Below are 57,671 nucleotides of genomic sequence, written 5' to 3' on the forward strand. Positions count from 1 at the left end.
CAACGCTTCATGGGCGGCAGGTCTCCACCCTTGGCATCATAGCCCGGAAAGCAAAGCCCCATTGGCAGGATCGCGATCCGGCTGGCGTCGTAGAATTCCTCCCGTGACAGGCCCATCCAGTCTCTCAGACGGTCACCAGACGGATCGTTGAACGGTGTGCCGGTCGTGTCTGCCAGATTGCCGGGAGCCTGACCTGCGACCAGAACGCGGGCGTCAGCTGACAGCTGGAAAATGGGGTTCGGCGCGCGTTCCATTTCCGCCTCACATAGGCGGCACCGGCGTATCTCATTAATCAGGGACTGGAGATCATCGCTCATGCGTCCATATTTGAGGGGGAATGTGGCCGCGAAAAGGAGTCCTGAGCATGAGCGAACCAATCTCGCGAAGAATTGAACCGAGAGCACGCGATCTGGGCGGTGGCTTCCGTGTTCGCCGGGTGCTGCCTTTCCATGCGCAACGCATGGTCGGTCCATTCGTCTTCTTCGATCATTTCGGACCCGTGGAATACGCGCCCGGTGAAGGCTTCGATGTGCGCCCGCATCCGCATATCGGTCTGTCTACCGTCACCTACCTGTTCGAAGGCGCGATAGAACATCGGGACTCCCTCGGAACAGATCTTGTCATTCGCCCAGGCGCAGTGAACTGGATGACCGCCGGACACGGCATTGTCCACTCGGAACGAACCCCAGCCCCGGAACGGGAGGCAGGTCAGAGCATGCACGGCCTTCAGACCTGGCTCGCGCTGCCGAAGACCCATGAGGATATTCCACCAGCTTTCGACCATCATCCGGCCGATGCGCTACCGGAATTCAATCACCGAGGCGCGCGCATGCGTGTGCTCGCTGGTGAGGCATTCGGAAAAGTCTCACCCGTGCAGTTCCCATGGCCAATCCTGTACGTGGCTTTCGAGGCGGATGAAGGCGCCAACCTGATCCTTCCACACACACTCGCCGAAGAGCGGGCAGTCTATCTCGTCAGCGGCAGTGCTGTGATTGGCGGTGAGACGTTCGGCGAAGGACAGATGCTCGTACTGGCCAGGGGCATCGATGTCGCCATTCGGCTGGAGCCTGGTACGAAAGGTGTGATCTGCGGCGGCGCGGCCATGGATGGGCCACGCAAAATCGAATGGAATTTCGTCGCCAGCGATCAGACGCTTATCGATCAGGCGAAACAGGATTGGCAACATTCGGTCAGCTCGGGTGGATCTGACCGCTTTCCAACGGTTCCCGGCGACGAAGAGGAATGGATCCCGCTCCCATGAGGCACAAGCTTGCCCCTCGCCCGGGCACGTGCAAAACCCCTCCTAACAGGATTGTTACGGAGAATCTCATGAAGAAGCTGTTCCTGGCAGCGTCCCTGCTGGCGTTGACCGCCTGTGGAGAACAAGCCGCCAAGGTCGACACCACCCCCGAAGCAGAAACCAATGCAGCTGCAGCGACACCGGACCTGCTGATGCCGCTTCCGGAAGGTACGGTCGCAGACATTTCGGCCGACGATCTGGCGGTCCGTATCAAAACTCTCGCAGACGATACGTTTGAAGGCCGGGGTCCCGGTACGCCGACAGGCGAAGCTGCAGCTGACTGGATTGCCGCCGAGATGAACCGGATTGGGCTAAAGCCTGGCGCAGCCAATGGCAGCTATCTTCAGGAAGTGCAGATGGTGAACCAGACCATCGACCCATCTGAATCCTATCTGTCGTTCTCGTCAGAAGACGGCACGGAGATCCCGACCACACTGAAAGACGATGCGGTAATCTGGACCAAGCGCCAGAATGCGACCGAGCTTTCCTTCGACCCGAGCGATGTTGTTTTTGTCGGTTATGGCGCGGTCGCTCCGGAATATGAGTGGAACGATTACGACGATCAGGATTTCACCGGCAAGACGGTCATCATCCTGGTCAATGATCCGGGCTTTGCAACACAGGACCCAGACCTCTTCAAAGGCAAGGCCATGACCTATTATGGCCGCTGGACCTACAAGTATGAAGAAGCGGCCCGCCAGAACGCTGCTGCTGCGATCGTCGTCCACGAAACAGCGCCTGCTGCTTATGGCTGGGACGTGGTCGCGAACTCCTGGTCAGGCGCTCAATCGGATCTCGTGCGCGCAAATGGTGGTGAGGACCGCACCACGATGGAAGCGTGGATCACCCGCGATAAAGCCGAAGAACTCTTCAAGGCTGCCGGGCTCGACTACGAGACGCTGAAGGATGCCGCCAAGGAACGCGGCTTCAAACCGGTGCCGCTCACCGGACTGAAGGCTCAGGGTGCGATCACCCAGAAGATTGAACCCCTGACCAGCCACAATGTCATCGGTGTACTCCCAGGCCAGACCACACCGGACGAGTATGTTCTGTACACGGCTCACTGGGATCACCTCGGCAAGAAGTCCGGCGAAAAGACCGGAGCTCCTGGCGAGGACTTCTACCAGGACCAGATCTTCAACGGTGCCGTAGACAACGCAACCGGCGCTGCCGCCTTGCTGGAAATTGCTGAAGCTATGGCGGCGCAATCGGTCGACCGCTCTGTCATGTTCCTGTCTGTCACACTGGAAGAGTCCGGACTGCTCGGTTCCGAGTATTTCGCGCAACATCCGACTGTGCCGCTGAACAAGATTGTTGCCGGCATCAACATGGACGGCTCCCTGCCGGTTGGGCGCACACATGACATGGTGGTGGTCGGTTATGGCGCTTCGGAACTGGAAGACATGCTGACAGAATACCTCGCCAAGCAAGACCGGGTCGTGAAGCCGGATCCCAAACCGGAAGCCGGATCGTTCTATCGCTCGGACCATATCTCGCTCGCCAAGCGCGGCGTACCGATGCTGTATGCCGATGGCGGTGAGGACAAGGTGGATGGCGGCATCGCTGCAGGCAAGGCAATCGCTCAGGCCTACAATGAGCAGCGCTACCACAAGCCCATGGACGAATACACTGACGATTGGGACCTTTCCGGCAATGTGGAAGACGTCACCGCGCTCTTCGAAGTCGGCAAGTCCATCGCCCAATCCGATGCCTGGCCGACTTGGTATCCTGGCAACGAGTTTGAAGCAGCCCGCAAGGCCAGCCTCGGCGAAAACTGATCGATCGCCCTCCGCCGGATCATACCGGCGGAGGGCAATTTACTTTGGAACCATTCAAGCATGCTTTCGTACCAGCACGGCTTTCACGCAGGCAATCGCGCGGACGTGCTGAAACATGCCGTACTTCATGCAATATTGAGCGCTACCGCCAAGCAATCGACCAACATCCTTTATGTTGAAACGCATTCCGGACGCGGACGGTATGATTTAAATAGCGCACAATCGACAAAAGGCGGAGAAGCACTCGACGGCATCCTGTCGCTCCTCGACGAAGGCTCACCCAAACCTGTCCGTCCATGGCTAGACCTCGTCAGAGAACGTGGCGTGAATGATTATCCGGGTTCTCCAGCGCTTGCGCAGCAATTGCTGCCCGCATCGACCCGCATGATCTTGTTTGAAAAACATCCAACCGAGTACAAGGAACTCGTCAAAGCCCTGGGCGAGGACGACCGGCTGCAAATCAAGCATGCCGATGGCTATTCGGGCGCACTCAAGCTTTCCCCCCGCAGCAATGAACAGATCGTCTGTTTCGTCGACCCGAGCTACGAAACCAGCCGTGACATCGACGCTCTGGCCCTGTGGACCCCGCGCGCCCTCAAGCGCTGGCCGAAGGGCATCCTTATTCTGTGGCTGCCACTCTTCAAAGACGGACGGGAAATCGAGTTCGGAGAGTACCTGACAGAGCTAGACGATTGTTTCGTGGCGGGTGCCCGCTGGCCGATGGATCCGTTGGATGAAGGCGCCCTGGAAGGCTCTGCCATTGTCGCCTATCGCTCGCCGGGGGCAGCGCGCGAAACCTCGCTTAACATAGCCAGTGCATTGCAGTCATGGTGGGCACGCTGAGCGGCGAGCCACGCCATATCCTGCTGGCGGGTGGCGGTCACGCGCACGCCGTCGCGCTGCATCAATTGGCGAACAACCCGCCGCAGCCGGAGACCCGGCTGACTCTCGTTTCACCATCTACACACAATCTGTACAGCGGCGCCCTACCTGGCGTGATCGCCGGACACTGGCAAGCTGACGACATTGGCGTTCCACTTCAGCCGCTTTGCGAAGCCATTGGCGCCCAGTTCATTCAGGACAGAATAGCTGCGATCAATCCAGAATCCCGGACAGCTATCCTGGGATCAGGCGAGTCAATTTCATTCGACGTGATGAGCCTGGATATCGGGTCCGGAATTCGCCCACTGGACGTCACCGGCAGTGATGGCGCGATTATTCCGGTCCGGCCAATCGCACCCTTTCTGCAGAAATGGGAATCTGCACTGGAACAGATCAAGGCCAGATCCACTCCTTCCACAATCATCGTCACCGGGGCCGGACTGGCAGGCATCGAAGTCGCGCTCGCCATCCACTATCGTCTTCTGCAGGAAGGCATCACCACACCCGCGATTCACTTGATCGATCCAGGTGATGAAATTGCCGCATCCAGTGCAGCCGCACTACGTCGGAAACTTTACCGTGCGTTGGGCCGCTACGGCATAAACCTGATGCTGCAAACGAGCATTCGAGCCATTGAGAATGGTTGTGTCACGGTCTCGACAGGCGCCAAAATCGCGACCGCTTTCATCGTGAACTGCGCAGGGTCTGCCCCACACGACTGGGTGGCCCACACCGGTCTGAAAACTGCCAACGGACGTATCGAGGTGGATGCCTGCCTGCGTTCCATCAGTCACTCCCATATCTGGGCGGCTGGCGACACCTCGTATTTCCAGCCCAAATCTCTACCGCCCGCTGGCGTGTTCGCAGTTCGGGCCGGCCCTGTGATTGCGGAGAACATCCGCCGATTTTCGCAGGATAAAGATCTCGCTGAATACCATCCGCAAACCGATTATCTGAAGCTGGTAAGCTTGGGACAAAAGCGGGCCGTGGCAGAAAAGTTTGGGCTTACTCTCGAAGGCGGCTGGGTGTGGCACCTCAAGAAATCTATAGATTTCTCATTCCTGCGGGATCACAGCCCGCCGTCGAGCCACTGACAAAATAGCGTCGGCGGCAATTTCGGCAGATGAGTGACCGCCACCTTGCATTCGCGCAAGGGCTTCCTTCTGTGCCTGCCTCTGCGTGTCCAGAAGTTCCGGATACTTCAGCCATTTGATCGCGGTATCCGCGATCAGCTCAGGCTTCTGCCGAGTCTGGACGAATTCCGGCACGATTTCCTGATCGTCTGATACGATGTTCAGCAACGTGATATGCTGCTTCTTGTAGAGCAGTCCGCGCGCAAGCGCCCAGGTTAGCCAACCCGTCCGGTACGCCACGATCATCGGCGTACCCTGCATTGCCAGTTCGCTGGTCACGGTACCTGAACACGCCAAAGCCAAGTCTGCTGCAGCCATGGCATCATAACGTTCTTCTGGCGTGCGCAGCACTTCAGCCCAGCCAGACACATCCGGAAACGCCTCGTCAAACGCCTCAGCCATATTTGCAGCTGGTGAAACGATAATACGGACGCCCGGCACAGCTGCAGCAACCTGTTTCGCAGCCTCAAGCAGCGCTGGGGCGACTTTGGCCAGTTCGCTCCGCCGGCTACCCGGCAGAACGAGGCAGATTTTTTCGTCCTTTCCAAGGCCACGCGCGGCGCGGAATTTCTGCCCATCTCCCGGGGTGTTCCGCGACAAGGCAGGATTTCCGATAACGGTCGTCGGCAAGCCAAACGGCTCATAATAGGGCGCTTCCATGTCATGCATGCAAAGCAGATGGTCCACTGTCGCCGACAGCGTCTTCGCCCGGCCGGGCCGAGTTGCCCAAACCTGGGGTCCAATGAGTTTGATCAGCTTTATGTCTGGTGCTCGCGCACGAACCCGCTGTGCGACCCGCAACATGAATCCCCACGAATCCACAAGCACAACAACATCTGGTTGAAACGCAATAATGGCATCAGCCGCGGCATCCGCCAGCTTTACGACGGTACCATAGGCCCGAATGCCTTCAGCAAAACCAAGAATGGAAAGGGGTGAAATATCAAAAGGCGAGTGAATGCCAACGGATGCGAGTTCCCTGCCGCCAATTCCCGCGAGCTCCACATCGTACGTCTTCCGACGGATCTCTTCGACCACTTCGCGGGCCAGCAAATCGCCGGAGGCTTCTCCCGCGACCATGAATATGCGCAAAGGCTTCACGAAACTTCGTCCGGTTTAAAACCATAGATGAAAACGCCCAACCGGTCGGCCGCAGCTTCCATGTCGGCGCGCCGCAGCAGCAAAGCCCCGCCTGCCTCAACCGCCAATCCAGCGAGCCCGGCGGCAGCAACAAGCTCCACTGTAGAAACGCCAGTAGTCGGCAGATCTATTCGGCGCTCCTGATCTGGTTTCGGGCGCTTTGCGAGCACACCACGGCGAGCGTCCGGTTTTCCCCGAATGGCTTCCGGAAGCGCGGCGCAACGCTTCAGCATTTCGTCAGTGCCCTCCTGCGCTTCGACGGCGAGGACAAGCCCATCGCAGACCACGCACCCCTGCCCGATGTCGAGCGCACCTGTCGCAGACGCAACCTTCGCTGCGGCCCTGATATCCGCCAGATTCTCTTCATTTGGCTCAGGGCCAGCAATCAGCCCCACCGGTGCGAGCAGCGCTTTATTGGCCTCTTCGCTGCCAATCACATTGAAGCCATGCTTCTCGAATTCCCTGACGAGCACTTTGAGCAAGGCGTCGTCCCCCTTGCGGGCTTCTGAGACCACTTTGGGCAGCAGCATGGCGCCCCGCATGTCCAGCTTGAGGTCCTTGAAGTTCGGGCGTTTCACAATCCCCGCAAAGACGACATCCTTGCAGCCAGCGGACTTCAGCCGTTCGATCACGCCTCCGATTTCTCCGAGACCGACTACCGCACCCGGATATTCGGCGAGGGCTGGCTCTTCGAAGCCCTTCAGACGGAGAACATAGACTCCCTGCCCGCTTGCGACAGCGTTACTGGCAATGGCGACCGGAAGTTCGCCCAGCCCTGCAATCAGTCCCAGCGGCGCGGTCATCGATCAGGCCGGCTTGCAGATCGGCCGGTCTCCGCCTGCCTGAATAAAGGAGATAAGTTCCATGGCGAGCGGCTGGTCTGCAAAATCCAGCGCAGCCTTGGCAAGGCGGTCCTTGAACAGACCTTCGCCGAAAAAGACTGCCTTGTAAGCACCGCGGATCTGCATCAGCTGGCCTTTGTCGAAACCGCGCCGCTTGAGGCCTACCATGTTCAGGCCGGAAAGCTTGGCATGATTTCCCACGACAGACCCAAAAGGTATCACGTCTTCGACAACAATTGCGCCGCCACCGATGAATGCATTCCGTCCAATGCGGGAGAACTGGTGTACCGCCGCGAGTCCGCCAAACCAGACATGGTCACCCACCTCGATGTGTCCGGCCAGTGATACATTGTTCGCCATGACAACGTGATTGCCGATCTGGTTATCATGAGCGATGTGCGCACCAATCATGATGTAGCAATGATCACCGACTTTCGTCAGGCCACCGAACTTTGGCATGCCCGCGTGGGCAGTGGCATATTCGCGGAAGGTGCAGTTCTCGCCCACCTCAAGACGGGACTCCGGCGTGTCTTCGAACCCGATCACCTGTGGACTGCAGCCCAGCGTCGCGTGAGGGAAAAGCACGCTGTTGCGGCCAAGACGAGTATGACCTGCCACCACTGCATGAGAGTGCAGCTTGCACCCATCGCCGATCTTCGCATTTGCACTGACATGGCAAAACGGACCGATCGCGACATCCGTGCCCAGCTGGGCGCCGTCTTCAACAAACGCGGTAGGATGAATCTGTGTCGGCATGGCTGCTTCTCTGAATTTCAGCGCGAAGGAAGCGCCGATCAGCTATTTTTCTTCGGGTTTGCCTGTTTCTGCAACCATGCGACTTCACGCATCCACTGGCGAATAGGTTTCGCCGGCGTGCCGCCCCAGGTTTCACCGTCTTCAATATTGCGGAAAAGGCCCGAAGACGCAGCGAGACTGACACCTTCGCCGACCTCAACGTGGTCTGCGATACCGACACGTCCTCCCAGCATGGACTGGCTGCCGACCCGGACCGAACCCGAGATGCCGCCAAAGGCGGCCATGACGACGGACCGACCGAAAACGACATTGTGCGCGATCTGGCAAAGATTATCGATCTTGGTGCGCTCACCGAGGATCGTGTCTTCGAAGACGCCTCTGTCAATACATGTATTGGCGCCGATGGAGACATGATCCTGAAGGATGACCCGGCCAAAATGGGGAGCATCACGCTGGCCGTCAGGAGAAGCAAGCACGCCGAAACCGGTTTCTCCGATACGGGCCCCCGCCAGCAGCGTCACATGATCGCCAACCAGTGCGCAGAACACGCTGGCATTTGCTCCGATCTGACAGTGCCGGCCTATCTGAACGCCCGGACCGATCGAGACATTGGGGCCGATCCAAGTGCCTTCGCCTATGACGGCGCCGGGCCCGACAACCGCCCCTGGAGAAACACGCGCATCCTCATGCACCTGGGCATCAGGCGAGATACGGGCATCACCCGTCCAGTCCAGATGACGCGGCCGGTACATCGCCAACGCTGCGACGGCATGGGCGTAGCGGGGCAATGGCACGACCAGTTTTGCCGCGCCTTCCGGCACATATTTCAGGTTGGCTTCGTTCGTCATGAAGATCCCGGCATTTACCGAAATCTCGGGAGCAGACTTTCCATCGCCATCCAGGAAGGCAAGATCGCCCGCTTGGGCATTTGCGGCAGAGGCGATACCCGTCACACGCAGGTCGCCATCCCCATCAAGCGCCGCGCCGGTCAATTCCGCTACTTGGCCAAGCGTCAAAGCCCCCAATGGCGCATAGAACCGCGGATCGACCGTCACGATATGCTCCGTTACTGCGGATTAGCCGGCTGATCCGGAATCTTCTGACGCGTAACCGTCAGGGTCGGCGTCGCAGCGTCGAGTTTCTGGATCACCAGAGCCGTCGCATCGATGGAGTCGGCAGTGTAGACTACAGAGCTCTTGGAAACGACCATTTGAGCGTTCTTTTCCTGAATGACCTGAAGCAGAACCGGCTCAAGCGCCTTGTTGAAATTCGCCAGAGCGACGCGTTCCGTCAGGGAGAATTCCTGGGATGCGCGCTGAGCCTTGGCGGCAAATGCGTTTGCCTTCGCCTGATAGCCATTCAGTTCGGATACCAGAGCCGCATCGGCATTGACTTGCTCACGCGTCTTTCCAGACAGCTTCGCGTCCAGGGCCTTACCCTGCGTTTGAAGCGTGTTCCGTTCCGGCGTCAGTTCGCCGTTCATTTGCGTTTCGATATTGTTGAGCTTGGTCGCCATATCCTTGCCAGCTTTGCTGTCGCGAAGGATCTTCACTTCATCGATGGCGATAACATTGCTGCCTTGCGCGACAGCCGCAGGCGCCGTGAAAGCGGCGCTGCCGATAAGCAATGCGAAGGCAAACAGGAGTTTCTTGAGGTGGGACATGCTAGTCTCCATTCTGGGGGCTTGCGATTAGAAGCGTGTTGAAGTCGAGAACCGGAACGTCTCTGTCCGGTCATAATCCTCGCTGCGGAGGATCTGAGAGAAGTCGAAGCGGATCGGGCCGAACGGCGAATTCCAGAATACGCTGAGGCCCGCTGAAGCTCGCAGCGATGCCGCATCCTTGGTAAGCCGCGCAGCGGGCAAACCCGTGTTCGGGTCGATCGTGAAAATGGTCGGAGCTTTGTCCGGACCACGAAGCGTGCCCAGCGAACCGGCATCCATGAAGAGTGCGCTCTTGATGCCATACTCTTCCGGGAACACATTTGGCAGACTCAGTTCGAACGTACCCTGATAATAGGCATTCCCGCCCTGCGCGTTCAGGCGCCGGGTGGCAACGACCTCACCAGTTGCCGGATCGACCACTCGGAGAATCTCCCGCGGGCCGAGGCCAGCGACATCAAATCCGCGGAACGTCGAACCGCCCCGGAAGAAGCGATTGTTAATCCGAATGCCTTCCCCATTCTCCAGCGGGAAGACATAGCCGCCAGACAGGCGTGCACTGGCCACAACGCCCTTCCAGATACCGCGATAGAAAGATGCCCGCGTTTCTGTACGTAGATAGTGCACGTCACCACCAACACCTGCCAGATCCTGACTCAGGGAGAAATCAAATCCGCGGGTTGGTGTAATCGGATCGTTGGTGCGATCCCAATAAAGCTGATACCCGAGAATACTGGAGAGATCAGATCGCTCGGACCGGCAGATCGTTTCCCGGAAAAGATAAGACGGGTCGCACCGGTCAAGAACAACTTCCTGACCCTCTATGGCATCATCAGGACCCGCTGTCCGGTAACGGTCGTCGCTGGTATCGTCCGGAGTGTCCTGACCGGCAGTCTGGATAACACGGGTCGACGGTAGCCCCGTCGCGATATCGATCAGATATGGCACATCCGTCACGTCGATATCGTCATACTGCAGACGATAGCTGAGCCCCAGCTGCATGCGTTCGGTCAGCGGGAAACCCAGGCGAACGCCTGCACCATAAGTGTCGCTGGTGAAGTAGGAGATGTCGCCGAAGTCCTGTCGGGTCGCAAACATGTCTATGCCGGCAGACAGATTGCGGTCCAGGAAGCGTGGCTCAGTGAAGCGAAGATCCAGAACCTGCTGTCGGCTGGACGCAGAAACACGCGCAACAACCGACTGCCCGCGTCCACGCAAATTCCGCTGGCTGGCAGACAGGTCAATCAGGTAGGAGTCGACTGAAGAGAAACCCGCGGCGAACGAAAGTTCGCCGGTGGGCTGCTCCTGAACCGTCACATTGACCACGGTCCGGTCAGGCTCATCCGTTGCAACTTCCTCGATCTCGACTTCCTTGAAGTAGCCGAGCGCCCGCACACGGTTCTTGGAACGGTCCAGAAGAATCCGGTTGAAAGCGTCGCCTTCGGAAATTCTCAGTTCCCTGCGGATCACGCGGTCCAGTGTCTGCGTGTTTCCGACAATGTTGATGCGGTCGATGTAAACACGCGGGCCTTCGTCCACCACGAAGGTCACGTCGATGCGGCCCGTATCCGGGTTCACATCGAGCTGCGGACGAATGTCGACAAACGCATAACCCGCAATGCCCGCCGCATAGGTCAGGGAGTCAATCGTGCTTTCGATCAGGTCACCTTTGAACAGCGCGCCTTCCTGAATCGGCACCGCGGCGCGAAGGGCTTTGGCGTTCAGTTTTTCGAGCGCTGTCTCAACCTTGACCTCACCAAAATCGTACTGGCGCCCCTCATCCACCGTCATGGTGATGTAGAAGTCTTTCTGGTCCGGGGTCAGCTCGGCCACTGCCGAGGTCACGCGGAAATCATAATAGCCGTTGTTCTGATAGAACTGACGCAGCTGGTCGCGGTCGTATTCCAGGCGTCCCGGATCGTAGTTGTCGTTGGAGCTGAAGAAGCGCCAGAAACGGGATTGCTTGGTGACGATTTCGCTGCGCAGACGGGAGTCCGAGTAGGCTTCGTTACCGATGAAGTTGATCGAACGGACACCCGTGACCGGACCTTCCGTGATCTGGAAAATCAGATCGACGCGGTTCTGCTCCAGCGGCTTGTATTGCGGCTCGACCTTTGCAGCAAAACGGCCCGACTGGCGGTAGAGCTCGAGAATACGCTGCACATCGTTCTGCACCCGCGCTGCCGTAAAGATACCGCGCGGCTCGGCCTGGATCTCTTCCTTGAGCTTGTCTTCCTTGAGTGCCTTGTTGCCCTCGAAAATCACGCGGTTGATGATCGGGTTCTCAACAACACGGACAATGAGGTCATCGCCAAGACGATCGATGGAAACGTCTGCAAAAAGGTTGGTCGCGAACAGCGTCTTCAGCGACAGGTCGATGCGGTTGGGGTCGAATGCATCCCCGGGTTCCAGCAACAGATATGACTGGACGGTCCGTGCTTCGATACGCCTGTTTCCCTGGACCACGATCGAACGGATCGTTCCCCCATACCGGTTGTCTTCCTGCGCCTGAGCCGAGCCGGTAACGCCCGGCACGCTTTGAAGCGCGAAGACGCTGGTCGCCATGAAGGTCGCTGCAAGAAACTTACGCATCGTCGAATTAACTCTCTGATTAGTCCCTGATCCGGCCGGCTCAGCCGCCCCCGCCGCCGAAAACGCCGGTTTCGATGACATCGCCCCATGTGATGACGACGACCATCCCCAATAACAGGATGAGACCGAATGTCAGGCTCACTTCCTGCACTTTTTCCGGCAAATGGCGGCCGGTCAGGGCTTCGTATGCATTAAATACAAGGTGTCCGCCATCCAGCACCGGCAGCGGCAATAGGTTAAAAAAGCCGATCCCCACGGAGATCGATGCACACATTCCAAGGAGCATCCAGAACAGCTCGGACACACGCGTGCCAACCGAGACATCTTCCTGTGCCCACACCCGGTTCACGATTCGGCGTGACACATCGCCAATCCCGACCGGTCCGGACATTGTATGAATCGACATACGTCCGGTGATGATCCGGCTGAGCATGGTGACAGTCTGCTCAAGTGTCTTTCCGGTCTGGATAACACCCTGTCCGAGTGCTTCTGCCGGATTGTAACGGGTCGGTTCCTGAACGCTGACGCTGGCCAGTTTTACACCGATAGTGCCTTGGGGCACCTGCTGGCCGACTTCATTCTCACGCACCACTTCCTTGGGTGTAACGGTGAGGGTCTGCTCCGTGTCGCCGCGGCGAACCACGAAGTCGACTGGCGTATTGGGGTTGAGTATCGCGGCCAGCTGAATATCGCTGGCCGTTTTCACAGCCTTGCCATTGGCTGATATGACGATGTCTCCAGCTTCCATCCCTGCCACTGCGGCGGGGGTGCCTTCTTCAACAGAATAGATACCGATCTCCACATTCGGACGGCCGAAGGTACCGATCATCAGAGCAAATATGAGGCTGGCGAGCACAAAATTGGCGAAAGGCCCGGCCAGGCTGACAAGCGAGCGCTGCCCAACACTGAGTTCCGGATAAGGCCGCCCGACGAGGCCACCCTCAATCTTGCCGATATCGCCCGCAGTCTGCGCTTCGCCGGCGAACTTCACGAAGCCGCCGAGCGGGATCCAGTTGATGCGCCAGCGAGTGCCGCGCTTGTCCTTCCGTTCAAACAGAGGACTTCCAAAACCGATTGAGAAGGATTCGACAGCCGCCCCGAAAGCACGGCCGGCAAGGTAATGACCATATTCGTGGACGATCACCACGATGCCCATCATGAAGATGAGGCAAGCCAGAAACAATGGACCTTGGCTCAGCAACTCACCCAAGCGTACTACCCTCCGCCCCACCACCCGGGGCCCGCTTCAAGACGTCTCCAGCCGCAGAACGCGCGAACCGGTCCAGATAGCCGATCTCTTCTAGCGAACTACATGCCATTCCGGCCATATTGCCGGAAAGGAAGCGACTCAACACTTCCTTTACCACCCAGCTTATGTCCAGAAACCCGCATTGGCCCGCAATAAATGCAGAAACGGCGGTTTCATTAGCGCAATTTAATACCGTTGTAGCGCCCGGACCGGCGGAAAATGCCTCACGCGCCAAGTCCACCGCAGGAAATTTTGTACCGTCCACCGCCTCAAAATCGAGTTTTGCGAGGGACACAAGGTCGAGCCGGTTCACCGTGGTCGCAACACGATCCGGCCAGCCTAAAGCGTACGAGATTGGTGTCCTCATGTCCGGAGCGCCGAGTTGCGCGATCACCGATCCGTCCGTGAAGTGCGCCATGCCGTGAATAATCGACTGGGGGTGAATGATCACATCGATCTTATTGGCTGGGACATCGAACAGATAAGCCGCCTCGATCAGCTCCAGAGCCTTATTCATCAAAGTGGCACTGTCGATCGAGTTCTTGATCCCCATGGCCCAGTTCGGATGCGCCGCGGCCGCTTCCGGGCTGGCGGTGCGCATCTCATCCAGCGTCGCCGTCCGAAACGGTCCACCTGAGGCCGTGATGGTCAGCCGCTCCAGCGACTTGCCGTCACCGAGGCATTGGTGAATCGCGCTGTGCTCTGAATCCACCGGCAGGACCATTACGCCGGCCTTCCTGGCTTCTTCAAGGATCAGCCGACCGCCGCAGACGACGCTTTCCTTGTTGGCTATCGCCACATCATTGCCTGCCTGAACGGCCGCCAGCGTCGATTCCAGCCCCGCAGCACCAACAATCGCCGCAAGGACCCTGGCAGGCCGCGTTGCCGCTTCCGTCACGGCCGCGGCACCGCCAGCAGCTTCAATTCCGCTACCGGCCAACCGGTCCTTCAGGATCGGCAGCTGCGTTTCATCCGCGATCACGGCGATCTGCGGCCGGCATTCGAGCGCCTGCTCTGCCAGTTTCTCAACGTTACTACCGGCCGTCAGGGCAATGACGTCGAACCCGGCGCCGCCACTCTGATTTTCGTACTGGATGACATCGAGCGCCGAGCACCCAATGGAGCCTGTCGATCCCATAACAGAAACAGCACGCCTGGAAGTCATGCCTGCAGCCCAAGCATGTCCGGCAGGTCAGGCGCAATGTGGAAAGCCAGTACGGTTATGAAGGCAACCGCACCAAGACCATCGACGCGATCCATAACTCCGCCATGCCCAGGAAGGATCGATCCGGAATCCTTGACGCGGAAACGCCGCTTCAAGCCGCTTTCGAAAAGGTCACCCAACTGCGCCACCACGGAAATGGAGAGGCCTGCCAGGATCCAGCCCGCAAAGGGCACACGCTGGATGTCGGCCGCTGCGATGCCGCAGACAACACACGCAACGACAGCCCCAATCGCGCCGCTCCAGGTCTTGTTCGGGCTCTCTTTCGGTAGCAGCCGCGGACCGCCGAGCCCGCGGCCCGTAAAATAGGCCGCCGCATCGGAAGCCCAGACGAATGACATGAAATAGAGCGCAGCAGACCGGCCATCCCATGGCCCTTCCCGCAGCAACCACAAGGATGCTGGCATCAAGGTCACGTAGACGAGACCGAACACAGCGCTGCCCCGGTGATTCCAGCCACCCTTCGCTGTCATCGCCGCAAAGACGGCTCCAGCGAGAATTACGCCCAGCGCGATGCCTGAATTGCTGAGAGGAAGTGCCAGGCACGCCAACGCAGCGAACGCGACCAGCAGCATGGGTTTGATAAAACCGCTGATATGCCCCCATTCCCAGGCCATGACGCCCGCTGCCGCCGCGCAAGCCACAGCCAGCCCCCAACCGCCGGACCAAACTGCGGTCAGCCCGAGCGGGATCAGGATGGCTGATGATATCAGCCGCAGCCCCAGATTTGAAAATCTGAGTTCCCGGGGGGTCCAGTCTCCCATCAGTGCGGCTCCGACGTCACGGCACCGAACCTGCGTTCCCGATTCCGAAAGTCTGCGATTGCCTGTTCCAACGAAGACTTGTCGAAATCCGGCCAGAGCACGTCCGTAAAGATCAATTCGGCGTAGGCAGCCTGCCAAAGAAGGAAATTGGATAAGCGGTATTCTCCACTGGTCCGTATCAGCAAGTCGGGATCCGGAATGCCATCTGTATCCAGAAACTTGGCAAATGCGGTCTCATCGATTTCTTCGGCTTCGAGTTCACCGTTCTGGATTGCCGCTGTGAGCTTCTGCGCAGCACGGAGGATCTCTTCCCGGCCACCATAGTTGAATGCGATGTTGAGGTAGAAATCGGAATTTTCGGCTGTCTCCCGCTCCGCCTTGTCGACGAGCTCCGCGATATCTGTGGGCAGACCTTGCCGACGTCCAATGACGCGGATCCGGACCCCCTCCCGCTTCAACCGGCCGAGGTCGCGCTGTACATAGGCTTTCAAAAGGCCGAACAGCGCACTGACCTCCGCCGCGGGACGGCGCCAGTTTTCGGTGGAGAACGAGAAAACGGTCAGATACCGGATGCCAAGCTCCGGTGCGGCCTCGACCGTCCGGCGCAACGCTTCAACCCCGCGCTCATGGCCTGCCGCACGCGGCAATCCCCTGGCCTTTGCCCAGCGTCCATTGCCATCCATGATGATGGCAACATGCTGCGGCCCCGGCAGCCCCTGTGCCCCGGCGCCCTCTGAAGCGGGGGCGGGTTCACCGGACATCAGACCTGCATGATCTCCGCTTCCTTGGCCTTCAGCGCATCGTCGACTTTCGCGACATAGATATCGGTCAGCTTCTGGACTTCATCGGACAGGGCGTGGTGCCGGTCTTCGCTGATCTCGCCGTCCTTTTCCATCGCCTTTAGGCTATCCATGCCGTCGCGGCGAATATTGCGGATCGCGACGCGCGCCGCTTCGGCATACTTGCCTGCTACTTTCTGAAGTTCTTTCCGGCGTTCTTCATTCAGCGGCGGGATCGGCAGGCGAAGGTTCTGGCCATCGACCACTGGGTTCAGACCGAGGCCGGACTCCCGGATCGCGCGATCTGCAGCGCCGACGACAGCTTTATCCCAGACATTCACAGACAGCATTCGCGTATCGGTGACTGTCACGGACGCCACCTGGTTCAGCGGAACAGTCGAGCCATAGGCAGGCACCATGATGGAATCGAGCAGGTTCACGGATGCACGACCGGTGCGCAGGCCGCTGAATTCTGTTGAGAGCGATGTCAGTGCGCCTTCCATGCGGCGCTCGAGATCTTTCTTGTCATAGCTCATTTGGAAGACGCTCCCTTGTTCGTAATTGTCGTCGAGGTGCCCTGACCGTGCAGCACTTTCAGAAGCGACCCTTCCTCCTTCAGTGAGAACACCACGATCGGGATGTTGTTGTCACGCATCAGGCTGACTGCAGAAGAATCCATCACACGAAGGTCTTTCACCAGCAACTCCTGATAGGACACATCGTCATAGCGGGTGGCGGAGGCATCCAGCTTCGGGTCGGCCGTGTAGACGCCATCCACCTGCGTGCCTTTCAGCAAGGCATCGCAGTTCATCTCAATGGCGCGCAGGGCAGCGCCAGTGTCTGTGGTAAAGAACGGATTGCCGATTCCCGCAGCAAAAATGACGATCCGGCCCTTCTCCATGTGGCGCTGGGCACGGCGGCGGATGTAGGGCTCGCAGATCGCTTCCATATGAATCGCAGACAGGACGCGGGTCGGCACATCCATATTCTCCAGAACACTCTGCATGGCGAGGGCGTTCATTACCGTGGCCAACATGCCCATGGAGTCTGCCTGAGCCCGCTCCATGCCCTTCGCGGCACCGGCAACGCCTCGGAAAATGTTACCGCCGCCGATGACCAGGCAGATCTCGGCGCCAGCATCGCGCGCGCCCTTGATGGCCTTGGCAAACTTCTCGCAGGTCGGGATATCGATTCCGAACTGGCCGGGGCCCATGAGGGCCTCCCCTGACAGCTTAAGCAGTACGCGTTTGTACTTGAGTTTGCTTGTCTCGGGATCCCCGCTCGGCATCGTCATTTTCCCTTCGCTGGAAGCCTTATGGCCTCCTAAAAGATTCCCGGCCGCCTGTCATGGGCGACCGGGATGTTCAAAGCCCCTTGCGGGCGGAAAGGCAAGCCTGATCAGGCGCCTTTTGTCATGGAAGCGACTTCATCTGCGAAGTTGTCCTCTTCCTTCTCGATGCCATCACCGAGCTTGAAGTTGACGAAGCCTTTCAGTGTGGCGCCCTCGCCTTTCAGGAACTCACCAACCGTCTGGTCAGGGTTCATGACGAAAGGCTGCTCAACCAGCACGACTTCCTTGTAGAACTTCTGCATGCGGCCAACGATCATCTTCTCGATAACATTGTCCGGCTTTCCGCTTTCACGCGCCTGCTCGGTCAGGACGCGCTTTTCAGCTTCGACGATGGCCGGGTCCAGCTCGTCTGTCGTTGCAGCAGCCGGCGACGTGGCAGCGATATGCATTGCAACCTTGCGGCCGATTTCGTCCAGGTCACCCGAACCGTCGAGCGCGACCAGCACACCCACTTTGCCCATGCCAGGAGCTTCTGCGTTGTGGATGTAGGAAGCGACCTTGCCTTCAGCCGTCAGTTTGGCGGAGCGGCGCAGGGTCATGTTCTCGCCAATCGTCGCAACAAGGCGCTTGATCAGGTCGTCGACAGAGCCTTCACCATCCGGCGATGGCGCGGCAGCAAGAGCCTCGACGGAACCGTCGGTGTTCAGGGCTGCCTTGGTGATGCCGGCCAGAGCGGTCTGGAACTTTTCGTTACGGGCAACGAAGTCCGTTTCGGCATTCAGTTCGACGATTGCGCCGGACTTGCCGTCTTCGGAAACCTGCACAGCCACCAGGCCGTCAGCGGCCGTACGGCCCGACTTCTTGGCAGCTTTGGACAGGCCCTTGGCACGGAGCCACTCGGTGGCCGCCGCTTCGTCACCATTGTTTTCGACAAGCGCCTTTTTGGCGTCCATCATGCCTGCGCCCGTTTTTTCACGGAGCGCCTTCACAAGCGCAGCTGTAATCTCAGCCATAGCTTTATTCCCTCAGTCTCGATTGTACCGGTGCGGTTTATGCGCCGGCTTCGTCAGCCGTTTCGTCTGCTGCAGCAACATCAGCATCCACAACGCCTGTAACGTCTTCCAGCTCGCCCAGATCCATGCCGAGACCGGCGGAGGATTCTGCAAGGCCGTCGAGAACGGCATCGGCGAACAGGTTGCAGTAGAGCGAGATAGCGCGTGCAGCGTCGTCATTGCCCGGGAAGCCGTAATCGGCGTCTGCCGGATCACAGTTCGTATCCAGGACGGCCACAACCGGGATACCCAGCTTGCGGGCTTCCTGAACGGCGATGGCTTCCTTGTTGGTATCGATCACGATCATGGCCGACGGCAGGCCGCCCATGTCAGCGATACCGCCCAGAGATTTATGGAGTTTCTCACGGCGGCGCTCGAGGTCGAGCAGCTCTTTCTTGGTCAGGCCGGCGCCACCACCCGTTTCAAACATCGCGTTCAGTTCGCGCAGCTGCTTGATCGAGTTGGACACGGTAGACCAGTTGGTCAGCGTGCCGCCGAGCCAGCGGTGGTTCATGTAGTACTGGGCGCAGCGCTGCGCGGCTTCAGCGACCGGCTCCTGGGCCTGGCGCTTCGTGCCGACGAACAGAACGCGGCCGCCCTTGGCCACCGTATCACGCACGAACAGCAGTGCCTGGTGCAGAGCCGGCACAGTCTTGGAAAGGTCCATGATGTGAATGCCGGAGCGGTCGCCGTAGATGTACGGCTTCATACGCGGGTTCCAGCGGTGGGTTTGGTGACCGAAGTGAACGCCAGCTTCGAGCAGCTGACGCATGGTGAAGTCAGGTAGGGCCATCGATTGTCTCCATCCGGTTGGCCGTCACGGGTGGAACTTTGGACCCCAATGGCCCGCAGCACCGGATGCACCCGTGAACTGGTTTAAGATGAGGCGGCTTATACAGATATTCCCTTGCCGGGCAAGCGGTCTGAGGCCTGTTTTGGCAGGACTTCAGGTGATCATTTCATGACTATACTGGACTATGTCATGAACCCGGCATGCCCTAGATGGAGCATCAGGCGGCTTTCAGGGGCTCCACACGCTCCACGCCTGGCACGTCCTTCAATGCCCGCTGGGCTTTCAGGCTGATCGTGTAGGTCGCCGGCAGCTTCAGAATCACCAGCCGGCCATCCTCCAGCGGCACCTCGACCAGAATGTCACCGCGCTCGGTATCAGGCAGCTTGGCGAGGTGACCGACCACGCCCGCGATCTCCGCCGGATTGGCCCCCACGGCGAGACGCACCTTCAACGCCCCCATGCCCCGGCTGAGACGGGCCGATTCCAGTGGCAGGACCCTTTCGGCATTGAGGCGGATCTCTTCCCCGTTCCGCTTCACCCCAACAGTCACCGCAACAGCGTTGCCCACCTGCAGCAGGTCGTAATTCTGGGACAGGGTTTCCGGGAAGACCATCATCTCAACCTCGCCCGTCGGATCGGACAGGGTGAGGAAGGCAAACTTGCCGCCATTGCGGGCCGGCTTGTCGGAGCGCAGGCGCACGATTCCGATCATTTCGATAGGCTTGCCGTCCGAAGCCCGCTCCTCGATCTCCATTGCGAGGGTGATACGCTCCCGGTCGAGGCCCGAGAGGACATCGTCCAGCGGGTGGCCGGAGAAGTAGAACCCGATGGAGCGAAACTCCTCATCCAGCTTCTGCTGGCCATTCCACGCCTTGGCCGACGGCAGGACCGGGCGCAAAGCTGGCTCGGCATCGCCAAACAGGCCGCCCTGGCCGCCCATCCGGTCTTCCGCCGCACTTGCCGCCATCTGAGCCAGCATCGGCGCCCCGGCGAGCACGCGCGCCCGGTTCTTGTCAAAACAGTCGAACGCCCCCGCCTTGGCGAGGGATTCGAAGGCCTTCTTGTTCACATGCTTCGGATCGACCCGTTCGGCGAAGTCGTAGATGTCCTTGAACGGGCCGTCCTGCTCGCGGATCGCCACGACATGTTTCATCGCTTCGAGGCCAACGCCTTTCAGCGCACCCAGCGCGTAGACGATTGCCCCATCGCGCACATCGAAGTCAGCAGTCGAGCTGTTCACGTCCGGCGCGATGACCGGGATCTTCAGCCGCTTGGCTTCCTGGAAGAAGGCGGCAAGCTTGTCGGTGTTGCCGAGATCGAGGCTCATCGAGGCGGCCAGGAACTCCACCGTGAAGTGGCGCTTCAGGTAGCCGGTATGATAGCCGATCAGGGCATAGGCCGCGGCGTGGGACTTGTTGAAGCCGTAGCCTGCGAACTTCTCCATCGTATCGAAGATTTCGTTGGCCAGCGGGGCTTCCATGCCCTTGTTCTTTGCCGCGCCCTCGACGAAGCGCTGGCGCTGGGCAATCATCTCTTCCAGCTTTTTCTTACCCATGGCACGGCGCAGCAGGTCAGCATCGCCGAGCGAATAGCCGGCAATCTCCTGCGCCATCCGCATGACCTGTTCCTGATAGACCGGCACGCCATACGTGGCTTCCAGAACAGGCTTCAGGTCCGGGTGGGCGTACTGGACGCCCTCGGGATTTTCCTTGCCCTCGATATAGACCGGGATGTTTTCCATCGGGCCCGGACGATAGAGCGAGATGATAGCGATCACGTCTTCAAGACTGTGCGGACGCACCTTCTTCAGCGTATCGCGCATGCCCGCGCCTTCCAGCTGGAAGACGCCGAGCGTGTCACCGCCGCCCATCATGTCGTACGTGTCCTGATCGTCCAGACTTTTCCATTCCGGACCGACATCCTTGCCGTCCCGCCGGATGAATTTCAGGGCGCGGTCGATGACTGTCAGGGTCTTCAGGCCGAGGAAGTCAAACTTCACCAGTCCGGCCATCTCGGCATATTTCATGTTGAACTGGGTGGCCGGAAGGTCTGCCCTCGGATCGTTATAGAGCGGCACCAGCTCCACGAGCGGCCGGTCACCGATCACGACACCGGCGGCGTGTGTGCCTGCGTTCCGGTATTTGCCTTCCAGTTTCAGCGCGATCTTGAGGAGTTCGCCAACGCGCTCATCGGCGTCCATCTCCTCATAGAATTTCGGCTCGTCGTCGATCGCTTCCTGAAGCTTCGGCGGATTGGCCGGATTGAACGGGATCAGCTTCGCCAGACGGTCCACCTGACCGTAAGGCATCTGCATGACGCGCCCCACATCGCGCACCACAGCCTTCGCCTGCAGCGTACCGAAAGTGATGATCATGGCGACTGAGTCCGCACCATACTTGTCGCGAACATAGCGGATCACCTCGCCCCGTCGTTCCTGACAGAAGTCGACGTCGAAGTCTGGCATCGAAACACGTTCGGGGTTCAGAAAGCGTTCGAACAGAAGATCGAAGCGTAGCGGATCAAGGTCCGTAATCAGGAGAACCCAGGCAACCAGCGAGCCCGCACCGGAGCCCCGGCCCGGCCCGACCGGAATGCCCTGATCCTTGGCCCATTTGATGAAGTCCGAAACGATCAGGAAGTAGCCCGGGAACCCCATCCGCTCGATGATGCCGAGTTCATAGTCCAGCCGTTCGAAATATGTCTCACGCTCGGCATACAGCCGGTCGGCTTCCTTGAGGCGGAATTCGAGGCCCTCCAGCGCCTGCTTGCGCAGTTCTTCTGCCTCAGACCGCCCTTCGTTCGAGAAGTTCGGCAGGATCGGCTTATGCGTCTCGGCCTTCACCGAACAGCGCTGGGCGATCTCGACCGTGTTCTCGATGGCTTCCGGCAGGTCCGCGAACAGCAGACGCATTTCCGAAGGCGATTTCAAGTATTGCTGGGCGCTCACCTGCTTGCGGTCCGGCTGGCCCAGATATTCGCCATTGGAAATACACATCATGGCGTCATGCGCCTGCGCGTCGCTTTTCTTCATGAAGCGCGCATCATGCGTCGCTACCAAAGGCAGCTCCAGCTCATAGGCCAGTTGGATGAGTCCTTCTTCAACGGCGCGTTCATCCGGCGTGCCGTGGCGTGTGATCTCGACATAGCACCGCCCCGGATAGGCGCTCGCCAGCGTGGACAGTTCCGTCCGTGCATCTGCCACCCGGCCTTTGAGCAGATGTTTTGCGACCTCACCCTCGGCGCCGCCGGTCAGCACGATCAGGCCGTCGGTCTGTTCCATGACCAGTGCGCGCGAGAGTTTCGGCACGCCGTCCGCCGCGTCCAGATAGGCGCGCGACGACAGGTACATCAGGCGGCGGTAGCCTGTCTCGTTCTGGGCATAGAGCGACAGGCGCGACGGCTCGGCCCTTGGCACGTCCTCTACAACATCGAAACAGCACGCCATGATGGGCTGAATACCAGCTCCAGAAAGCGTGAGGGATATTTCAAGCGCCCCGAACAGATTGTTGCGGTCGGTGATGGCGACCGCAGGCACCAGGTGCTCCTCACACCAGGCCTTCACGTCCTTGGGCGAAATCATGCTTTCCAGCAGCGAATAGCTGGAACGGATGGCCAGATGGATGAAGGGCGACTCGGGCAAGGCAATCTCTCCTCAGGGGAGGATAAACTGCATGGCCAACCCTCGCCAGACCAGACAGCAATGCCCGGTTTTCACAGCTTATTCCGGTTCGTAGGGAACCAGTTTTCCGTCTTCCAGCGTCAGAACGCGGTCCATATGGGCCGTCAGTGCATGATTGTGAGTCGCCACAAGCACGGCGGCGCCCTCTTCCCGGGCCATCTTGATGAAGGTGGCAAACACCCGTTCGGTCGTCGCGGGGTCGAGATTGCCCGTCGGCTCGTCGGCGATGACAAGACGCGGCGTGTTGGCGAGCGCCCGGGCGATGGCGACTCGCTGCTGCTCCCCGCCGGACATCTGACCCGGCTGGTGGTCTGCCCGGTGGTCGAGGCCCATTTCGGCCAGCAGTTCCGAGGCCTTCTCGCGGGCGGCCTTGCGGCTGACGCCTGCAATCATCAGCGGCATGGCCACATTGTCCGCCGCGTTGAACTCCGGCAGCAGGTGGTGGAACTGGTAGACGAAGCCGATCTTGGAGCGGCGCAGCGCGGTGCGGGACTTGTCGTCCAGCTTCAGGCAATCGACGCCATCCAGCAGCACGGTGCCCGCCTCTGGCCGTTCCAGCAGTCCGGCAGTGTGCAACAGGGTGGACTTGCCGGAGCCTGACGGGCCGATCAGGCCGACCAGTTCACCCGCCTGCAGCTTCAGCTCCGCACCGGACAGCACGTTCAGCTCCCCCGCCGCCGTCTTGTAGGCGCGGTTGATGCCGGAGAGTTCGAGCACGGGGGCCGTCATCACTCGAACCTCAACGCGCTGACCGGATCCTGGCGGGAGGCCCACCAGGCCGGGATAAGGGACACACCGGCCGACATGGCGAGGGCATAGAGGCCCGTGCTGAACACGTCGCCCCAGTCGAGGATCGCCGGCAGGTGCGCGAGCCCGTAAGTCTCCGCGTCAAACACTTTGCCGCCGTCCATGAACAGATTGATGAAGGCTTCAATGGCGCCGATGTTCAGGATGAACAGAACGCCGATCGTCATGCCGAGCAGCGCGCCGAGCGTACCGAGCACGGTCCCGACCATCAGGAAAACGCGCAGCACCCCGCCCCGGCCGAGGCCGATGGTGCGCAGGATCGCGATATCGCGGGTCTTGTTCTTCACCAGCATGACAACGCCGACGATGATGTTCAGCGTGGCGATACCCATGATCACCATGACAAGCAGGCGAACCATGGTACGCTCCACTTTCAGGGCGTTCAGGTAGGCCGCGCGCTGGCTTTTCCAGTCATACATGCGCACAGCATTGCCGGTGGCGAGCGCTATGGCCTGCATCGCCTCCTGCGTCTTGTCCGGATCCTTCAGCCGGATATCCAGCATCTGATAGTGATCCTTGGACTGGAACAGGATCTGCGCCTGGTCCATCGGCATGAAGATATAAGCCATGTCGAGCTCGACACTTCCAGTGGAGAAGATCTCGCCCACCGTATAGGCCTTCGAGCGTGGCGTGGCGCCCATGACGCTGGCATTCGTACCGGTGGTGATGATCTCGACCTTATCACCGGGGATGACGCCCAGCCCTTCCCGGCCCGCCGCCAGGAAAGAGCCCATCATAATCGTATTGCCGCCATTCCTGCCGACTCCGAACCCCGCATCGATGGCGGCCTGCCCATGGTCCTTCAGGAATGCGAGGGTCGACAGGTCCTCGTTGCGCATCGCGCGGACGACGGCGCCGGTCTTGCGGCCATTGGCGGTGACGAGGACGTATTCTTCGATATAGGGCGATGCACTCGTGATCCCGGGGATCTCGCGGATCTTGTCGGCAAGCGCTTCGGCTTCGGCCTCTGTGTACTGATTGACGACCGCATAGACATGCGGCTGGCCGCCCAGCAGCGCGTCCAGCAGCGTCGCGCGAAAACCGCTCATGATCGACATGGTGATGATCAGCGCCGCAACAGCAAAGAAGATTCCGACAAAGGAGATGATCGAGATCAGGCTCGCGCCGCCATGCTCACGCTTGGCGCGCAGGTACCGCCAGGCCAGGGTTCGTTCGAGACGTCCGAATGGCGCAGCGGCCTGACTCATGCGGGCGTAACCTTTGCAACGACTTCAGCGAAAGGCAACTCCACCTTCTCGCCGGTCTTGCGGTTCTTGACTTCAACTATGCCCTTTTCAAGGCCTTTGGGGCCGATCACCAGCTGCCATGGCAGGCCGATGAGATCCATCCGCGCGAACTTGGCGCCGGCACGGTCATCCGTGTCGTCATACAGCGTGTCGATGCCAGCGGCTTCGAGTTGTTCGTAGAGATCACCACAAGCCTTGTCACAGCCTTCGTCACCGACGCGCATGTTGATCAGGCCGACATGGAACGGCGCAACCGATTCCGGCCACACGATGCCGTTGTCGTCATGACAGGCTTCGATGATGCCTCCGACAAGGCGAGAGACGCCGATGCCATAGCTGCCCATCTGGACCGGCACCATCTGGCCATCCGGCCCCTGAACCACGGCGTTCATCGGCTTCGAATACTTGGTGCCGAAATTGAAGATGTGGCCGACTTCAATGCCGCGCGCGGAGACCTGACGGTCTTGCGGAATGGCGGCGAACGCCGCTTCGTCGTGCATCTCTTCGGTAGCCGCATAGTATTGCGTGCGTTTTTCCACTTCGCCGGTGAGATCGCCCTCAAAGTCGAGATCCAGCCCCGGCGGCTCCATATCCAGAAGCGTCTTGTCACAGAAGACGGCGCTTTCACCTGTATCGGCCAGGATAATGAATTCGTGGCTGAGTTCCCCGCCAATCGGGCCGGTGTCGGCGCGCATCGGCACGGCGGTGAGGCCCATGCGGCTGAATGCGTTCAGGTAAGCACAGAACATCTTGTAGTAGGCGACGCGGGCACCGTCTTCCGTCAGGTCGAAGGAGTAGGCGTCCTTCATCAGGAATTCGCGGCCCCGCATGACGCCGAAACGCGGACGCACTTCGTCGCGGAACTTCCACTGCTGGTGATACAGGTTCAGCGGCAGCTGCTTGTAGCTCTTCACATAAGAGCGGAAGACATCGGTGATCAGCTCTTCATTGGTCGGGCCGTAGAGCATGTCCCGGTCGTGCCGGTCCGTGATGCGCAGCATCTCCTTGCCATAATCGTCGTAACGGCCGGATTCCCGCCAGAGGTCGGCCTGCTGCAGCGTCGGCATGAGGAGCTCGATAGCGCCAGCGCGGTCCATTTCTTCCCGCACGATCTGTTCGATCTTCTTCAGGACGCGGAAGCCCAGCGGCAGCCAGGTGTAGATGCCTGCCCCGTTCTGGCGCACCATGCCGGTGCGCAGCATCAGCTTGTGCGAGACAATGGCCGCATCTGCCGGCGCTTCCTTGGAAACGGGCAGGAAGTATCTGGAAAGCCGCATCGAATCCCCGGGGACTTGTTGTAAAACGCGGCTCACCTAGCCGCAGGGGCACCTATTGCGCAAGCAGGCGTGGCACGACGACCGCGGCGATTGCCGTGATCACAACCGCCCCCATCGTGGCCCACAGCGCTTTTTTGCCAACCATATGGTGCTTGGGCGCTGCTTCTTCGGTTCCCTCAATCGTCGATCCGTCTTCCCACTGGCCTTTGACGCCAATGGGAAGGACCGTGAAAAAGCAGACCCACCAGGCGATCGTGAAGACGACCAGCCCACTCATGAATTGCATTAGTGAGCGCCTTTCGGGCTTTCCATCAGTTCGATCAGGACGCCGTTTGAGTTCTTCGGGTGAACGAAGATGATCATCGTGCCATGGGCGCCTATGCGAGGCTTGCCGAGCACGGTGGCACCGCGTTTGCCCATCTCTTCGACAGCCTCATTGATGTCGTCCACCTCGAAGCAGACATGGTGCTGGCCGCCCTTCGGGTTCTTCTGGATGAAGTTGTGGATCGGGGACTCTTCGTTCAGCGGCTCGATCAGCTCGATCTGGCTGTTGGGCAGGTTTACGAAGCAGACTTTCACGCCCTGTTCCGGCATGTCGAAGGGGGTGGTGATGTCCGTCGCGCCGTAGAGCGTGCGATAGGTTTCGCAGGCTTCTTCCAGGTCCGGCACGGCCACGCCAACATGGTTCAACGGTCCGATCTTGAATTCACTCATGATACTCAGGTCCTCAAAACAACGACTTCGATCATCGGGCGCATGCCCCAGGCTGTCTCTGCGGCCTTTCGAAGCGCGCGGCCGATGGCCCGCTCGACCGCATCGTCATCGAAGCGGTCCTTGCGTTTCATATTGCTGACAGCAATGTCGGCCGCCTCTTCGAGAGTTTCAAGGCTTTCGTCTGCGAGCCGACCGTCAGGCTCTGAAAAGCCTTTCACGACCACGACGGGCCCATCCATAATGTTGCCGTGTCCGTCGAGCGAGACGCTCGCGAAAACCACACCATTCCACGACAGTTTCCGGCGCTCCTGAATCCCCTGCGCGCCTTCCGGCACGAGTTGATTGCCATCCAGGAAAAGTCGGCCATTCGGCACTTCGTCGAGAATCTCAGCCGGCCCGGGCGCAAGGCGGACAAGGCTGCCATTGCGCGGCGTGATCGCCTCGGACACCTGAAGGGAGCGCGCATAGGCTGCATGCTCCATGATGTGCCGGCGTTCGCCGTGTACGGGCACGGAAATGCGCGGCCGCACCCACTGGTACATACGGCGCAGTTCGTCGCGGCACGGATGACCCGATACATGGATCTTCTGCGGAACCATGCGCGGCGTGATCACACGGATGCCTTTTTCGGCCAGACCGTTCTGAAGCTCGAAGATGCCTTTCTCGTTCCCAGGGATTTGTCTGGAAGAGAAAATGACCGTGTCGCCTTCCCGAAGGATCACGTGACGGTGGTCACCGCGCGCGATACGGGACAGGGCTGCCCTCGGCTCACCCTGGCTGCCGGTGCATAGATAGAGGATGTGCTCCGGCGGGAAATGACCTGCTTCGCTCTCGTCCACGAACTCCAGTTTCGGCGGCAGGATACCGACAGCTTTCGCGGCATTTGTGATCTTGTGCATGCTGCGCCCGACGAGGCACACGTGCCGGTCTGCCTGCGTCGCAGCATCAATGATGGACTTCACGCGTGCCACATTGGACGCGAACGTCGTAACGGCGACCGCACCCGTCTTCTGCTGCGCGATCAGTTCCACAAGTCCCTGACGGACCGTTTCTTCAGATCCGGACTCGCCTTCCTCGAACACGTTCGTGGAATCGCAGACCATGGCGAGCACGCCTTCATCGCCAAGTGCGGTCAAACCGGAAATATCCGTTGTCGAACCGATTTGCGGATCCGGGTCGATCTTCCAGTCGCCTGTATGGAGGACCAGGCCCGCAGGTGTGCGGATGGCCAGCGCGTTGGGCTCAGGAATGGAATGCGTCAGCGTAACGTAGGTCACTTCGAACGGCCCAGCCTGAACCTTGCCGCCCATCGAGATCACTTTCAGAGCGCCCGTATCGACACCGCGCTCTTCCATCTTGGAACGGACGAGTTCTGCTGTGAACGGTGTCGCATAGATCGGCGCCCTGATGCCAAGGCGCGGATAGATCAGACCGACGGCACCGATATGATCTTCATGCGCGTGGGTCAGGAAAACGGCGTCGATATGCTCGCCAATCAGATAGTCCGGATCCGCACAGATCAGGTCAACACCCGGCGTATCGTCGCTGCCGAACGTCACGCCCAGATCCGCCAGGATCCAGCGGCGCGCTTCCGGCGGGCCGAACCCGTAGGCATTGAGGTTCATGCCGATTTCGCCGCAACCGCCAAGTGGCAGGAAGACGAGTTCGTCCCGGGAGGAAGCTTTATCGGGCATGAGGTCCTATTTGTTCAGACGATAGATTTCCAGGAGGCCCCGAATGAGGAGGTCCTGGTCGTAATGATCGATTGTCTCGCTGGCGCCTTCGAACAGGGAAGCCACACCGCCGGTGGCAACAACGCTCATCGGTTTGCCGTACTCTTCCTTGATCCGGTTCACGAGCCCGTCGATCAGGTCGATATAACCCCAGAACACGCCGGACTGCATGGCCGAGATGGTATCCTGTCCGATCACCTGCGGGGGGCGCTGGATCGCGATGCGCGGCAGCTGCGCAGCGGCATCGTGCAGTGCCTTCACGGACAAGTTGATCCCCGGAGAAATGATGCCGCCTTCAAACGCGCCATCCTCCGCGACGACATCGAACGTTGTGGCGGTGCCACTGTCGATCACGATCAGATTGCCCGGATATTGCTTATGTGCGCCAAGCGCGCTGACGATCCGGTCGGCCCCCACCTGCTCCGGCCGTTTGATGCGGATTTCCATACCCGTCTTCAGGCTCGGGTCGCCGATAAACATCGGCTCCACATGCAGGTAGCGGCGGGCAAGGTTGCGGAAGTTGAATACGGCTTGAGGCACAACGGTCGAGATCACGCAGCCATTGATCAGGCTGAGATCGGCCCCGTGCATGTCCGCCAGCCGCCACAGCCAGGCGGCGTGGTCGTCTGCAGTCTTTGTCGGGTCGGTAGCACTACGCCACTGGTTCACCCATGCATTTCCGTCATGGATACCGAAGACCGTATTCGTGTTGCCAACGTCGATAGCGAGCAGCATCCGCGTCAGACCTCTCCAATAAGATGTACATCGCCGGCCCTTATGGTCTGTCGCGATCCATCCGGCAATCTGAGGATCAGCCCCCCATCTGCAGCCATGTCCTCGAACACGCCTTCGACCGGCACACCGCCAGGCGAGACCCGCACCATACTGCCCAGCCCCTCGGCGCGCTTCAGCCAGTCGGTCCGTACTGGTCCGAAGCCCTCTCGCGCCTGCGCCAGCCGGGTCATGAAATGGCGGGTCAGGGAACCAAATACTTCAATATGATCAAGGTCTTTCTGGCCTGACAGCTCCGCAAGACAAGTCGCTGCCTGCCCGGCCTCAGGCGGCACCTGAGCCACGTTCACGCCCATGCCCGCGATGACCCAGAGCCCCTGCTCGTCCTGCCCGGTTTCGATCAGGATGCCAGATAGTTTGGCTTTGTTCACACGTACGTCATTGGGCCATTTGACGCGCACATCCGCGCCCGGCGCATATTCCAGCGCGGTGTCGCTGACCGCGAGCGCCGCCGCAAATGGAATACGAGACGCGACCTGGATGCCACCCGGTTCGCGGAACAGCGCCGAAGTGAAGATGTTGCCTTTGGGCGAGGCCCAGTTGCGCTGCAGCCTGCCCCGACCCGCCGTTTGTTCGTCTGCCAGGATCCAGCAATTCTCAAACGCGCCGGTCTGGGCCCGCCGCCGGGCCTCAGTGTTGGTGCTGTCTATCGTATCGAAGCGATGGACGGGCCAGGCTTGGTTCAAGCCGTGATCCCCAGCGCGGCCTGATCTGTCCACCCGCTCAGCAGGAAGAAGAAGATCATGAACACGATCACGAACAGGGACGAAGCCAGCACGACCAGCGAGACGGAGCCATCGATGGCTTCAAAGCGTTCTGTCGGCTCATCGAACCACATGATCTTGATCAGGCGCAGATAGTAGCCAAGCGACACGACCGAAGCGAGCACGAGGATGATCGCCAGCGGGTAGAGCCCTGCACTGACACCTGCTTCCAGAACGACCCATTTGCCGAGGAACCCGCCGAACGGCGGCAGGCCGGCTACGGACCAGATCAGGACCGACAGCGCGATGGCAAGCAATGGGCGCTTGCTCATAAGGCCGCCCAGCTCGGAAATGCCTTCAACCATGCCGCCCTGACGGCGCATCGAAAGCACAGCCGCAAACAGGCCAAGCGAAGAAACCACATAGAGCGTCATGAAGGTCAGCAACGGACCGGCGCCAAGCTCCTTGCCCGCGGCCACGGCGACCAGCGCATAGCCAACATTGGCGATCGAGGAATAGCCCAGCAGGCGTTTGATATTGGTCTGCGTCAGGCCACCGAAGGCGCCGATCAGCATGGACAGGCCGGCGATGATCGCAATGATCAGCTGCCACTGGTCCATCGCATCGCCGAAGACCTGAAACATCACATTGGCGAACACAACCATGGCAGCCATCTTCGGCGCGGCACCGAAGAATGCACCGACCGGTGTCGGGGCACCTTCATAGACATCCGGTGTCCAGACGTGCATCGGGGCTGCCGAGACCTTGAAGGCCAGGCCGACGATCATCAGAACCATGCCGAACATCAGACCAACAGAGAGATCCGCCGCGGCGATGCCTGCATAGAAGGTCGTGCCGGAGAAGCCGTAGACCAGCGATGCGCCGTAGAGCAGCATACCGGAGGCCAGCGAGCCGAGGATGACATATTTCAGGCCCGCTTCCGAAGAGCGCGCGGAATCGCGATGGAACGCGGCGAGCACATAGGACGAAAGGCTGAGCGTCTCGATACCCATATAGAGCGTCATCAGGTTCGACGCAGACAGGATGATGCCCATGCCGAGCGAGGCAAAGATCGTCAGCAACGCATATTCATAGCGGGCCGTCTCGTGACGCTTCAGGAAGCCTTCTGACATCACAAGCGCAAGTCCGCCCACAATGAACGAAACGATCTTGGCGAAGTTCACGAACGTGTTGGTTTCTACAAGGCCGTTGAAGGCTTCGCCGCCCTGATAGGTCAAAGCCGCGATACCAGCGGCAACGAACAGGACGAGCGCCCCGAACTTGAACGACAATCCGTTAAAGCTGTCCTTGAGCAGCGCACCGAGCAGCACGCCCAGCAGGCCTGTGGCGGCGAGCCAGAGTTCCGGCCCGATCGCCAGGGTCATGGCAGTGAAGTCGAGCATGGGCGATCAGCCTCCGGCCATCAGCGAGAGGATGCTCTGGGTAGCGCCCTCGGTCAGGTTAAAGATCAGGTTGGGCGCGACGCCGAACAGCAGCGTCAGCAGCGCCAACGGAACGATAGTAACGAGTTCGATCCGGTTCATGTCCTTGAGTTCATTCAGCTCCGGATTGGTGATCTGGCCGAACACGGTGCGCCGGTAGAGCGTCAGCATGTAGACAGCCGAGAAAATGACGCCCAGCGCAGCGCCAGCTGCCGCCCAGGTCGAAGCCTGGAAGCCGCCGACCATGGTGAGGATCTCACCGATGAAGCCCGACGTGCCCGGCAGGCCGACATTCGCCATCGTGAACAGCATGAACAGGGTCGCATAGACCGGCATCCGGTGAACGAGGCCGCCATAGGCCGCGATCTCGCGGGTGTGCATGCGGTCGTAGACGACGCCGACGATCAGGAAGAGCGCGCCGGAGATGAAGCCGTGGCTGATCATCTGGAAGATCGCGCCCTGCACACCGATTTCGGTGAAAGAGAAAACGCCAAGCGTCACGAAGCCCATATGCGCGACAGACGAGTAAGCGATCAGCTTCTTCATGTCTGTCTGGCGCCACGCGACCAGCGATGTGTAGACGATGGCAACAACAGCCAGTGCGAACATGGCCGGCTGGAACAGCTGGCTCGCATCCGGGAACATCGGCAGCGAGAAGCGCAGGAAGCCGTAGCCGCCCATCTTCAGCAGGACACCTGCCAGGATGACCGAACCCGCCGTCGGCGCCTGAACGTGCGCATCTGGAAGCCATGTGTGGACCGGCCACATCGGCAGCTTCACCGCGAAGGACGCCATGAAGGCCAGCCATAGCCAGGTCTGGACATGCGGATCAAAGGCGAACTTCTCAAGCACTTCAAAGTCGGAGCTGCCGGCCGTGATGTACATGTATACAACCGCGACCAGCATCAGGAGCGAGCCAAGCAGCGTGTAGAGGAAGAACTTGAACGCGGCGTAGATCTTGTCCTTGCCACCCCAGATACCAATGATCAGGAACATCGGGATCAGGCCGGCTTCGAAGAAGATGTAGAACAGGACCAGGTCGAGTGCGGTGAACACGCCGATCATGAAGGTCTCGAGCACCAGGAAGGCAACGACATATTCCGTCACCCGCGTGTGGATCGAATTCCAGCTGGCCAGAAGGCAAATCGGCGTAAGGAACGTCGTCAGCAGGATCAGCGGCAGTGACAGGCCATCAATGCCCAGCTTGTAGCTGATCGACTGATACCAGACATGCTGTTCAACCAGCTGATAGCCCGGCGTCGACGGATCGTAATAGAAGAACGCCGCCAGCGAAACGAGGAAGGTCGCGCCGGAAATGACGAGGCCAGCCAGAAGCGCGGTGCGCCCCTCATTGGCGGACTCGGACGAGCTGCTGCCAGCCGTCGCTGCGCGCACGGCCATGATGATCAGTGCGCCAACCAGCGGCAGGAAGGTCAGCGCCGATAGAATGGGAAAACCGCCCATTAGTTTGCCCCTCCGGCGTTCAGCCACATAAGCGCCCCGAAGACGAGAGCTGCGCCAATGATTACAAATGCATAGTGATACAGGCGGCCGGTATGCATGGCCGACAGGCGACGGGCACTGAACAGGGTCAGCGCAGTCATGCCGTCAGCGCCAACACCGTCGATGACCTTCTTGTCAGCTTTCCAGAAGATGTTGCCGAGGAAGGCCGCGCCACGCACCAGCGTCGCGTTGTAGATCTCGTCGAAGTACCACTTGTTGTAGAACAGCGAGTAAAGCGGGCCACCAGTGTCGGCGATGCGCTTGCCCACGCCGCGATTGAAGAAATAGGTCATCGTGGCCAGCAAGAAGCCGCCCAGCGTCACGATCAGCGGCGCGTAGATCACCCATTCCGGCACTTCGTGGCGGGCATGGAGGACATGGTTCTCCGAGGCGCGATAGATCGCACCGGCCCAGAAGGCTTCGTTCGAATGGTCGACGAAGTAATCATAGAAGAAGAAGCCCGCGAAAATCGCACCCAGGCTGAGCAGGCCGAGCGGGATGAGCATGACCATAGGGCTCTCATGCGGCGTGTGATCGTGGTCGTGTCCATGATCGTCGTGCGCATGGTCATCATGAGCGTCCTGTGCCGCATGAGCGTGATCATCATGAGCACTTTCCGAAGCCCTCGGTCCGTGGAACGTCATGTAGATGAGGCGCCAGGAATAGAAGCTGGTCAGGAAGGCCGCGACGATACCGAACCAGAAAGCCATCTGGCCGAAGGCAACGTGTTCGACACCGCCCGCAAAGGCGCTCTCCAGGATCGCATCCTTCGAGAAGAACCCGGCGAAACCAAGCTTCGTGTGCGGAACACCGAGACCGATGATAGCAATCGTACCGACCATCATGGCTGCGTAGGTCAGCGGCATGAACTTGGCGAGGCCACCCATTTTCCGCATGTCCTGCTCATGGTGCATGCCATGGATCACCGAACCTGCGCCGAGGAACAGGAGGGCCTTGAAGAAGGCGTGCGTGAAGAGGTGGAACATCGCCGCCTCATAGGCGCCGACACCTGCCGCGAAGAACATGTAACCGAGCTGCGAACAGGTCGAATATGCGATGACGCGCTTGATGTCGTTCTGCGCCATGCCGACGGTTGCGGCGTAGAGAGCGGTGACGGCGCCGACCACCGTGATCATGCCGGCCGCCACGAGCGTGTATTCGTACAACGGCGAGAGGAGGCAGACGAGGTAGACGCCCGCGGTCACCATGGTTGCGGCGTGGATCAGGGCGGAAACCGGCGTCGGGCCTTCCATGGCGTCCGGCAGCCAGACGTGCAGGAAGAACTGGGCCGACTTGCCCATCGCGCCGATGAACAGCAGCACGCCGATCACTTCGACCGCCCAGACACGGTAGCCGAGGAAGTTCATGATGACTTCGCGCGCTGGCGCCGGATCTGCAAAGGCAATCGGGGTCACCATGGCGTTCTCGCGCAGCGCTTCCATGAAGGGCGCGAACTCAACCGTGCCGTAGATGCAGAACACAGCCATGATGCCAAGCGCGAGGCCAAAGTCGCCGACACGGTTGGTGACGAAGGCCTTGATTGAGGCGTCGTTCGGCGCCTTGTTCTGGTACCAGAAGCCGATCAGCAGATAGGATGCGAGGCCCACACCTTCCCAGCCGAAGAAAAGCTGGATGAAGTTGTCAGCGGTCACCAGCATCAGCATAGCGAAGGTGAAGAGCGACAGGTAAGCGAAGAAGCGCGCCTTGTGCGGCTCCTCGCTCATATATCCCCAGGAATAGAGGTGCACGAGGCCGGACACGCCGGTGATCACCGCCATCATGACGATGGACAGCGTGTCGACACGGATGGCCCAGTCAGCCTGGAAGTCGCCAACATGGATCCACGGCATCAGCGTGATGATGTGCTGCGTCACGGCATGGCCATGTTCGGCGGCACCATGGGCATCGCCGCCATGACCACCCACTCCGGCGGCATAGGCGAACAGCTGGAAAAGCGACAGGGCACCCGCCGTCAGCACAACGCCGGTGGTGGCGTACATGACGATCTTGTCGCCGATAATCTTGTGGAACAGACCCGTCAGCGCCACGAGGCCGGGCGCAAGGACGATGAAAAGGAGAAGCGCGTCAGAAAGCATACCGTCCTAGCCCTTCATCAGGTCTACGTTCTCGACCGAGATATCTCTGCGGTTCCGGAAGTAGACGACCAGGATGGCAAGACCGACGGCAGCCTCAGCGGCAGCAACCGTCAACACAAGCATGGCGAAGATCTGTCCGGCGATTGTACCGGAGAAGACCGAGAAGGCGACCAGGTTAAGGTTCACCGAAAGCAGGATCAGCTCGATCGCCATCAGGATGACGATGATATTTTTCCGGTTCACGAAGATACCCACCACCCCGATCGTAAACAGGGCGGCCGACACCGCGAGATAATGGGAAAGCCCGAGTTCCATAGGTATCAGATCCCCTGCCCCGGCTTGGGGTCCTTCAGTTCATAGGCATCGCCGCGGCGGCGCGACGTCTGCTTGGCAATGTTCTGGCGTTTCACATGTGGGCGGTGGCGCAGCGTCAGGACGATGGCACCAATCATCGCAACCAGCAGCACGATCCCGGCCAGCTGGAACAACAGCATGTATTCTGTGTACATTACCTGTCCGATGGCTTCCGCGTTGGTATCAGCCCCCGGTGCAGCGTCGAAGGAGTCCGGCAGCGATTGCACGCCGAAGACCGAAGCCATGACGATTTCAGCCGCGAACACGATGCCAACCAGCATCGCAAACGGCCAGTATTTCAGTGTGCCGTCTTTCAGCTCGACGAAGTCCACGTCGAGCATCATGACGACGAACAGGAACAACACCGCGACGGCGCCGACATAGACGACGACCAGCAGCATGGCGATGAATTCCGCCCCAATCAGGACGAACAGACCCGCAGCCGAGAAAAAGGCGAGGATCAGCCACAGCACGGAGTGGACGGGGTTCCGCGCCATGATGACCATTAGCGCTGACACGAGCGTCACCGCAGCCATCAGGTAGAATGCGATCAGTGCCACAGCCCTCTGACCCCTCTTGTGTTTGGGACGATCAGGCGTCCCGGTTACTCATTAGCGGCGCGCCCTAGCGATAGGGTGCGTCCAGTTCCAAATTCTTCGCGATGAGACGTTCCCAGCGGTCGCCGTTCGCGAGCAGGCGGTCCTTGTCGTAGAACAGCTCCTCGCGGGTTTCGGTCGCGAATTCGAAGTTCGGCCCTTCGACGATGGCATCCACCGGGCAGGCTTCCTGACAGAAGCCGCAATAGATGCATTTCACCATGTCGATGTCATAGCGCGTCGTGCGGCGGGCGCCGTCTTCGCGCGGTTCGGCCTCGATGGTGATGGCCTGTGCGGGGCAGATTGCTTCGCACAGCTTGCAGGCGATGCAGCGTTCTTCACCCGATGCGTAACGGCGCAGCGCATGTTCCCCACGGAAACGCGGCGACAGCGGGTTCTTCTCGAACGGATAGTTCACGGTGGCCTTGCGGCGGAACATTTCCAGCGTGGCCAGCCAGAGGGCCCCGAGGAAATCGGTCAGCAGCGCGCCGCGGATGGTCTGCGCGAGGCTCATGACTGCACTCCCATGTAAGCGACATAACCGCCAACCACGAGAACGGCGACAAGCGAGGTCGGCAGGAAGATCTTCCAGCCAAGACGCATCAGCTGGTCATAGCGGTAGCGCGGCACGATGGCCTTCACCATCGCGAAGAGGAAGAAGAAGAAGAAGGTCTTGAACATGAACCAGAACAGCCCGGAGAAGCTGGTCAGGAACGGGTGGTCGCGGACAAAATCATCCCCCAGGGCAACCGGGCCATGCCAGCCGCCGAGGAACAGGATCGTCATCATCGCGCACATCAGGACGATGTTCAGGTATTCGCCGAGCATGAAGAGCAGGTACGGCGTGGAGCCATACTCGACCTGGTATCCGGCAACGAGTTCGGATTCCGCTTCCGGCAGGTCGAAAGGCGGACGGTTCGTTTCAGCAAGGGCCGAGACGAAGAAAATGACGAACATCGGCACCATCACCACGATCAGCGGGAAGTTCTGGAAGCTGAAGACGTGCCAGTACCAAAAACCACCATCCTGGTTGTTGACGATGTCGGTCAGATTCATGGAGCCGACCATCAGGATCACCGTGATGATCACGAAACCAATGGAGACTTCATACGAGACCATCTGGGCCGCGGAACGGAGCGCGCCGAGGAACGGGTATTTCGAGTTCGAGGCCCAGCCGCCCATTATGATGCCGTAGACACCGAGGGAGCTGATGGCGAAGAGGTAGAGGATCCCGACATTGAGGTTCGAGATCACCCAGCTGGTGCCGCTGACCGTGCCGGGCGCGACCGGGATGGCCGACCAAGCCGCGAAGGCCAGCGTACAGGTCAGGATCGGCGCAAACAGGAAGACGAACTTGTTCGCGCCCGCCGGGATGACGATCTCTTTCAGGAGGAACTTCCCGAAGTCCGCAAAAGACTGGAGCAGGCCGAACGGACCGACCACGTTCGGGCCTTTCCGCATCATCACGCCGGCCCAGACCTTGCGGTCCAACAGAAGCAGGAATGCGATCGAGAGAAGCAGGACCAGCGTGAACAGGCCGATCTGGCCGAGGACCATCAAGGGGCCCCAAAACTGTCCCATAGACTCGATGTAGTTACTCATGGCGCCCGCCCTACTCCGCTGCTACCGGAGTGTCCAGCGCTGTCGCCAGCGCAGAGCATTCCGCCATGGTTTTCGATGCCCGGGCGATCGGATTGGTCAGATAAAAGTCCCCGATCACCGGCTTGAACGGTGCGCTGGAGAGGCTGCCAGCCGCTTCCGGAACAGCCTTCAGTGCCTCAGCCCCTGCCGCGCCTGGCGCGTAGCCGATCCCCGCAAACACTTCATTTTCCCGCAGGCCTTCGCGCAGCGCGTCGACCGTGTCGTAAGGCAAGGTCTTCCCCATCACGTCAGACAGCGCACGGAAGATCGCCCAGCCTTCGCGTGCCTCACCTTTCGGCTGGACCGCTTTGGAGGTGACCTGCACGCGGCCTTCGGTGTTCACGAAGGTCGCGGCCATCTCGGTGTAGGTTGCCGCCGGCAGGATGATGTCGGCGCGGCTGGCCCCCGCATCGCCATGCGAGCCGACATAGATGACCGTTGCGGCCGATGTCTTGGAAAGGTCGACTTCGTCTGCGCCGAGCAGGACAATCGTTTCCATGCCGCCGCCAAGAATGTCAGCCGTTGCTCGACCGCCTTCGACCGGCACGAAGCCGACATCCAGCGCGCCAACGCGGCCAGCTGCATTGTGGAGCACGCCAAAGCCTGCCCAATCATCGGCAATCGCGCCGGTCTCATTGGCCAGCTTGATCGCCGCGGCCAGGACAGCGTCGCCCTCCTCATGCAGCAGCGCGCCTTCGCCGAGCACGATCATCGGGCGCTTGGCGCCTTTGAGGAACTCAGCGGTCTCGGCCTTGGCCAGCGCGTCAGCACTGTTGCCGAGATGTGTGTAATCATAGGTCAGGTCTGCGGCTTCGCCGACCAGGGCGACCTTCAGGTCGGCCCAGAGCCAGGTCTTGCGGATGCGGGCGTTCCAGACAGCTGCTTCGACGCGTGGATTGACGCCGACGAGCAGCAACGCGTCCGCCTCTTCCACACCGGCCAGCGTCGGGTTCAGGATGTAATGCTCACGCACGCCATCCGTGCCGTACTTGGCGCCTGCCGGACGGCAGTCTGTGTTCTGCACGCCGAGCGAGCGGAACAGGTCGAGCGCGGCTTTCGCCTGCTCAACCTCGATCAGGTCGCCAGCCACGACGCCGATCCGCTCTGCCGGCTTCGACAGCGCCGTATTCACGGCCGCAAAAGCTTCAGCCCAGGTTGCCGGCTTCAGGCGGCCATCGACGCGGACATAAGGCTTGTCGAGGCGCTGGCGGGCGAGACCGTCCCACACGAAGCGGGATTTGTCTGAGAGCCACTCCTCGTTAATGTCTTCGTGCACTTCCGGCATGATGCGCATCACGCCGTCGCCCTTGGCGTCAACGCGGATCGAGGCGCCCATGGCGTCCATCACGTCGATGGAGGACGTCTTGCGCAGCTCCCACGGGCGCGCATTGAACGCGTAAGGCTTTGAGGTCAGCGCGCCGACCGGGCAAAGGTCGATCACGTTGCCGGAAAGTTCAGATGTCAGATTTTTCTCAAGATAGGTGGTGATCTCGGCGCTCTCGCCGCGCGAAATCATGCCGATCTCTTCCACGCCGCCGACTTCGGCGACGAAGCGGACGCAGCGCGTGCACTGAATGCAGCGGGTCATGATCGTCTTGACCAGCGGACCCATATTCTTGTCTTCAACGGCGCGCTTGTTCTCTTCGTAGCGGCTGCCGGCACGGCCATAGGCCACCGCCTGGTCCTGCAGGTCGCACTCGCCGCCCTGGTCGCAGATCGGGCAATCCAGCGGGTGGTTGATGAGCAGGAACTCCATCACACCATTGCGGGCCTTTTCGACATACGGACCCTTGGTGCGGATGTTCGGCGCAGAGCCATCGCGGTTGGGGCGCATGTCGCCGACATTTTGCGCACAGGACGCAATCGGCTTCGGCGCGCCTTCCCATTCCACGAGGCACATGCGGCAGTTGCCCGCCACGGACAGGCGCTCGTGATAGCAGAAGCGCGGGATCTCGGCGCCGGCTTCCTCACACGCCTGCATCAGCGTGTAGGACTTTGGAACCTCGATTTCCTTGCCGTCGATATTGATTTTGAACAGATCGGACATGGCCCCCTACTCCGCCGCGACGACTGCGCCCTGCACCATGGCGCGCGGCAGTCTGTACTGGTTGATGCGGTCTTCAATTTCTGGACGGAAGTGACGGATCAGGCCCTGGATCGGCCAGGCCGCTGCGTCACCTAGGGCGCAGATCGTGTGGCCTTCCACCTGCTTGGTCACGTCCAGCAGCGTGTCGATCTCGTCATGCTCGGCTTCGCCCTTCGCCATGCGCTCCATCACGCGCCACATCCAGCCGGTGCCTTCACGGCACGGCGTGCACTGGCCGCAGGATTCATGCTTGTAGAAGTAAGCGAGGCGGGCAATCGCCTTGATGAGATCGGTGTCCTTGTCCATCACGATCACGGCCGCCGTGCCGAGACCGGACTTCAGGTCACGCAGCGTATCGAAGTCCATATAGGCGTCCATGATCTGCTCGGCAGGCACCATCGGCACCGACGACCCGCCCGGAATCACAGCCTTCAGATTGTCCCAGCCGCCACGGATGCCGCCGCAATGGGTATCGATCAGCTCACGGAAGGTGATCGACATTTCTTCTTCGACATTGCACGGCTTGTTCACGTGGCCGGAGATGCAGAACAGCTTGGTGCCCGTATTGTTCGGGCGGCCGAAACCAGCGAACCACTCGGCGCCGCGGCGCAGGATCGTGCCGGCGACAGCAATCGACTCGACGTTGTTCACAGTGGTCGGGCAGCCATAGAGACCGGCATTGGCCGGGAATGGCGGCTTCAGGCGCGGTTGGCCCTTCTTGCCTTCCAGGCTCTCCAGCAGCGCGGTTTCCTCACCGCAGATATAGGCACCGGCGCCATGGTGGACGTAGAGATCGAAATCCCAGCCGTTCACATTGTTCTGGCCGATCAGCTTCGCCTCATAAGCTTCCTTGACGGCTTTCTCGAGCGCGTGACGCTCGTTGATGTATTCGCCGCGCAGGTAGACGTAGCATTTGTGCGCGCGCATCGCGCGGCTGGCGATCATACAGCCTTCGATCAGCAGGTGCGGATCGTGGCGCATGATTTCACGGTCTTTACAGGTGCCGGGCTCTGACTCGTCAGCGTTCACGACGAGGTAGTGCGGACGGTCGCGCAATTCCTTCGGCATGAAGGTCCACTTCAGGCCGGTCGGGAAGCCGGCGCCGCCACGGCCACGCAGACCGGACGCCTTGATCTGGTCGCAGATCCAGTCCGGACCCTGGTCCAGGATTTCCTTGGTGAGATGCCACGCACCCCGCTTCTTCGCCGCGTCGAGTTCGGGCGAATGAAGACCGTACAGGTTCGTGAAGATGCGATCTTTGTCCTGCAACATCGCTTATTCCTCGCCGTCTTTTTTCTTGCCGTCGATCAGCGTCGTCTTGCCAGCCGTCGGCTCTTCACGCTTGGTGTTGGTCGGCGGCGCAGCGTCGGGCTTGCCTGCGGCTTCCGCCTCTGCGGGCGTTGCGGATGGCAGGTTCGGCAGTGTCGAGATCGAGTTCTTGCTGCCATCGAACAGGGACGGATCGGTCAGCGTCGTAGCACCGCCTTCCGGCGCGCTGTTCACGCGGTCGATCTGCGGGCCCGGCTGGACCTCGACACCGTTCTTCAGCTTTCCGAGGATCTGCGACAGGGATTCTGGCGTCAGGTCTTCGTAATAGTCGTCATTGATCTGCACCATCGGTGCATTCACGCAGGCGCCGAGGCACTCGACCTCTTCCCAGGACAGGCGGCCATCGTCGGTGACGTACATGATGTCGCCGATTTCCTTCTGGCAAACTTCCTTCAGCTTCTCTGCTCCGCGCAGCTGGCACGGGGTCGTTCCGCAGAGCTGGACGTGGAATTTGCCGACCGGTTGGAGGCGGAACATCGTGTAGAAGGTCGCGACCTCGTAGACGCGGATATAGGGCATTTCCAGCCGGTCCGCGACTTCGCGCATGGCAGGCTCGGACAGCCAGCCATTATTGTCCTTCTGGGCAAGCCACAGCATGGGGATGACGGCCGAGCGCTGCTTGTCCGCCGGGTACTTGCCCCGCCAGAACGCAATCTTCTCTTCCGTTTCCGGCTTGAAGGCGAACGTGTCGCCACCAGCCTCAAGATCAAAACGGCGCAGTGCCACTACTCGATCCTTCCTGCAAAATACATTTCGGTTTCATCCTGAGACGGATGAATAAATTGTGCGCTGGGCACGAAATCTCTGGCTGCGTTCACACACATCTCAAGCCGTCCCCCGCGCGAAGTCGACGCGCGCGATCTTGTCATCGCGGATCGTGTAGATCGCAGCGACCTGGAACTGGTCCCCGCCCGGAGCGCGCGTCACGTCTTCATGAAGGATCACGGTGGAGCCCAGATCCATCTCGTTGACGATTGTCGCCTTGTTTTCCGGGAACTGCGCAAACAGCTCCAGATGACGTGCGCGGATTTCCTCGACGCCGGCCTGCGTGATGTCACCGTTCAGGCCGCCAAGCACGGCGTCCTCGGTGTAACATTCGAGGAAAGCCTCAATGTCCTGCCGGTTATAGGCATCCAGCTGGCGCTGAACGAGTCCTGACGACGTGCTCACCGGTCGATCTCCCCGAACACGATGTCGAGAGACCCGAGGATCGCGGACACGTCAGCCAGCATGTAACCCCGGCACAGGTGGTCCATCGCCTGGAGGTGCGGATAGCCCGGCGCGCGGATCTTCGCGCGATACGGCCGGTTCGTGCCGTCGGACACGAGATACACGCCGAATTCGCCCTTCGGTGCCTCGATGGCGGCGTAGCACTCCCCTTCCGGAACGTGAAAACCTTCCGTGTACAGCTTGAAGTGATGGATCAGTGCTTCCATCGAGTTCTTCATCTCGGCGCGGCGTGGCGGCGAGACTTTCGAACCTTTCAGGAGGACCGGTCCCGGCCCTTCGCGGTTCATGATGTCGATGCATTGCTGCATGATCTTGGTCGACTCACGCATCTCTTCCATGCGGCAGACATAGCGATCGTAATTGTCGCCGTTCTTGCCGACCGGAATCTTGAAGTCGAGTTCGGAGTAGCACTCATAGGGCTGCGCGCGGCGCAGGTCCCAGGCATAGCCCGAGCCGCGGACCATCACGCCGGAGAAGCCCCAGTCCATGATCGTTTTCTCATCGACGATGCCGATGTCGACATTGCGCTGCTTGAAAATGCGGTTCTCAGTTACGAGGCCTTCCAGCTGGTCCAGCTTGCCGGGGAACTGCTCGCACCATTCCGAAATGTCGTCGAGCAGCGCCTGCGGCAGGTCCTGGTGGACACCGCCCGGGCGGAAAAAGGCGGCGTGCATCCGGCTGCCGGAAGCGCGTTCGTAGAACACGCAGAGTTTTTCACGCTCTTCGAAGGCCCAGGTGATCGGCGTCAGCGCGCCGACGTCCAGCACCTGCGAACCGATGTTCAGCAGGTGGGACATGATACGGCCAAGCTCGGAATAGAGCACGCGGATAAGGCTGCCGCGGCGGGGCGGCTCGATGCCCAGGAGTTTCTCGATGGCCAGGCACCAGGCATGCTCCTGGTTCATCGGCGCGCAGTAATCGAGCCGGTCGAAATACGGCATTCCCTGCAGGTAGGTTTTATATTCGATCAGCTTTTCGGTACCGCGATGCAGGAGGCCGATGTGCGGGTCGACGCGCGTGACGATCTCGCCATCAAGGTCGAGGATCATGCGCAGCACGCCGTGAGCTGCAGGGTGCTGGGGCCCGAAGTTCAGCGTGAACTTGCGGTCCTCCATTTCGGAGATGTGAGCGGTGTCAGCCATTGTCTTAAGACTCCGTCGCTTTCTCGTCGCCCGGGATCTGGCCCGGAATCTGGGACGTCATGCCCTCCCAGGGGGAGAGGAAGTCAAAGTTGCGGAATTCCTGAACCAGCTGCACCGGCTCGTAGACCACCTTCTTCTCGAGGTCGTCGTAACGGACTTCGTAATTGCCGGTCAGCGGGAAGTCCTTGCGCAGCGGATAACCCTCGAAACCATAGTCGGTGAGGATGCGGCGCAGGTCCGGGTGATCGGCGAACTGGATGCCATACATGTCGAAGGCTTCGCGCTCGAACCAGTTGGCGGCCGGCCACACGGCGCAGGCGCTCGGCACAGCGGTATCCTCATCGGTCGACACGCGCACCCGCACGCGGTGGTTCAGGTGCATGGACAACAGGTGATAGACCACTTCGAAACGCTCGGCGCGCTCCGGATAATCGACGCCGCAAATGTCGACCAGCGTTTCGAAATCGCATTGCGGGTCTTCGCGCAGGAAGCGCAGCAGGCCCACAATGTGGTCGCGCTCGGCCATCACGACCAGCTCGTCCATATTGATGTGGAAGCTCTTCACCGCATCCGCGCGCGAAGCGGAGATATGCTCGCCGAGATCCTTGAGGGCGTCGATGGCGTCCTGGTCCAACATGTCTTTCCCCTAGCGCTCCAGCGAGCCTTCCCGGCGGATCTTCTTCTGCAGCTGCAGGAAGCCGTACACGAGAGCCTCAGCGGTGGGCGGACAGCCCGGAATATAGATGTCGACCGGGACGATCCGGTCACAGCCGCGAACGACGCTGTAGCTGTAATGATAATAGCCGCCGCCATTGGCGCAGCTGCCCATCGAGATCACGTAGCGCGGCTCTGGCATCTGGTCGTAGACCTTGCGCAGGGCCGGAGCCATCTTGTTGGTCAGCGTGCCGGCGACGATCATGACGTCCGACTGGCGGGGTGAACCGCGCGGCGCCATGCCGAAGCGCTCAAGGTCGTAGCGCGGGTTACCGGCGTGCATCATTTCAACTGCGCAGCAGGCGAGACCGAAGGTCATCCACATCAGCGAACCGGTGCGCGCCCAGGCGATCAGGTCGTCTGCGGCGGCAGTGAAATAGCCTTTGTCGGCCAGCTGGTCGGACAGGCCGGAATAGAACGGATCGTCCTGTCCGGGCTTGAAACCGCCCTCGACGCCCGAACGGGCGCCGCCCAGCGCATATGTCTTGAACTCTTCGGCCATTATTCCCACTCCAGCGCGCCACGGCGCCATTCGTAGATGAAGCCAACGGTCAGAACGCCCAGGAAGACGACCATCGACCAGAAGCCAACCAGACCGATCGTGCCGAGGCTGATCGCCCACGGGAACAGGAAGGCCACTTCAAGGTCGAAGATGATGAAAAGAATGGCGACCAGGTAGAACCGGACGTCGAACTTCATGCGGGCATCGTCGAAAGCGGGGAAACCGCACTCATAGGCGGAATTTTTCTCAGGGTCGGGTTCGGATGGTGCCAACAGCAGTGAACCGACAATGAAAAGGCCCGAAATCGCTGCACCGAGCACCAGAAAGATGATCACCGGTAGATAGTCGAGCGCCAGCCGTTCGATGTCCGACATGAGAGAGGGCCTCCTAGCCTGTGCTGGCGCCGGATTAGGACGGTTTTGCCATCCACGCAACACATCCACGCCACATAACGGTGAGACTTATCTTAAAGTCTGCATTCGGCCACCTCACGAGGCCCGATGTGCGGCTGTGCGTCACGGCTAATGGCCCTGTTTGCCCGTCCGGAAGGCAGCCCTGCCCCCAAATTCCCGCTAGTCGGGCGAAACACCCAGCGACTCAACAGTGCTGATGGTCAGGTACCCCACCGGCAGGCCGTTCTTTTCCTGCCAGTCTTCCATTGCATCCAGCGTTGCGGGGCCGAATACGCCGTCAGCCTGTACCTTGTAGCCTTTTGACGCCAGGGCGCGCTGGACTTCGGCAATCTTCGCCTTGGTTGCATTGGAATCGCAGAGCACTTCCCGCCATTCCACGGTCCCGCCACCTGTTACGGTCTTTATTTCGATTGTCTTGTAAGTCGCCGGAACGACGATCGTTTCCTGTTGTTCCGGCGTCACAAGGCGCTGGACTTCGACCTCTTCATATTCGGCCGGAACGATTTCCTCGATCACTCGGGCGGGCTCACGCAGCGCCTGGCGCTCAACAGTGCGGAAACGGGCCGGAATCACCCCGGTCTCGACACGCTCGGGCGATTTCAGGCGTGTTCGCGTGACGGTTTCATACTGGGCGGGCACCTCGACGCGGCACAGAACTTCACCCGTGGCAGGGGTGATATTGTCCTCGCCGGATTGCTGCCGGCCGAAAAGCCCGGTGCCCGGTTTCCAGGTAATATAAGACGGGCGGATCAGAACCTGCTCGGTAAATGTCTCGTATTCTGCAGGAATCACGACAGTTTCGGTCTGTTCCGGCACGATGAGCAACTGTTCGGTCTCGATCTCGTAGACCGGCGGCACCACCCGGTAAGTCAGCGCCTGTTCCTTCACCAGCACCCGCTCCACGACAGTTTCGAACGTCGCGGGGATGACGCGGGCTTCGGTATGTTCAGGCTGGTCCAGCACCTGTTCGGTCTGGATCTCATAGGTTTCAGGGATCAGCACCCGCGCATAACAGGATCCAGGCTCCGCGTCGGCCGGATAGTCTCCGGTTCCCTGCGCTGTCGCCACTCCCGCAAGCACCAGCGATGCTGCCGACAGGGTGAGAATTCTGCTCATTCCATGTCCCCTTCCTGAAAACTGCTTCCTTCTGGAAACAGCAGGCCACTTTCTACCTAACCTACCCGGAAACACTCGGCCACACCGTTCACCAATACGATGCGCATCCAGCGCATTCCATTGAACCGGGGCCTCCTGTCACAGGGGGTGGCAAACCAGCCGGTTCGGCGTATTAGGGGCGCGAACAAACAGGCCCTCATCATACGGCCCGAACCACTCAGGAATGCGCGCATGATCCCTCGTTATACCCGTCCCGAAATGGCCGCCATCTGGTCTCCTGAAGCCCGCTTCGGCATCTGGCTTGAAATCGAGACGCTCGCTGCGGAAGCGATGGAAAATCTCGGCATCATTCCGGAAGGCACCACGGCCGCGGTTCGCGAGAAAGCCGCCTTCGAAGTGGACCGGATCGACGAAATCGAACGGGAAGTGAAGCATGACGTCATCGCCTTCCTGACAAATGTCGCGGAGCATGTTGGCGAGCCTGCCCGTTTCCTGCACCTAGGCATGACCTCTTCCGACGTGCTCGATACCTGCCTGAACGTGCAGATGGTGCGCGCCGCAGACCTGCTGCTGACCGGAATCGACCGTGTGCTGGCCGCTCTTGAGAAGCGCGCCTTCGAACACAAGTTGACCCCGACCATCGGGCGCAGCCACGGCATCCATGCAGAGCCAACCACGTTTGGCGTGAAGCTCGCCACCTTCCATGCCGAGTTCCAGCGCGCCCGCACACGCCTGCTGATCGCCCGGGAAGAAGTCGCCACCTGCGCCATCTCCGGCGCTGTCGGCACCTTCGCTAACATTGACCCGAAAATCGAAGCGCACGTTGCCGAAAAGCTGGGTCTCGCCATCGAGCCCGTCTCGACACAGGTCATCCCGCGCGACCGTCACGCCATGTATTTCGCTGTGCTGGGCGTGATCGCCTCCTCGGTCGAACGCCTTGCCACCGAAGTGCGCCACCTTCAGCGCACGGAAGTGCTGGAAGCTGAGGAATTTTTCTCGGCCGGCCAGAAAGGCTCGTCCGCCATGCCGCACAAGCGTAACCCGGTGCTGACCGAAAACCTGACCGGCCTTGCCCGCCTCGTGCGTTCCGCCGTGACCCCGGCTCTCGAAAACGTCGCCCTCTGGCATGAGCGCGATATCTCGCACTCCTCCGTCGAGCGCGGCATCGGCCCGGACGCCACCGTCCATCTCGACTTCGCTTTGCATCGCCTCGCCGGTGTGGTCGAAAACCTCGTCGTCTATCCGGAGCGGATGCTCAAGACGCTGAACTCCATGGGCGGCCTGCACAATTCGCAGCGCGTCCTGCTCGCCCTCGTCGAAGCCGGAAACAGCCGCGAGGATTCCTACCGCATGGTTCAGCGCAACGCGATGAAGACCTGGGGCGGAGAAGGCCCGCTTCTGGAACTGCTCCAGAAGGACGAAGACGTCATGGCGAAACTGACGAAGGAACAGATCGAGGACCTCTTCGACCTCGACTATCACTTCAAGCAGGTCGACACGATTTTTGAGCGCGTTTTCGGTCGCTCATAGTCGTCTGAAAGTCCGGACTGATCCGGCTTAGTCCGGTATGATCATGGCCTGATCATGAACTGATCGCGCTTAGCGCCTCTCTGGCTTTGCGCGAAATGCCTGCCCAGTCGCCGGATTCGACGTCAGCCTTGGTGGCAATCCAGGAACCGCCAACCGCCACGACATTTGGCAAGGCGAGGTAGTCACCCGCATTGTCGGCGCTGACGCCGCCCGTCGGCATGAACTGAAGATGCGGCAGCGGCCCGGCCAGCGCCTTGAGGGCTGGAACGCCGCCAGCAATGTTCGCCGGGAAAAGCTTCAGCAATTCAAAGCCTTCCTCATGACGGCTCATCGCCTCGCTCGCCGTCGCGATCCCGGGGATCAGCAATGGTTTGTGCTTGCCCAGCGCAGCCAGCAGCCCATGGCTCATCCCCGGCGAGACAAGGAAGTCCGCCCCCGCCTCCAGCGAATTGCGGACATCGTCGCCGTTCAGAACCGTCCCGGCCCCCACCAACAGCTCCGGCGCTGCCGCCTTCATCGCCGCAATCGCCCCAATCCCCGCTGGTGTGCGAAGTGTGACTTCTGCAATGGTCAAACCACCATCCAGCAATGCCTTCGCGAGCGGCGCGGCCTGCTCGACCGAACCGACCACCAACACCGGCACAACCGGCGCCTTGGCGGCTGCGAGCTTCAGCTCATTGAGAGAAGGCGTCATTTGCGTTGCTCCTGCTCGTAAAAGGCGGCCGCACCAATCAGCGGCGCTTGCGGATCTTTCATCAGCATGACGGGGCAATGCTCGAGAAAGCTGCTCATCGGACCACGCTCATGGAAACGCTCTATGGCTTCAGGCATGCGCAGGAAATCCGCGATCCGCTCAGTCACGCCGCCAGCCAGTACAACACCGCCAAGCGCACCATTTGCCAAAACCAGGTCACCCACTGCACCCATCACAGTGCAGGCACGCACGAGGATCAGCTGGTAGAACATCTCATCGCCTGCATCGGCGCGCTGGCGCATCTCGGCAGGCGATAAATCCTCGACTGGGCGATCATAGATTTCGCAGAACGCCTCATGCACGGGCTGCAGACCGGTGCCGGATGAAACAAGCTCATTGGAAACATAGCCGAACTTCCGAAGCAGGATTTGAGTCAGCTGGAATTCAATATCGGTGCGGGGCGCAAAAGCGATATGGCCACCCTCGCCTGTCAACACATGCCAGTTACCGGCTTCAGGTATGAGCGTGGCGACGCCGAACCCGGTGCCCGGCCCGGCAACGATAATCGGCGCGTCCGGTTCTGGCTTGCCGGGCAGGATATTCTCGAAATGTGCGCGATCGAACTCCGGCACGGCGCGCGCCATTGCAGTGAAATCATTGATCAGGCGAACATCTTCAAAACCGAAACGTTTTTGCAGTTTCTGTTCGGACACATGCCAGCCGCGATTGGTGAGGGTGACCTCACCATGCTGCACAGGGCCTGCCAAGGCGAAACATGCCCTGTTTACACGCGTATTCGAGCGATCGAGATATGACTTCAGCACCTCTTCGAACTGGTGGAAATCATCGCCGGCGAACTTTTCGAATTTATCGGCAACGATCTTTCCGTCCTGTCGGTGAGCAATGGAGAAGCGGACATTAGTCCCCCCGACGTCACCGACCAGAATTCTTTCTGCCAAGGATCAGTCCTCCTCAGATACGAAAGCGAACTGGCTGGCACCACTGTCAGCCGTTCCGCTCATCTGACGGAAATAGGAGAACATCTCACGGCCGAGGCCAACAGACGAGGCGTTCGGCCGGAACTCTGCCGGTTGGCGCGCTGCAAATTCGGATGGGTCTACCTTGATATCCAACGTTCCTCTCTCTGCGTCGAAAACGATGATGTCGCCGTCGCGGACACGCGCGAGCGGGCCACCGCGCGCAGCTTCCGGACTAACATGGATGGCGGATGGCACTTTGCCGCTCGCACCGGACATACGGCCATCCGTAACCAAGGCGACTTTGAAACCTCTGTCCTGCAGCACGCCGAGCGGAGGTGTCAGACTATGAAGTTCCGGCATTCCATTCGCCGCAGGTCCCTGGAAACGGACAACGGCGACAATATCACGGTCCAGCCGACCGGCTTCAAACGCTTCTTTCAAGGCTTCCTGGGATTCGAACACGACCGCTGGCGCTTCCAGGACACGCTTCTCCGGTTTCACGGCAGAGACCTTGGATACGCCACGGCCGAGAGGTCCGGTCATCAGGCGAAGACCGCCATCGGCAGAGAACGGATCGCTCGCAGGCCGGATAATCTCCAGATCACCGCTTTCTTCTGGAGCGGGGCGCCAGGAAACCTTGTCCCCATCCAGGAACGGCTCATGCGAATAGCCGGAGATTGGCCCTGCCACACCTTGCGCGTCACCATTCAGCAGGCCGGCACTCAGAAGTTCGCGGACGAGGAAGCCCATGCCACCCGCCGCATGGAAATGGTTCACATCGGCAGGCCCGTTCGGATAGATCCGTGTCAGGAGCGGTGTGACATGGCTGATTTCCGCAAAATCCTCCAGTGTGACAATGAGGCCCGCTGCCGCTGCCATGGCTGGAATATGCAGGGCATGATTGGTTGAACCGCCAGTCGCCATCAGGCCGACGATGCCGTTGACGATGGAGCGCTCGTCGATGATTTCGCCGGCTGGCAAGTAGCTGTCTCCTTGCGCCGTAATCTCTGCCGCCCGATGGGCCGCGGCTTTTGTGAGCGCCGTGCGAAGCGGCGTACCGGGATTGGTGAAAGCCGCCCCCGGCAAATGGAAGCCCATGACCTCCATCAACATCTGATTGGAGTTAGCCGTACCGTAGAAGGTGCAGGTGCCCTGCGCGTGGTAACTTTCTGCCTCAGCTTTCAACAGAGCGCTGCGGTCGACCTTGCCTTCTGCAAATAACTGACGGATACGGATTTTTTCTGGATTCGGGAGCCCGGACGGCATCGGTCCGGCAGGCACGAAAATAGATGGGATCCAGCCGAAGCGGAGTGCCGCGATCACGAGCCCTGGAACGATCTTGTCACAAACGCCAAGATGAAGGGCGGCATCAAACACGTCATGACTGAGCCCCACCGCAGATGCCATCGCGATGACGTCCCGTGAAAATAGCGACAGTTCCATGCCCTGCTGGCCTTGCGTAACTCCGTCGCACATGGCCGGAACACCGCCTGCCACCTGTGCCACGGCATTCACTTCGCGGGCGGCTTCACGGATGAGTTCCGGATAGTGCTCGAACGGTGCGTGGGCCGAGAGCATGTCGTTGTACGCGGTGATGATGCCAATGTTCGGCCAGCCTGCGCCAAGGAGATGGGTTTTCTCGATCACGGCGCACCCGGCCGAGGCGTGTGCCAGATTGCCTTCCGTCAGACGCTGCCGGGCAAACCCTTTCGGGCGCCGTGAACGGATCATTTCAAGATAGGCAGCGCGCGGCTCAGCTGATCTCTGGCGAATGCGCTCTGTGACTTCGGTGATCTTCGGATGCAATTTGGTCATCTAGGGGGCCCATATGATTGTGAGACGCGGACCGAGCTTGTCGATGGCATGGCGGACAGGCATTTCCATCGGATCTGCCTTCAATGCGCGCTCGAGAACATCCAGCTTCTCATTGCCGAACAACAACATCAACGCCATGCGCGCCGAGGTGACCGCTGGTCCGGTCAATGTCAGCCTCTGTGTATGGGAACCCGCAATCAGGCATCCGGTTGCATCAATAGCTGCAATCAATTCCCCATTCGAAGGCAACAACGCACTCTCAAGACCTTTGGACCCTGGGAACCAACTGGCTGTATGGCCGTCACTGCCCATGCCGAGAAGTATGACATCAATGGGTGAACAATGCGGCGTGTAAGCCGCGTTGCGATCCGCCACTGCGTCGTGCGGATTGGCGGCACGGGTCTTCATCGGCACCAGCCCCGCCGCGCCCGCCTTTCCTGTCAGCAGACGGGTCCGAACGAGCGACTCATTCGAAGCATCACTCTCCGTCGACACCCAACGCTCATCGACGAGACCGACGCTCACACTTTCCCACGGCAGCGCCCAGCCAGACAGGCGATCGAACAGCGGGCCCGGCGTCGAACCGCCGGACGTCATGAAATCCGCTCGCCCCCGATCTGCGATGGCGCGCTCCACTCCTCCCGCAACAAATTTCGCGGCAAAATCCAATGCGGCGTCGCGTGTTTCGAAGCGAGAGAGTTCATGCTTCATGGGGTCAGAGGCCTTCCCACCATGCGCGGTCGTCGCGGTCCATCAGCATAGCTGCGGCCAGTGGGCCATCGCTTCCGGCAGGATAAGGCTCCGGCGCATCGCCCGCCTGTTCCCAGGCTTCGATCAGGGAGTCGACCCACGCCCAGGCGGCTTCGACTTCTTCTTTGCGCATGAACAGGGACAGGTTCCCCCGCACCACATCCATAAGCAAACGCTCATAAGCATCCGGATAGCGGACCGTGAAACTCTCCGCATAAGACAGGTTGAGCGGCATGGATTTTACGCGCAGACCGCCGGGGCCGGGCTCCTTGATCTGCACAAACAGGCGTACGCCTTCATCAGGTTGCAGGCGGATGACCAGCCTGTTGGCCATGTCATTGCCTTCACCGAACAGAGAGTGCGGCGTTTTCTTGAACTGGATCACGATATCCGAATGCCGGTGTGACATGCGCTTGCCGGTGCGCAGGTAAAACGGCACGCCCGCCCAACGCCAATTGTCGATCCCGGCCTTGATCGCCACGAAGGTTTCGGTGGTGCTTTTCTCATCCCCTGAAAGCTCTTCGGCGTACCCCTTTACGGCTTCGCCTCCCTTCATGCCGGCCTTGTACTGACCCCGCACAGTCTGCTTCTTTGCGGCTTCGCCGTGAATGGGCATCAACGCATTGAGCACCTTGATCTTCTCGGTACGGACGTCGTCGTCTTCGAGCTGGTTTGGCGGTTCCATTGCCGTGAGGCAAAGGAGCTGCAACATGTGGTTTTGCACCATGTCCCGCAATGCGCCAGAGCGGTCGTAGTAGTCGGCCCGGCCTTCCAGGCCGAGATCTTCGGCAACAGTGATCTGGACATGGTCGATATAGTTCCGGGACCAGAGCGGTTCGAAGAGGATATTCCCGAACCGCAACACCATCAGATTTTGTACCGTCTCCTTGCCGAGATAATGGTCGATCCGGAATACCTGCCGCTCCGAGAAAACCGCGCCCACCCCATCATTGATCGTCCGGGCTGATTCAAGATCCGTTCCGATCGGCTTCTCCAGCACCACGCGCGTGTTGCTTGTCGCGAGGCCCTCCCGGCCAAGGGCGTTACAGATGTCGACATAAAGGCTGGGCGCCGTGGCCAGGTAAAAGACGCAGGCCCGGTCACCATCCATCGTCAGCTTGGATTTCAATTGCGGCCAGTCTGCCTTGGCGCTGGTGGCGTCAATCGAGACATAATGGATCAGTTTCTCGAACTTTTTCCATTCCTTGTCGTCCCAATTTTCACCGGTCGCTTTCTCGCAGGCTTCCCGCGCCATTGACCGATAGGCCTTGTCATCAAGATCAGAGCGGGCCGTTCCTACGATCGCGCTGTTTTCGGGAATCTGGCCATCCAGCCATCTATGAAAGAGTGCAGGCAGGAGCTTCCGGCGGGAAAGATCCCCCGTTCCCCCGAATATGACGATGTCGAAGGGGTCGACCGGTATGAATTTGGCCATGTCGAGCTCCTTTGGAGAGGCTGGCAAACGGGTTTCCTGTATTCTTGTTAGAGCAATCTGGACGCGCTGAAAAACTCTGGAACGACGGAATCATGCATCATCCCCAAAACGCCCAACAATTCAGATGAATTACACGTGATCTTCTTCCCAGGCAGCACTTAGCGCCTCAGGATCACGAATGTGTAAGGTGGCATGGTCCTCGCCTGCAAATCTATCGTGCTGCCGGTCTGCGACAGCACCGTGCCGCAAAGATCCGCCGACTCCGGTATCTCAACGGGCTCTGCACCGAGATTGAACAGGCAGGTCACCGTTTCCTCTTCGCATGTGCGGATCATGGTGAGCAAGGATACTGGGCCGTCCACAAATTCTACGTCTCCCCATCTCAGAGCCGGACTGCCTCTTCGCACTTCCAGGAGTTTTCGGGTGAAGTTCAGGACCGAGTCCGGGTCTTCGTCCTGCACGCCAACCGATAGATCAGGATGATCCGGCCCAACCGGCAGCCAGGGCTCAACCGAGGAAAATCCCGCATGCGGAGCCGCTCGCTTCCAAGGCATTGGCGTCCGCGCGCCATCACGGCCAAGCGTTCTTGGCCAGTTTGCGATGGCTTCCGGATCCTGCAGGGCTTCAAAGGGTACATCCACCTGAGTCAGGCCCAGTTCTTCGCCCTGATACAGGATCGGATTGCCCCGCAAGCACAGGAGAAGCGCGTTGGTCAACCTTGCAAACCGGGGACGCTCCGCCCCGTCATACCAACGGCTGACACAGCGCGGAGCGTCGTGGTTCGAGAAAGCCCATGACGGCCAGCCTTCTTCTATCGATCCTACCCAGTTTCCCTGCGACCGTCGCACACGCTTGGCTGTGAGCGTTGGAGCATAAAGGAAATCGAAGCTGTAGGCGGCCGTCAGCCGTTTATCGCCCCTTGTATAGGTGCGCATGGTGGGAAGAGGATCATCGCTTGCCACTTCGGCCACGGTGTAACGATCGCCGTATTCGTCCGTCAGCTTTCGAACCCGCTCCAGAAATCCCGGCACCTCTGGCCGGGACTGATTGTAGACGCGGCGCTGCAGATCAAACGGTCTGGTGATCGTCCGGCCAGTTGGATCCCAGGGCGGATTGTCCTGGAAGGCCTGATCATGCATGGCAAAATTGATCGCATCCAGCCGGAAGCCATCTACACCCTTGTCCAGCCAGAAACGCGCGGTGCCCAGCAAGGCATCCTGCACATCCGGATTGTGCACGTTCAACTGAGGTTGCTCCGGCAGGAAATTATGCATGAAGTATTGCTGACGCCGCGCATCCCATGTCCACGCGGCCCCGCCGAACACTGCTTGCCAGTTGTTGGGAGGCGTGCCGTCGGGCTTCGGATCCTTCCAGACATACCAGTCCGCCTTCGGATTGTCCCGGCTCTGGCGAGACTCCGTGAACCAGGCATGCTGGTCTGATGTGTGAGCGTAAACCTGGTCGATGACGACCTTCAGCCCGTACCCGTGGGCGCGGTTCAGAAGCCGATCAAAATCGTCCAGCGTCCCGAAGACGGAGTCCACGGCACAATAATCTGAGACATCGTAGCCGAAATCTTTCATGGGAGAGGCGAAGAAAGGCGAGATCCAGATCCCGTCCACACCGAGCGACGCGATATAATCCAGCTTCCGGGTGATCCCCTGCAGATCACCCACACCATCGCCATTGGTATCGAGATAAGACCGCGGATAGATCTGGTACAGCACTGCACCGCGCCACCATGGCTGTTCTGGTTGGCTCATGCCGTCATCTCCCGGGAAACCTTGTCTGCAATCATGATGGTGGGCGTATTGGTATTGCCGGATGTGATGGTTGGCATGACGGACGCATCGATCACGCGCAAGGCTTCCACGCCGATGACTCGTAAATCCTTGTCCACGACGGAATCTGCATCGTCCGGCCGTCCCATCTTCGCCGTACCGACCGGATGGAAGATGGTAGTTCCGATATCCCCGGCCGCTTTGGCCAGCGCAGCATCGTCATCGCCAACGGCAGGGCCGGGCAGAAACTCCTCCGGTGAGTATCGAGCCATTGCCGGTTGCTTCATAAGCTGCCGCGTCGCCCTTATCGCATCCGCAGCGACTTTCCGGTCTTCCTCCGTAGACAGATAGTTCGGTGCAATAATCGGCTTCGCCGCAGGATCCGGCGAAGCAATACGTATCTCGCCCCGTGACGTCGGACGCAAATTGCACGCGCTGACCGTAATGGCCGGAAACCGATGCAGCGGGTCCCCGAACTTGTCGAGCGAGAGCGGCTGAACGTGAAACTCGATGTTCGCGCGCGCCCGTCCGGCATCCGAGCGCGTAAAAATACCAAGCTGCGACGGCGCCATGGTGAGCGGTCCGCGCCGCCGTACTGCATAGTCGAGCCCCATCAGGCCACGACGGAACAGATTGTGATAGGTCTCGTTCAACGTTCGCGCGCCGCTGACCCTGTAAATGGCACGTTGTTGCAAATGGTCCTGCAGGTTCCGGCCGACGCCTTGCAGATCCACTTGAACAGCCACACCCGCTGCCTTTAACACCTCTCCCGGCCCGATACCGGAGCGCTGCAGAACCTGCACAGATCCGATGGACCCGGCGCAGAGAATAATCTCTCCGCGGCATCTGGCCCGCCGACGCTCGCCCTCCTGCACGAATTCCACCACGGTCGCACGGCCATTTTCCAAGACCAGCCTGTCAGTGAGGCAGCCTGTCTCGACGCGCAGATTGTTCCGCGACATGGCGGGCTTCAGGAACCCCCGCGCCGCCGACCAGCGCACGCCGCCCTTCTGATTCACATGAAAATATGAGGAGCCTTCATTGTCCCCGGTGTTGAAGTCGCCGACCGGCTCAACGCCCATGTCCTGTGCGGCCTGACGCACGGCATCCAGAATGTCCCAGCGAACACGTGGCGCCTCGACACGCCACTCTCCACCAGTGCCATGTACGCCGCTTTCGCCAAGGAAATGATCCTCGATCCGCCGGAAAACGGGCAATACATCGTCCCATCCCCAGCCTGGAAGCCCGAGGCTTTTCCAATGATCATAGTCCGCTGCCTGCCCGCGCATCGAGATCATGGCATTGATGGCGGACGACCCGCCCAGGACCTTACCGCGCGGATAATTCAGCTTGCGGCCATTAAGGCCCGGCTCCGCCACAGTCTCGAACATCCAGTCGGACCGCGGGTTCCCAATCGCGAAGAGGTAGCCTACCGGGATATGGAACCAGATCCAGTTATCGCGGCCGCCCGCTTCCAGCAGCAAAACCCGCCGGTTACCAGATTCAGAAAGGCGGTTGGCCACGACGCAACCAGCAGAGCCAGCCCCCACAATGATGTGGTCGTACTCACCTTCCAGATCCGCCGTGCCGTTCAACCGCGCCTCCCGCCAATTGGGCCATTAGGCCGCAAGGGCCTGGCGCCGTCCACCCCTACCGAAGGGAGGCCAATACGCCGAACGGACTATCGGATGGCTTCCGTTCAGGCGCCTTCGACGCCTTGCCCAGCTTCGCCGCCGGCTGAGCTCCCTGGCGTTTCATGCTGAGGCCGATCCGCTTGCGCGCGGCATCCACTTCCAGAACGACAACATCCACGACCTGCCCCGTCTTTATCACGCTGTGCGGGTCTTTCACGAACGTGTCGGCCAGTTCGGAGATATGAACCAGGCCATCCTGGTGAACGCCGATATCCACGAACGCCCCGAAAGCGGTCACATTGGTGACGACTCCTTCCAGTCGCATACCCGGCTTAAGGTCACTCATCGTATCAACACCGTCCTTGAAGGTCGCTGTCTTGAATTCCGGACGCGGGTCACGCCCTGGCTTTTCCAGTTCGCTGAGAATGTCTTTCACGGTCGGCACACCGAATGTATCGTCGGCAAAGTCTTCCGCCTTCAGCTTCGACAGGAAGGCCTTATCGCCGATCAGGGCGGCCACTTTCCGGCCAGTTTTCTTCGCGATGCGCTCAACAACCGGATACGCTTCCGGGTGGACCGCCGAGGCATCCAGAGGGTTCTTACCATCCATGATGCGCAGGAAGCCAGCCGCCTGCTCAAAAGCCTTCGCGCCGAGGCGCGGTACCTTCTTCAGTTCACTGCGCGATTTGAACGGACCGTTCT

General features: G+C 60.1%; 53 protein-coding genes (2 of these 53 cut by a window edge). 5 read left to right on the forward strand and 48 right to left on the reverse strand.

The annotated features are described in order from the left end of the window. Positions 1 to 254, reverse strand: partial view of a uracil-DNA glycosylase family protein gene (locus tag HY17_RS07215; protein ID WP_233348696.1) — the start only. 280 nt of this gene lie to the left of the window's left edge; the window shows 254 of its 534 coding nt (coding positions 1-254); its start codon is at positions 252 to 254; its stop codon lies off the left edge, out of view. A gap of 110 nt (positions 255 to 364) precedes the next feature. Between HY17_RS07215 and HY17_RS07220 the strand changes: the two genes are divergently transcribed. The 4 genes from HY17_RS07220 (at position 365) to HY17_RS07235 (ending at position 5,054) form a co-directional block, all read left to right on the forward strand. Then, entirely contained in the window at positions 365 to 1,261 is an 897-nt protein-coding gene (locus tag HY17_RS07220) for a pirin family protein (protein WP_034765208.1), read from the forward strand. A gap of 68 nt (positions 1,262 to 1,329) precedes the next feature. Then, on the forward strand, positions 1,330 to 3,078 hold the full coding sequence (locus HY17_RS07225) for a M28 family metallopeptidase (protein ID WP_034765021.1): 1,749 nt from the start codon (positions 1,330 to 1,332) through the stop codon (positions 3,076 to 3,078). A gap of 60 nt (positions 3,079 to 3,138) precedes the next feature. Then, positions 3,139 to 3,921, forward strand: coding sequence for a 23S rRNA (adenine(2030)-N(6))-methyltransferase RlmJ (gene rlmJ, locus HY17_RS07230; RefSeq protein ID WP_051599809.1), 783 nt, complete (start codon positions 3,139 to 3,141; stop codon positions 3,919 to 3,921). Further along, positions 3,906 to 5,054, forward strand: coding sequence for an FAD-dependent oxidoreductase (locus HY17_RS07235; RefSeq protein WP_034765024.1), 1,149 nt, complete (start codon positions 3,906 to 3,908; stop codon positions 5,052 to 5,054). Before rlmJ ends, HY17_RS07235 begins: the two co-directional genes overlap by 16 nt. Here the strand turns inward: HY17_RS07235 and lpxB are convergent. From lpxB to HY17_RS07430, 39 genes are all read right to left on the reverse strand, one after another. Further along, on the reverse strand, positions 5,016 to 6,194 hold the full coding sequence (gene lpxB / locus HY17_RS07240; protein ID WP_233348698.1) for a lipid-A-disaccharide synthase: 1,179 nt from the start codon (positions 6,192 to 6,194) through the stop codon (positions 5,016 to 5,018). The genes HY17_RS07235 and lpxB overlap by 39 nt on opposite strands. Continuing rightward, positions 6,191 to 7,036: an LpxI family protein gene (locus HY17_RS07245; protein WP_034765030.1), complete on the reverse strand. Its 846-nt coding sequence runs from the start codon at positions 7,034 to 7,036 to the stop codon at positions 6,191 to 6,193. The genes lpxB and HY17_RS07245 overlap by 4 nt, the downstream gene beginning before the upstream one ends. Before the next feature lie 3 nt (positions 7,037 to 7,039). Continuing rightward, positions 7,040 to 7,831, reverse strand: coding sequence for an acyl-ACP--UDP-N-acetylglucosamine O-acyltransferase (lpxA, locus tag HY17_RS07250; protein WP_034765032.1), 792 nt, complete (start codon positions 7,829 to 7,831; stop codon positions 7,040 to 7,042). A gap of 38 nt (positions 7,832 to 7,869) precedes the next feature. Continuing rightward, the gene (gene lpxD, locus HY17_RS07255; protein WP_034765035.1) at positions 7,870 to 8,886 is read right to left on the reverse strand and encodes a UDP-3-O-(3-hydroxymyristoyl)glucosamine N-acyltransferase; all 1,017 of its coding nucleotides are present in this window, start codon (positions 8,884 to 8,886) and stop codon (positions 7,870 to 7,872) included. Positions 8,887 to 8,897: 11 nt separating this feature from the next. Beyond that, positions 8,898 to 9,494 carry an OmpH family outer membrane protein gene (locus tag HY17_RS07260; protein WP_034765038.1) on the reverse strand — a complete coding sequence of 199 codons (597 nt, stop codon included), beginning with the start codon at positions 9,492 to 9,494 and terminating at the stop codon, positions 8,898 to 8,900. A 27-nt stretch (positions 9,495 to 9,521) separates the two neighbouring features. Next, positions 9,522 to 12,083 carry an outer membrane protein assembly factor BamA gene (gene bamA / locus HY17_RS07265; protein ID WP_034765040.1) on the reverse strand — a complete coding sequence of 854 codons (2,562 nt, stop codon included), beginning with the start codon at positions 12,081 to 12,083 and terminating at the stop codon, positions 9,522 to 9,524. A gap of 40 nt (positions 12,084 to 12,123) precedes the next feature. Beyond that, the gene (locus HY17_RS07270) at positions 12,124 to 13,293 is read right to left on the reverse strand and encodes an RIP metalloprotease (protein ID WP_139068985.1); all 1,170 of its coding nucleotides are present in this window, start codon (positions 13,291 to 13,293) and stop codon (positions 12,124 to 12,126) included. After that, positions 13,286 to 14,497, reverse strand: coding sequence for a 1-deoxy-D-xylulose-5-phosphate reductoisomerase (gene dxr, locus HY17_RS07275; RefSeq protein WP_051599811.1), 1,212 nt, complete (start codon positions 14,495 to 14,497; stop codon positions 13,286 to 13,288). Before dxr ends, HY17_RS07270 begins: the two co-directional genes overlap by 8 nt. Further along, positions 14,494 to 15,318 carry a phosphatidate cytidylyltransferase gene (locus HY17_RS07280; protein ID WP_051599812.1) on the reverse strand — a complete coding sequence of 275 codons (825 nt, stop codon included), beginning with the start codon at positions 15,316 to 15,318 and terminating at the stop codon, positions 14,494 to 14,496. The genes dxr and HY17_RS07280 overlap by 4 nt, the downstream gene beginning before the upstream one ends. Further along, positions 15,318 to 16,079: an isoprenyl transferase gene (locus HY17_RS07285; RefSeq protein WP_034765043.1), complete on the reverse strand. Its 762-nt coding sequence runs from the start codon at positions 16,077 to 16,079 to the stop codon at positions 15,318 to 15,320. Before HY17_RS07285 ends, HY17_RS07280 begins: the two co-directional genes overlap by 1 nt. After that, positions 16,079 to 16,633 carry a ribosome recycling factor gene (gene frr, locus HY17_RS07290; protein ID WP_034765046.1) on the reverse strand — a complete coding sequence of 185 codons (555 nt, stop codon included), beginning with the start codon at positions 16,631 to 16,633 and terminating at the stop codon, positions 16,079 to 16,081. Before frr ends, HY17_RS07285 begins: the two co-directional genes overlap by 1 nt. Beyond that, the gene (pyrH, locus tag HY17_RS07295) at positions 16,630 to 17,385 is read right to left on the reverse strand and encodes a UMP kinase (RefSeq protein ID WP_034765049.1); all 756 of its coding nucleotides are present in this window, start codon (positions 17,383 to 17,385) and stop codon (positions 16,630 to 16,632) included. Before pyrH ends, frr begins: the two co-directional genes overlap by 4 nt. Positions 17,386 to 17,495: 110 nt before the next feature. After that, positions 17,496 to 18,401, reverse strand: a complete 906-nt coding sequence (gene tsf, locus HY17_RS07300; RefSeq protein WP_034765052.1) for a translation elongation factor Ts — start codon at positions 18,399 to 18,401, stop codon at positions 17,496 to 17,498. Between the two features lie 37 nt (positions 18,402 to 18,438). Beyond that, positions 18,439 to 19,233 carry a 30S ribosomal protein S2 gene (gene rpsB / locus HY17_RS07305; protein ID WP_034765054.1) on the reverse strand — a complete coding sequence of 265 codons (795 nt, stop codon included), beginning with the start codon at positions 19,231 to 19,233 and terminating at the stop codon, positions 18,439 to 18,441. 217 nt (positions 19,234 to 19,450) lie between these two features. Continuing rightward, complete coding sequence (gene dnaE / locus HY17_RS07310) at positions 19,451 to 22,873, reverse strand: DNA polymerase III subunit alpha (RefSeq protein WP_112074222.1); 3,423 nt, start codon at positions 22,871 to 22,873, stop codon at positions 19,451 to 19,453. 78 nt (positions 22,874 to 22,951) lie between these two features. Then, positions 22,952 to 23,641, reverse strand: coding sequence for an ABC transporter ATP-binding protein (locus HY17_RS07315; protein WP_034765059.1), 690 nt, complete (start codon positions 23,639 to 23,641; stop codon positions 22,952 to 22,954). After that, complete coding sequence (locus tag HY17_RS07320) at positions 23,641 to 24,927, reverse strand: ABC transporter permease (RefSeq protein ID WP_034765062.1); 1,287 nt, start codon at positions 24,925 to 24,927, stop codon at positions 23,641 to 23,643. The genes HY17_RS07315 and HY17_RS07320 overlap by 1 nt, the downstream gene beginning before the upstream one ends. Then, a complete protein-coding gene (gene proS / locus HY17_RS07325; protein ID WP_034765065.1) occupies positions 24,924 to 26,243 on the reverse strand; it encodes a proline--tRNA ligase in 1,320 nt (439 codons plus the stop codon). The genes HY17_RS07320 and proS overlap by 4 nt, the downstream gene beginning before the upstream one ends. Before the next feature lie 52 nt (positions 26,244 to 26,295). After that, positions 26,296 to 26,529 (reverse strand): DUF1467 family protein, encoded by a 234-nt coding sequence (locus HY17_RS07330; RefSeq protein WP_034765068.1) that lies wholly within the window; start codon positions 26,527 to 26,529, stop codon positions 26,296 to 26,298. Next, positions 26,529 to 26,957 (reverse strand): methylmalonyl-CoA epimerase, encoded by a 429-nt coding sequence (mce, locus tag HY17_RS07335; RefSeq protein WP_034765070.1) that lies wholly within the window; start codon positions 26,955 to 26,957, stop codon positions 26,529 to 26,531. The genes HY17_RS07330 and mce overlap by 1 nt, the downstream gene beginning before the upstream one ends. Positions 26,958 to 26,962: 5 nt before the next feature. Then, positions 26,963 to 28,651 carry a ribonuclease J gene (locus HY17_RS07340; RefSeq protein ID WP_034765073.1) on the reverse strand — a complete coding sequence of 563 codons (1,689 nt, stop codon included), beginning with the start codon at positions 28,649 to 28,651 and terminating at the stop codon, positions 26,963 to 26,965. Positions 28,652 to 28,657: 6 nt separating this feature from the next. Next, positions 28,658 to 29,425 carry a type III pantothenate kinase gene (locus tag HY17_RS07345; RefSeq protein WP_034765075.1) on the reverse strand — a complete coding sequence of 256 codons (768 nt, stop codon included), beginning with the start codon at positions 29,423 to 29,425 and terminating at the stop codon, positions 28,658 to 28,660. Positions 29,426 to 29,430: 5 nt separating this feature from the next. Then, positions 29,431 to 30,168 (reverse strand): biotin--[acetyl-CoA-carboxylase] ligase, encoded by a 738-nt coding sequence (locus HY17_RS07350; RefSeq protein WP_034765078.1) that lies wholly within the window; start codon positions 30,166 to 30,168, stop codon positions 29,431 to 29,433. Continuing rightward, positions 30,165 to 31,589 (reverse strand): NADH-quinone oxidoreductase subunit NuoN, encoded by a 1,425-nt coding sequence (gene nuoN / locus HY17_RS07355; protein ID WP_034765080.1) that lies wholly within the window; start codon positions 31,587 to 31,589, stop codon positions 30,165 to 30,167. Before nuoN ends, HY17_RS07350 begins: the two co-directional genes overlap by 4 nt. Before the next feature lie 6 nt (positions 31,590 to 31,595). Further along, positions 31,596 to 33,092, reverse strand: a complete 1,497-nt coding sequence (locus HY17_RS07360) for an NADH-quinone oxidoreductase subunit M (protein WP_034765083.1) — start codon at positions 33,090 to 33,092, stop codon at positions 31,596 to 31,598. After that, positions 33,092 to 35,227 carry an NADH-quinone oxidoreductase subunit L gene (nuoL, locus tag HY17_RS07365; RefSeq protein WP_034765085.1) on the reverse strand — a complete coding sequence of 712 codons (2,136 nt, stop codon included), beginning with the start codon at positions 35,225 to 35,227 and terminating at the stop codon, positions 33,092 to 33,094. Before nuoL ends, HY17_RS07360 begins: the two co-directional genes overlap by 1 nt. A gap of 6 nt (positions 35,228 to 35,233) precedes the next feature. Then, entirely contained in the window at positions 35,234 to 35,542 is a 309-nt protein-coding gene (gene nuoK / locus HY17_RS07370) for an NADH-quinone oxidoreductase subunit NuoK (RefSeq protein WP_034765088.1), read from the reverse strand. A gap of 5 nt (positions 35,543 to 35,547) precedes the next feature. Then, positions 35,548 to 36,141, reverse strand: coding sequence for an NADH-quinone oxidoreductase subunit J (locus HY17_RS07375; protein WP_081813031.1), 594 nt, complete (start codon positions 36,139 to 36,141; stop codon positions 35,548 to 35,550). A gap of 64 nt (positions 36,142 to 36,205) precedes the next feature. Then, positions 36,206 to 36,691, reverse strand: coding sequence for an NADH-quinone oxidoreductase subunit NuoI (gene nuoI, locus HY17_RS07380; RefSeq protein ID WP_034765091.1), 486 nt, complete (start codon positions 36,689 to 36,691; stop codon positions 36,206 to 36,208). Beyond that, a complete protein-coding gene (nuoH, locus tag HY17_RS07385) occupies positions 36,688 to 37,779 on the reverse strand; it encodes an NADH-quinone oxidoreductase subunit NuoH (RefSeq protein ID WP_034765093.1) in 1,092 nt (363 codons plus the stop codon). The genes nuoI and nuoH overlap by 4 nt, the downstream gene beginning before the upstream one ends. 10 nt (positions 37,780 to 37,789) lie before the next feature. Next, the gene (gene nuoG / locus HY17_RS07390) at positions 37,790 to 39,856 is read right to left on the reverse strand and encodes an NADH-quinone oxidoreductase subunit NuoG (protein ID WP_034765226.1); all 2,067 of its coding nucleotides are present in this window, start codon (positions 39,854 to 39,856) and stop codon (positions 37,790 to 37,792) included. Positions 39,857 to 39,871: 15 nt separating this feature from the next. After that, positions 39,872 to 41,176, reverse strand: a complete 1,305-nt coding sequence (gene nuoF, locus HY17_RS07395; protein WP_034765095.1) for an NADH-quinone oxidoreductase subunit NuoF — start codon at positions 41,174 to 41,176, stop codon at positions 39,872 to 39,874. Between the two features lie 3 nt (positions 41,177 to 41,179). Continuing rightward, positions 41,180 to 41,959, reverse strand: coding sequence for an NADH-quinone oxidoreductase subunit NuoE (nuoE, locus tag HY17_RS07400; protein WP_051599813.1), 780 nt, complete (start codon positions 41,957 to 41,959; stop codon positions 41,180 to 41,182). Between the two features lie 99 nt (positions 41,960 to 42,058). Next, entirely contained in the window at positions 42,059 to 42,403 is a 345-nt protein-coding gene (locus HY17_RS07405; RefSeq protein WP_034765097.1) for an SgcJ/EcaC family oxidoreductase, read from the reverse strand. Beyond that, positions 42,400 to 43,605 (reverse strand): NADH-quinone oxidoreductase subunit D, encoded by a 1,206-nt coding sequence (locus tag HY17_RS07410; RefSeq protein WP_034765100.1) that lies wholly within the window; start codon positions 43,603 to 43,605, stop codon positions 42,400 to 42,402. The genes HY17_RS07405 and HY17_RS07410 overlap by 4 nt, the downstream gene beginning before the upstream one ends. A gap of 4 nt (positions 43,606 to 43,609) precedes the next feature. After that, positions 43,610 to 44,242 carry an NADH-quinone oxidoreductase subunit C gene (locus HY17_RS07415; protein ID WP_034765104.1) on the reverse strand — a complete coding sequence of 211 codons (633 nt, stop codon included), beginning with the start codon at positions 44,240 to 44,242 and terminating at the stop codon, positions 43,610 to 43,612. A gap of 9 nt (positions 44,243 to 44,251) precedes the next feature. Then, positions 44,252 to 44,821, reverse strand: coding sequence for an NADH-quinone oxidoreductase subunit B family protein (locus HY17_RS07420; protein ID WP_034765109.1), 570 nt, complete (start codon positions 44,819 to 44,821; stop codon positions 44,252 to 44,254). Beyond that, a complete protein-coding gene (locus tag HY17_RS07425) occupies positions 44,821 to 45,195 on the reverse strand; it encodes an NADH-quinone oxidoreductase subunit A (RefSeq protein ID WP_034765112.1) in 375 nt (124 codons plus the stop codon). The genes HY17_RS07420 and HY17_RS07425 overlap by 1 nt, the downstream gene beginning before the upstream one ends. Positions 45,196 to 45,393: 198 nt before the next feature. Then, positions 45,394 to 46,350, reverse strand: a complete 957-nt coding sequence (locus HY17_RS07430) for a peptidoglycan-binding domain-containing protein (protein ID WP_034765116.1) — start codon at positions 46,348 to 46,350, stop codon at positions 45,394 to 45,396. A gap of 231 nt (positions 46,351 to 46,581) precedes the next feature. Between HY17_RS07430 and purB the strand changes: the two genes are divergently transcribed. Then, positions 46,582 to 47,880, forward strand: coding sequence for an adenylosuccinate lyase (purB, locus tag HY17_RS07435; RefSeq protein ID WP_034765119.1), 1,299 nt, complete (start codon positions 46,582 to 46,584; stop codon positions 47,878 to 47,880). A 52-nt stretch (positions 47,881 to 47,932) separates the two neighbouring features. Here the strand turns inward: purB and eda are convergent, their stop codons facing one another. From eda to HY17_RS07475, 8 genes are all read right to left on the reverse strand, one after another. Further along, positions 47,933 to 48,574, reverse strand: a complete 642-nt coding sequence (eda, locus tag HY17_RS07440; RefSeq protein ID WP_034765122.1) for a bifunctional 4-hydroxy-2-oxoglutarate aldolase/2-dehydro-3-deoxy-phosphogluconate aldolase — start codon at positions 48,572 to 48,574, stop codon at positions 47,933 to 47,935. After that, positions 48,571 to 49,533 carry a glucokinase gene (locus HY17_RS07445; RefSeq protein ID WP_034765124.1) on the reverse strand — a complete coding sequence of 321 codons (963 nt, stop codon included), beginning with the start codon at positions 49,531 to 49,533 and terminating at the stop codon, positions 48,571 to 48,573. Before HY17_RS07445 ends, eda begins: the two co-directional genes overlap by 4 nt. A gap of 3 nt (positions 49,534 to 49,536) precedes the next feature. Next, positions 49,537 to 51,369: a phosphogluconate dehydratase gene (gene edd, locus HY17_RS07450; RefSeq protein WP_034765127.1), complete on the reverse strand. Its 1,833-nt coding sequence runs from the start codon at positions 51,367 to 51,369 to the stop codon at positions 49,537 to 49,539. Further along, positions 51,370 to 52,080 (reverse strand): 6-phosphogluconolactonase, encoded by a 711-nt coding sequence (pgl, locus tag HY17_RS07455; RefSeq protein ID WP_034765131.1) that lies wholly within the window; start codon positions 52,078 to 52,080, stop codon positions 51,370 to 51,372. Positions 52,081 to 52,084: 4 nt separating this feature from the next. Then, positions 52,085 to 53,554, reverse strand: coding sequence for a glucose-6-phosphate dehydrogenase (gene zwf, locus HY17_RS07460; protein WP_034765136.1), 1,470 nt, complete (start codon positions 53,552 to 53,554; stop codon positions 52,085 to 52,087). Positions 53,555 to 53,712: 158 nt separating this feature from the next. Then, a complete protein-coding gene (locus HY17_RS07465; protein WP_034765139.1) occupies positions 53,713 to 55,317 on the reverse strand; it encodes an alpha-amylase family glycosyl hydrolase in 1,605 nt (534 codons plus the stop codon). Continuing rightward, positions 55,314 to 56,930 (reverse strand): GMC family oxidoreductase, encoded by a 1,617-nt coding sequence (locus HY17_RS07470; protein ID WP_197020244.1) that lies wholly within the window; start codon positions 56,928 to 56,930, stop codon positions 55,314 to 55,316. The genes HY17_RS07465 and HY17_RS07470 overlap by 4 nt, the downstream gene beginning before the upstream one ends. 55 nt (positions 56,931 to 56,985) lie before the next feature. Continuing rightward, positions 56,986 to 57,671: the 3' end of a Tex family protein gene (locus HY17_RS07475; protein WP_034765236.1), read on the reverse strand. 1,594 nt of this gene lie beyond the right edge of the window; the window shows 686 of its 2,280 coding nt (coding positions 1,595-2,280); the start codon falls outside the window, past its right edge — the gene reads right to left on this strand; its stop codon occupies positions 56,986 to 56,988.

Source organism: Hyphomonas sp. CY54-11-8 (assembly GCF_000682735.1).
Classification (GTDB): Bacteria; Pseudomonadota; Alphaproteobacteria; order Caulobacterales; family Hyphomonadaceae; genus Hyphomonas.

Bases quoted from the DNA above. Each gene is read 5' to 3' on its own strand.
- HY17_RS07220 (WP_034765208.1), top strand. From the start codon at position 365: ATGAGCGAACCAATCTCGCGAAGAATTGAACCGAGAGCACGCGATCTG.
- HY17_RS07225 (WP_034765021.1), top strand. From the start codon at position 1,330: ATGAAGAAGCTGTTCCTGGCAGCGTCCCTGCTGGCGTTGACCGCCTGT.
- rlmJ (WP_051599809.1), top strand. From the start codon at position 3,139: ATGCTTTCGTACCAGCACGGCTTTCACGCAGGCAATCGCGCGGACGTG.
- HY17_RS07235 (WP_034765024.1), top strand. From the start codon at position 3,906: ATGGTGGGCACGCTGAGCGGCGAGCCACGCCATATCCTGCTGGCGGGT.
- HY17_RS07245 (WP_034765030.1), bottom strand. From the start codon at position 7,036: ATGACCGCGCCGCTGGGACTGATTGCAGGGCTGGGCGAACTTCCGGTC.
- lpxA (WP_034765032.1), bottom strand. From the start codon at position 7,831: ATGCCGACACAGATTCATCCTACCGCGTTTGTTGAAGACGGCGCCCAG.
- HY17_RS07260 (WP_034765038.1), bottom strand. From the start codon at position 9,494: ATGTCCCACCTCAAGAAACTCCTGTTTGCCTTCGCATTGCTTATCGGC.
- bamA (WP_034765040.1), bottom strand. From the start codon at position 12,083: ATGCGTAAGTTTCTTGCAGCGACCTTCATGGCGACCAGCGTCTTCGCG.
- dxr (WP_051599811.1), bottom strand. From the start codon at position 14,497: ATGACTTCCAGGCGTGCTGTTTCTGTTATGGGATCGACAGGCTCCATT.
- HY17_RS07280 (WP_051599812.1), bottom strand. From the start codon at position 15,318: ATGGGAGACTGGACCCCCCGGGAACTCAGATTTTCAAATCTGGGGCTG.
- HY17_RS07285 (WP_034765043.1), bottom strand. From the start codon at position 16,079: ATGTCCGGTGAACCCGCCCCCGCTTCAGAGGGCGCCGGGGCACAGGGG.
- frr (WP_034765046.1), bottom strand. From the start codon at position 16,633: ATGAGCTATGACAAGAAAGATCTCGAGCGCCGCATGGAAGGCGCACTG.
- pyrH (WP_034765049.1), bottom strand. From the start codon at position 17,385: ATGCCGAGCGGGGATCCCGAGACAAGCAAACTCAAGTACAAACGCGTA.
- tsf (WP_034765052.1), bottom strand. From the start codon at position 18,401: ATGGCTGAGATTACAGCTGCGCTTGTGAAGGCGCTCCGTGAAAAAACG.
- rpsB (WP_034765054.1), bottom strand. From the start codon at position 19,233: ATGGCCCTACCTGACTTCACCATGCGTCAGCTGCTCGAAGCTGGCGTT.
- HY17_RS07315 (WP_034765059.1), bottom strand. From the start codon at position 23,641: ATGACGGCCCCCGTGCTCGAACTCTCCGGCATCAACCGCGCCTACAAG.
- HY17_RS07320 (WP_034765062.1), bottom strand. From the start codon at position 24,927: ATGAGTCAGGCCGCTGCGCCATTCGGACGTCTCGAACGAACCCTGGCC.
- proS (WP_034765065.1), bottom strand. From the start codon at position 26,243: ATGCGGCTTTCCAGATACTTCCTGCCCGTTTCCAAGGAAGCGCCGGCA.
- HY17_RS07330 (WP_034765068.1), bottom strand. From the start codon at position 26,529: ATGCAATTCATGAGTGGGCTGGTCGTCTTCACGATCGCCTGGTGGGTC.
- mce (WP_034765070.1), bottom strand. From the start codon at position 26,957: ATGAGTGAATTCAAGATCGGACCGTTGAACCATGTTGGCGTGGCCGTG.
- HY17_RS07340 (WP_034765073.1), bottom strand. From the start codon at position 28,651: ATGCCCGATAAAGCTTCCTCCCGGGACGAACTCGTCTTCCTGCCACTT.
- HY17_RS07345 (WP_034765075.1), bottom strand. From the start codon at position 29,425: ATGCTGCTCGCTATCGACGTTGGCAACACGAATACGGTCTTCGGTATC.
- nuoN (WP_034765080.1), bottom strand. From the start codon at position 31,589: ATGCTCGACTTCACTGCCATGACCCTGGCGATCGGGCCGGAACTCTGG.
- HY17_RS07360 (WP_034765083.1), bottom strand. From the start codon at position 33,092: ATGGGCGGTTTTCCCATTCTATCGGCGCTGACCTTCCTGCCGCTGGTT.
- nuoL (WP_034765085.1), bottom strand. From the start codon at position 35,227: ATGCTTTCTGACGCGCTTCTCCTTTTCATCGTCCTTGCGCCCGGCCTC.
- nuoK (WP_034765088.1), bottom strand. From the start codon at position 35,542: ATGGAACTCGGGCTTTCCCATTATCTCGCGGTGTCGGCCGCCCTGTTT.
- nuoI (WP_034765091.1), bottom strand. From the start codon at position 36,691: ATGAGCCTCGCGCAGACCATCCGCGGCGCGCTGCTGACCGATTTCCTC.
- nuoH (WP_034765093.1), bottom strand. From the start codon at position 37,779: ATGAGTAACTACATCGAGTCTATGGGACAGTTTTGGGGCCCCTTGATG.
- nuoF (WP_034765095.1), bottom strand. From the start codon at position 41,176: ATGTTGCAGGACAAAGATCGCATCTTCACGAACCTGTACGGTCTTCAT.
- HY17_RS07410 (WP_034765100.1), bottom strand. From the start codon at position 43,605: ATGGCTGACACCGCTCACATCTCCGAAATGGAGGACCGCAAGTTCACG.
- HY17_RS07415 (WP_034765104.1), bottom strand. From the start codon at position 44,242: ATGTTGGACCAGGACGCCATCGACGCCCTCAAGGATCTCGGCGAGCAT.
- HY17_RS07420 (WP_034765109.1), bottom strand. From the start codon at position 44,821: ATGGCCGAAGAGTTCAAGACATATGCGCTGGGCGGCGCCCGTTCGGGC.
- HY17_RS07425 (WP_034765112.1), bottom strand. From the start codon at position 45,195: ATGTCGGACATCGAACGGCTGGCGCTCGACTATCTACCGGTGATCATC.
- HY17_RS07430 (WP_034765116.1), bottom strand. From the start codon at position 46,350: ATGAGCAGAATTCTCACCCTGTCGGCAGCATCGCTGGTGCTTGCGGGA.
- purB (WP_034765119.1), top strand. From the start codon at position 46,582: ATGATCCCTCGTTATACCCGTCCCGAAATGGCCGCCATCTGGTCTCCT.
- eda (WP_034765122.1), bottom strand. From the start codon at position 48,574: ATGACGCCTTCTCTCAATGAGCTGAAGCTCGCAGCCGCCAAGGCGCCG.
- edd (WP_034765127.1), bottom strand. From the start codon at position 51,369: ATGACCAAATTGCATCCGAAGATCACCGAAGTCACAGAGCGCATTCGC.
- pgl (WP_034765131.1), bottom strand. From the start codon at position 52,080: ATGAAGCATGAACTCTCTCGCTTCGAAACACGCGACGCCGCATTGGAT.
- zwf (WP_034765136.1), bottom strand. From the start codon at position 53,554: ATGGCCAAATTCATACCGGTCGACCCCTTCGACATCGTCATATTCGGG.
- HY17_RS07465 (WP_034765139.1), bottom strand. From the start codon at position 55,317: ATGAGCCAACCAGAACAGCCATGGTGGCGCGGTGCAGTGCTGTACCAG.